We start from the raw sequence: 57,671 nt of genomic DNA, 5'->3' as shown, positions 1-57,671 counted from the left end.
GTTACAGTTTTCTTTGCAATGCTGTATCAGAGCGTGTATCTTACGATTATCGTTGTAGCTTCCATCTTTTCTATTTTAAAAGTGATTAAGTTTATCGCAAAAAAAAGCGGCTTTTATTTTGTACGGCAGCAGGAAACGCTCGGACAGCTGAACGGTTATGTTGAAGAGATGATAAACGGGCAGAAGGTAATTAAAGTGTTCTGCCGCGAAGAAGCGGTCAAAGCCGATTTTCATGAAAAAAATGCCGCATGGCAGGAAAGCGCCTCAAAGGCAAACTCCTATGCGAATATCATCATGCCCTTTATGAATGCACTCGGCTATTTTCAATATGTGATTGTCGCCCTTGTCGGCGCATGGTTCGCAATTGCAAAAATCCCCAATCCGACTATTGCCGGTATCAATACGCTGACACTCGGTACCATCGCTTCGTTTTTAACATTGTCGAGGAATTTTACCAATCCTATTTCTCAGCTTTCCAATCAGCTCAATTCGGTTATCAATGCCGTTGCAGGGGCATCGCGGATTTTTGCTCTGATGGACGAAGAACCCGAAGAGGATGCCGGAACCGTTATGCTCGTAAATGCACGGGAAGAAGCCGGTACACTGACCGAAGCTGTGGAGCACACCGGGGTATGGGCTTGGAAGGGAATGCACGAGGACGGCAGCATTACATTGACAAGGCTGACAGGCAAGGTGATTTTTGAGCATGTCGATTTCGGGTACTCGCCCGATAAAAAGGTACTGAAGGACATAAACCTTTTTGCAGAGCGGGGACAGAAGGTCGCATTTGTCGGGGCAACAGGCGCGGGCAAAACAACGATTACCAATTTGATCAACCGCTTTTATGATATTAACAAAGGAACTATCACCTATGACGGAATACCGATTACCCGGATCAGGAAAGAAGACCTGCGCAGGTCACTCGGTATCGTATTGCAAGAGGTTAATTTATTTACCGGCACCATTATGGAAAATATCCGTTTCGGCAACTTGGATGCAACCGACGAGCAGTGTATCGAAGCGGCAAAACTTGCCAATGCTCACAATTTTATTACAATGCTTCCACATGGTTATGACACGGTTATTGAAGGAAATAAAAACTCTCTTTCACAAGGGCAGCGCCAGCTATTGTCCATCGCCCGTGCCGCAGTCTCCGACCCGCCCGTCATGATTTTGGACGAAGCGACATCCTCAATCGACACCCGAACCGAAGCACTTATCCAAAAAGGTATGGATAGCCTGATGGAAGGCCGAACCGTTTTCGTCATCGCTCACCGTCTTTCCACTGTTATGAATTCCGACGTTATCATGGTCTTGGATCACGGTGAAATTATCGAGCGCGGCACACACACCTCCCTGCTGGAGAAAAAGGGAGTGTACTACCGACTCTATACCGGAGCTTTTGAGCTCGACTAAGTCTTTGACAAATATGCTGGCATCTGCGTTGTCGCTACGCCGAAATAAATACTCAACGTATACCCGATACGCCTCCGTTTTATTTCGGCTAGGCTCCTAGCATCTACCTAGCCTATTTGTCAAAGTGATGGCAGAAAAGGCGGGGCATCTATGGCGTTGCTGCACAAAAATCAATGCTCGACGTACAACAAGTACGCCTGCGGGTGTTTTTTGTACGCTCCTAGCATCTGCTCCACCTATTTGTCAAAGCGCTGGTTAAGGGAGGACATCTACTGCGTCGTACGGCAAAAAAGTGTTCTCAACATATCAAAGATACGCCTATAGTTTTAATCTGAATGGATATTATATTTCTTTCTCACATCTTTATAACTATCAGGTAAATATAATGTTATTGTTGTCTAATATCCGTGTTCAATCAAGATTAAAAAATCATAATTATATTGAGCGGCAAAAAATATAGGAGATAAAAACTCATCTTTAACTGAAAGCAGGACTTGACAAAGAGATGGTTGAAAAAGTGAGACAATATTGTTAAAATTGAAACGGAGGATAATATGAAAAAAATCATGCTTTTATCGGCAGCCATTTTATTTATTGGAATAACCGCCGCGGCACAAACAAAGGCGGCGGCTCACACCTTTAAAGTCGAAGAACAAAGCTTTCAGAGAAACGGTATGAAAATATACGGAAAGCTTTTTCTTCCCGATAGTGTATCGCCCGTACCCTTAGTCATTCTTTCACACGGATTCGGCGGAAACCACAGCGGTGTTAAAGGCTATGCTGCGGCTTTTGCGGAGCATGGCATTGCTGCATACATTTTTGACTTTATCGGCGGCGGCAATCATATCAAAAGCGATGGAAAAATGACGGAAATGTCGGTACTTACCGAGGCCGAAGATTTGACGGTCATTCTCGATAACTTAAAAGCCGACTCTCGTTTTAAGCCTGAACAAATCTTTTTATTAGGAGAAAGCCAAGGCGGATTTGTTTCAACTTATATTGCCGCACTGCGCCCCGACGATATCGCGGGCTTGGCTTTATTATATCCTGCTTTTGTGTTGCACGATTACGTTCGGCGGCGCACTCCCGATCCGGAACGGATTCCCGACACAATGAAGCTGCTGGGAAAAACCATAGGCCGCATTTATAATAAAGATGTACTCTCATTTGATATTTATACATTGATGCCCCGGTATTCAGGCAAAACGCTCATCATTCACGGAACAGCCGACTCGCTTGTACCGCTGTCATATTCGGAACGGGCGGTTAAGACATTCCCAAACGCAAAGCTCATAAAGCTTGACGGAGCAAAGCACGTCTTTTACGGAGACATGATGCAGAAAGCTGCAGAAGATGCGGTAAAATTTGTACAAAGCATAATTGATGAAAAAAGACCTTAGGCTCGGTAAAAAATTACCTTTTCAAATATAATATTTTATATGAGGATTTATGAAAAAAATACTTCTATTAAATGCAAGCCCAAGAAAGAATTGGAATACTGCACAAATACTTAAATCGGCGATGAGAGGCGCTCAAACTGCCGGTGCGGAAGTTGAATATATCGATTTATATGATTTGAATTTTACGGGATGCAGAAGCTGCATGTTGTGCAAAAGAAAAGGAGTTGAAAGATGCCGATGTTATTGGAAAGATGACCTTTCTCCAATAATAGAAAAAGTTTTTTCGGCAGACGCACTCTTTATCGGAACTCCTATATATTTAGGAAGACCTACTAGTCACTATTTTGCATTTATGGAACGCTTGCATTTTTGTTCACTTTCTTATGATGACTATAGCAATTATTTCAAAGGAAAGGTTAATGTTGTGCTGTTTTTAACAATGAATGCGACAAAAGATTTTTACGATAAACTGTATAAGGAAAAATTTGGAAATTATGCAAATGAATTTAAATCATTGAATGGCAATGTTACCTTGTATCCATGTTATAATACACTGCAAGTAAGCGATTATTCAAAGTTCGATATGGCAAGTTTTAGTGAAGATAAAAAGAAAAAATCACGCGAAGAATGTTTTCCAATCGATTTGGAAAATGCCTTTCAGCTCGGTAAAAAATTAGGGGAATAAGTTTTAAGGAGCTAAAACAATGAAAATAACCATTACAGCAAACGGCAAAACGCTGACAGCTTCTTTGTATGATAATTCTTCCTCTCGTGCTCTGGTTGAATTGCTGCAAAAGGGTGCAATTACCATCGAAATGCATGACTACGGTAATTTCGAAAAAGTCGGCGATCTTCCGATAAGCCTTCCGCGCAACGACAAACAAACCAATACGGATGCGGGCGATCTGATTTTATATCAGGGAAAATCATTCGTTATTTACTATGATAAAAACTCGTGGAACTTTACTTTGCTCGGAAAACTGGAAGGCATAACCAAAGCCGAGTTAAAAAAGCTGCTCGGTACCGGAAATGTTACTGTAATACTGGAAAATGCGGAATAGCTAAAGGGAACCTCGAAAACTTCAGCTTTTTGAGGTTTTCCTTACGATTGTACTTTCCACCAAACGGTTAATCTCATCAACCGCGCTCAATAAGTTTAAAGAGGTCAGATATTCTCGTTTTCGCTGATATATACTTCCAAGTCGGCATCGTCTTCGGGAAGGTCATCGACAAAGCCCGGATCCATGTGCATTAAAAACCGGTACTGACCGTTTGCATCCCGATATGTAACCGCTTCGCCGTCTTCGGAGCCGTGATACTCGCGAAAGACGGAAAAGCCTTTTTTTTCCAACACGGCTTTCACACGCAAAAAGTTTCTCTCGCGCTTTTCGATATAAGTTTTAAGTTCGTTGTTTCCGATTAAGTAGGCATCGACGAGAGTGCATCCTTCAACGGTGTTTGCTTTCCCGTCATCAAAAGCTTCAACCTCAATCGCAATAGCTTCGGCTTCGTCATCGACAAACGAAAACCTCGATAATGGAAATTTTTTCTTTCCATAAGCTATTTCAACGAGGTCGCCTAAGGCTGCAACATGCAATTTGCCTAAAACGCCATACTCATCGTCGGAATACACTTCAAAGCCCGGAATTTTTTCCAAAAAAGCTTTTATGTTGGCTTCGGAATCAAACGCTCCGATGAGGTGTTCCCTGCCGCTTTCCATCAATTTTAATAAAAACATTTTTTCTCCTACGCCGATAATTTAGAGCTTCTGCATCATACTTTTCTTTATCACTATGAGGAATGCTTTATGTCGATTATGCCTCATGTTTGTTGCAGCGCATCCAACCAAGCTAAATAGTCCCTTGCACTCCGCTCTACCTCTTGCCGTGCAGCTTCGCTATATCCCGCGTTGCTGTCTATTGTATGGAAAGTGAACGGCGGGCGGTAGTCTGCATTGCAGTATTTCGCTGTCAGTTCAAACGGACGCAGTACTTCGGCAACGCTGCACCCAACAGCACCATCTGCGCGGTAGTCTGCGGCCGGCGCACCGAGCGAGACGGCAAGCGCAATTTTTCTGCCCTTAAGCGCCTTGCCTTTCGAGCCATAAGCCCAGCCATAAGTCAGCACTTCATCTAACCACTGCTTCAATAACGGCGGACAATTAAACCAGTATATGGGAAATTGCCACACAAGTGAATCGTGCGTTTCTATCAATTTTTGTTCAGCCGCTACATCAATCTTGCCTTGAGGATAGACAGCGTACAGTTCGTGAACAGTAAAGCGATCAGTATGTTGCCGCACTGCATCCGACCAGTGTTTATGAACGGTAGATTGAGAAATATTAGGGTGAGCAAGAATAATCAGGGTTTTCGGCATTGTAAATTCCTTGAATGAGTTATGCCGAGAGTATACCATAAAAGATAAAAATGTTCTATACTGAGGACAGGTAGTAAAATGAAACTTTTAATTTACGGTGCGGGCGTAATCGGCAGTTTGTATGCCGCTGCGTTCGCCGAAGCAGGCTATGACACGACGGTGTACGCAAGAGGAAAAAAACTCGAAACATTGAAAACCCGCGGCTTGCTGTATGAAAAAAACGGCAAACAGTATAAAGCAAAGGTTAAGATTATCGCTACATTGCAAAACGATGATATCTATGATTTTATCTTTTTGACGGTAAAAGAAAATCAAGTGCATACGGCGCTTGAAGAACTCCGGCCGAACGGCAGCCCGAACATCGTTACAATGGTCAATACGCTTGAACCTTACGCCGACTGGGAGAACCTGTGCGGCGAAGGGCGTATTATCCCCGCGTTTCCGGGGGCTGGAGGCAGCTATGAAGACGGCGTGCTGAAAGCAGACTTTACGCCGTCTCTTATTCAGGCGACGACATTTGCCGAAATCGGCGGGAACTCATCGGAGCGGCTGAAAAAACTCGCGGCTCTTTTTAAGATGGCGGGCGTGCCGTACCGAATCGTAAAAGACATGCACGGCTGGCAGTTGTATCACTTGGCTCTGGTTGTTCCGATTGCCGATGCGTATTATAAAGCCGAAAATCCGGAAGAAGTTTGGAAAGAAGCGGACATTATGAACGATACGGCACGGCAAATAAAAAACAATTTTCAAAAATTGTACCGTTCGGGAGTAAAACTTTCGCCGCCGAAAATGCACCTTTTGAGACTGCTGCCGGCTCCGGTTCTGCAAGCCATTTTTACTCAAGTTTTTAAAAGCCGCTTCGGAAATTTATTTATGTACCGGCACTCGATGAAAGCTTCCGACGAAATGCGATCTCTGCACTCGCAGTTGTATCAATACCTTGCCGCAATTCCGACGAACCATAGTCAGCGTGGAATAAGACTCATCTGCATCGGCGACAGCTTAACATTCGGTAATGTCGGCTATTCGTATATTCATTTTTTTAACAAAAAAATTCATGCCGTAAACAAAGGAAAAAACGGCGACACGCTTAGAGGCGCTTACGGCCGGCTCAAAAAAATAATCGATAAGCCCCGACACGGGGGCGGTACATTCATCCTCGGGATCGGTACAAACGATATTCTGCTGTCGTATTTAAAATCCCTTTCTTTATTTTGGTTTTTGACAATGAATCTGCGCTGCAAAATAAAACGGTGCATTGAAAACGACGATAACTTTGAACGCGAATATGACAGACTTTTGCACTTATGCTCCGAAAAAAACAAACGCGTAATCGTTTTCGGAATGCCGTTTATTAATTTAAAAAATTTTCCGCACGAAAAGACGGTACGAAGAAACGCCGTTATCAAACGATTGGCGCAAAAATATAATTATTCTTTTATCGATATATACGACCTGCAAAAAGAAACACTTCTACCCGACAAGCGTACCTATACGTGGAAACACGGTTTTGCGTTCAGGCTTATAGATGCCGTCATAATGACGCTGTTGCCGTTTTGTAAAGACGGGTTCGCAAAAGCACGAGGTTTGAACGCAAGCGTAGACGGCGTTCATTTTAATTCGGCATCGGCAAAAATTTTGGCTGCGGAAATAGAAAAAGTCGTATTGCGATAGAGCCCGCAAAAGCCGCCGATTCGGCGGCCGCGTTTATTTACCGTATTTTCTTTCTATAGCGGAAAGGGTGTCGACCCGTTCCGTGTAAACGCCGCCTTCAAAGCGGGCATCGAGAAAGGCGTCGACAATCATTTTTGCTTCTTCGGGTCCGACGATGCATACGCCCATGGCGACAGCGTTTATGTCGCTGTGTTCGACGGCGAGCTTTGCCGTACACGGTTCGCTGCACGCCGCAGCCCTCACTCCCGGAACCTTGTTTGCGGCAAGAGAAATGCCGACGCCCGATCCGCACACCATAACGCCTTTTTCAACTTCCTGCGATTTAATCGCTTCGGCAACCTTTAAGCCGAATTCGGCATAGTTTGCCGGAACCTTCGAATCCGCCGCACCGTAATCAACGCATTCGTATCCTTTATTGCGAACGTGTTCCATTAAAATATGTTTTAATGCGACTCCCGAATGATCGCTTCCAAATCCGATTTTCATATGCGCACTCCCTTTATATAAAAATATAGGGCACTTATAAAAAACTATTTTTTTAGCACCCATAATTATTTTAGTAGTTTTTTTATAAATTGTCTAGTGTAAAAGCCGGGTTACTTTCTCCGCCTTGCATAACAATCTTTTTATGATAATTTTGCCTTATTTCGTTCTTCTTGCCATTGTTAAGGTTCGTGAATTCTTCTGTACAATCCCCTTGCCTAAACGTATGCATTTCAGTATTTTTTAAAAGGAGGTAATCCTATGGATGAAAAGAAACGCAAAGTTACCGTTGTGGGAGCAGGTGCGGTCGGTTCAACCTTTGCCTACGCATTGGCTCAAAGCGGTTATGCGGATGAAATTGCAATAACCGATATGAATAAAAATTTTGCCGAAGGACAAGCTCTCGACCTTGTACAGGGTCTGCCTTTTTTACCGCAAGTCGACATACACGCGGGCGATAAAACCGATTATGCCGACAGCGACATCGTTGTGGTTACGGCGGGAGCAAAACAACAGAGCGGGGAAACGCGCATAGATTTGCTGAAACGCAATGCATCCATTATCACCGGCATTGCAAAGGACATTGCGGAAAGCGGCTGCAGCGGCGTTATGCTGATTGTGAGCAATCCCGTTGATATTTTAACTCGGGCGGCGCTCAAGGCTTCCGGATGGGAGCGCGGAAGAGTTATCGGTTCCGGTACGGTTTTGGACACTGCACGTTTCCGCTACACTCTTAGCAAAGAGTGCGGTGTCGATGCGCGCAACATTCACGGTTATATTTTGGGAGAACACGGCGACAGCGAATTTGCGGCTTGGTCGATGACATCCGTTGCAGGACGGCGCATCGACGAATATTGTTCAGGCGGTGTGTGCAGCTCAGGCCCGCACTTCGATAAAGCAAAAATTCTGGAAGAAGTACGGAATTCCGCTTACCACATTATCGACTACAAAGGCTCTACTTATTTTGCCGTCGGCTTAGCCCTGACGAGAATAGCCGGCGCCATTTTGCGCAACGAGCACAGCATTTTGTCCGTATCGATGACCTTGGATGGAGAGTTCGGACTTAAAGACGTATGCTTGAGCGTTCCCTGCATTGTTGGACGCAGCGGTGCGGAACGGGTTATAGAAAGCGATCTTCCCGCTGATGAACAGGCAGCATTGGAAGCAAGCGCAAAACGGCTTAAAGAAGCTTTTACCGAGATGAATTAACCCAAACTATTTTTATCGAGAATTTCGTTTATTACGATTACTCTGCATTTAAAGGTTTCGTTTATCCTGCATTTAAAGCTGAACTGAACGCCCCGGACGAGTACCACCTGTACACTACCGCAACGGCAAACAAAAACGACAAAACATCGGAGAAAGGCTGCAGCAGGTAAATGCCGGTCTTTCCGTATAGGGCGGGCAGAATATATAAGAGCGGTAAATAAAAAAAGCCTTGCCGTGAAATCGATATGAGAAGGGATGAAAAATAATGACCGATGTTCTGCATGAACATACTGCTCACGGCAAAAAAGCTTAAAAGCGGCAGCGAAAAGCATTGCATTCTCAGTATTTTAATTCCGGCAAAAATTACCTCATCATCCTTAGACATAACTCCGATACATTGTTCGGCAAAGAGAAATAAAATTATTGAGGCGGCCGTTAAAAAAATTGTTCCGATTAAAACCGTAGTAATAAAAGCTTTTTTTACTCTTGAGTATTGTTTGGCACCGTAATTCATTGCACAAATCGGTTGAAAGCCTTGCCCCCACCCGATCATAATCATATAAGCCAAAGCGGCAACTCTTGAACTTACCGTTAAAGCCGCTATCATGCTTTCTCCGTATTGTGCCGCTTTAACATTAAGTAAAACCAATGCGGCGGAGGTAATTGCCTGCCGCGAAAAATTGGGCATACCGCCTGCAAGAATATGATACATACGCTCTTTGCTGTATTGAACTTTTTTTAGATTGAACGAAATACTCTCGTGCCTTTTTGCTAAGAGCGTCAACACAATACATCCGATAATCTGACCGATTAGCGTTGCATAGCCTGCGCCGATAAATCCCTGCTTAAAAATAAACATCAATACGGGATCAAGCACCATATTGCTGAGCATTCCCGAAAGCAGCCCGACCATTCCGTCGCGTACATTTCCGCAAAGACGCAGCTGATTATAAACAGTCAGTGCATATAAACTGAACGGAATGCTGATAATAATAATCCTTAAATACTGCACTGTAAATGTGAGAACATCTTGAGATGCACTTCCGCCGATGAATTTTGAAAGCGGTAGAATAAAAATACTTGCTCCGATTGCGATCAGAATACCTATTATAATTGCAAAAACAATTCCTACCGAGGAAATGGTTTCCGCTTCCGCATAGTCTTGTTCTCCGATTTTTTTTGACATTGCATTACCGCTGCCGTAACCGAACCAAAAACCGATTGCTTGAATAATGCTGACAAAACTAAACACAATACCAATTGCCGCAATCATCGCTCTGTTATTTAAGCGGCCGACAAAAAAAGTATCGGTCAAATTGTATATAACGCTGATCAACATTCCGATTATTGTCGGAATTGAAGTTTTAACTAACAGCGGAAAAATCGGTTTTGTTAAAATGTTAAATCGTCTCAGCTCTTTTGAATCCATCTCAACAACTCCGCACTTCGCCTTTGTTTCCGTCAACGGTGATAAGGTCGCCGTCCTTAAATTTTGCGGTGGCAAAACCTACACCCAATACTGCCGGTATATTAAATTCCCGAGCGACAATCGCAGCATGACTTAACGCGGAACCGGTATCTGCGACGACAGCACTTGCAAGTTTAAAAAGCGGAGTCCATTCGGGATCGGTAAGATGACAAACAAGTACATCACCTTTTTGCATTTTATAAAATTCTTCAGGCTTGCGGATAAGACACGCTTTTCCTACAACAGTCCCCGGACTTCCGCTTACTCCTTTCAGCTCATCGCCTCTTGAATCAAACACAAGTAATTTTGATGCTTCCCAAACTTTTTCCGCAAGCGGAAATTTTTCATTTCGTCTTCTTATTTTTTCTTTATAGACATCGGTTAGCCGGCCGGCTTTAAGCACTTCCATTAATTCACGATGAAAAAGATTTACAATTCCGTGTTTATAATCTTCGCTGTTTAATAAAAGAATATTTATCCGTCTTACACATTGCCTGACATAATAAAAGACAGCTTCCCACAAATATTGTGATTCTTCGCGGACAACATGAAAATACCGAAAGTGCTGTATGTCCTTTTCTATACGAGGATATTTGTTTCCATAAAGACGCTGTAAGTTCTGCATTAAACTCGTATAATTTCTATTCTCGTTATTATGAAAATTTTGATCGGATGTATCAGGGGTATTTAAAAGCGGGCGTATAATATTGACAAGCCTGTCGGGATCTTCGATAAATGTTTTTGCTTCAATGCAATAACAATTGTAATCCGACTTAAAACCGTTGCGATTTATAAAATCATCTGCAACCCGTTTAAATTCGGGAAAGCCGGCACACAGGGTTTTAAATTTTTCTCCTGAGAGTACGGCTTCTGTTAGAACAGCATTTTTCTTTATCTCATCGGCTATGCGTGAAATATCGTTTGCAACGACAGCCGTTTTATTATTGAGTTCCCAATAAAAATCAAATGCGGAACAGTTTTTATCTACTCGTTTAATTATTTTTGTGAATTTTTTACTCATAAAAAAAGACGGAAACAAGGCGTATTTAAACCTGTCATAAACAAGCTGTTGAATAAGCTCATAACTTTGTTCCATGAATTTACTGCATTCCGCCAAACTCATATTTTGAAAGTCTAAGGTTTTAATATGCTCTATTTCTTTTTCATAATGCGCCATAAACTTTTTACATACTTCAGAACAATAGTCAAAGTTTTTAAGCATGCGTATTATTTTAAATATATGAAAAATACGCAGGGTGAAACCTTTTCTATTTTTCGGAAGAGTCTGAATACCGTCATCATCAATTTCAGGATTTGAATCAAAAACAAGACCGCCTTCCGCAAATATCCGTGCTTTTTGGTCATTAATCGCTATCATATAATCAAAGTCCAGCGCACGGTATGCAAAGGGCATTTTTTCAAACTGAAAAGCCATATTTTCTTTCATCATTCGTGTTAATTTGCTACCTTTGATATATTCCTGAACCTGCTTCTCATCATCATTGTTTTTTAAGGTTGTTATTGCGCGTGCCTGTAAAATATATATTTCGTTCTTTCGTATTGCCCATTCAATATCCATCGGCATACCGTAATGCTTTTCTATTTTTAATCCGGCTTTTACAAGACCGGCAATCTCGACATCATTCAATGCCCGAGCTGTTCTTTTTGCTTCGCTTACCGATTCTTCTTTTGTATTCTTATCGCCATAAACAATTTGCGTTTCTTTACTTCCGATATTTATTTCAATAATATCACCCGACTTGTTTACAATATAATTATCCGCCGTTACGCGTCCGCTTACAACACTCTCACCCAATCCGTAACTTGCATTGATTTGCATTTCATCTTTGTTTTGCGTTACCGGATTAAGCGTAAACAAAACGCCGGCTTTTTCGCTTTCTACCATTTCCTGAATGACAACGGCAATCGCAACAGTACTTTGATTATATCCCTGATTAAAACGATAGCTTACCGCCCTGTCTCCCCACAGTGAAGCGTAGCAATGACGTATGTAAATCAATACATCCTCTATGCCTTGCACATTTAAATATGTTTCCTGCTGACCTGCAAAACTCGCATCGGGTAAATCTTCCGCCGTTGCCGATGAGCGCACCGCAACTCTCGCCGATTCTCCGAGTTCAGCGTATTTCTTTCTTATCTCTTTTTCCAGTTGAATGGGAAAATGTCCTGCTATAATTTTTTTTCGAAACTCTCCGGCGGCGGATAATAAAGCCTGTTCATCCGTTTGCTTTTCTACAAGAGTGCGTGAGATGATTTCGTCTATTTTGTTCTCTTTTAAAAATTCCCGATACGCCTCTGCGGTAATGACAAATCCTTTCGGAACATTTATTCCCGCAGCAGTCATCTCTCCAAGGTTAGCGCCCTTGCCACCGGCCCTTAATATGTCATCTTTATGTATTTGTGCAAAATCAAGTATCATTTTTGCTCCTCCATAATTAAAATTTTCAAAACTATACCGTTATTTTTCTATATACTTATTTACTATTCCGGATATAAATGTCAGCAGCATTTCATTAAAATACTCTTTATCAAATTGATAATAATGAGAACATAATAAAAAACTCCCGCTAAACGCATTCAATAAGCCTTTTTTATCTGCCCGCTTAATCGAACCGTTTTGCTCCCAATATTCTATGAGCTTCGTTAAAAAGTCATCATATAGACTTTCAATCCTATGAACTTCATTCCGATTTTTTGCTTCAAGTATTTTGAAGGCATCTTCATACACAGGCTGCTTTTGCATTTTTACCATAAGATCAACCGAGTATCGGTATATTATGTCGGTAAGAAATTTTGCCGGATCGGAGAGAGAATTCGAAAATTTTTTTTCAATATAATTTAATTTTTGGCTTGATCGGTATGCAATGAGTTCCATAATCAAGGCCTCTTTATCTTTCCAAAAATTATAAAAGCTTCCCTGCGCAATACCTGCCCGCTTCGTCAATTCAGCTATACTCAGCGCCTTCGTCCCCTTATCGTGAAATAGCTCCAGTGCCGCTTCCAATATCTTTTCTTTTATTTTGATTCTTTCTTGTTCGGTAAATGCTTTTGCCATCATCCGCTCCTCAGTCTTCACTTTATGTTGCAATGAATATTCTTTCTTTTATTCATTGCTAGTATAGCAAAATATTTATTTTATGTCAATGAATATTTTATAATTTATTCATAGATGTAATGTGGCGGCCCATATTCCTATGGCAAAGATTTTCTTTCCTCTTCTTGACTTAAACACAATATCAACCCGCTTTAAGAGGCTTGCTGAAAAATAAAAATCTTGATATAATTAATGTATTCTATATAATAGAAAAAAGGATTTGATAAAATGAAAGAAAAAGTTACATTACCCGCCACCCAAAAAACTAAGGACGGCGCTATTAGAAAAAAATCGACATCTATTACTGTACGCCTTTTACGGGCAATTACAATAACAATTATTTCAATCGTAGCCGTTATTTGTGCGGTTGTGGGCTTCCAACTATATAAAAAGAACATCGCCCAGTTCGATGAATTTACTGCACAGCAATTTTCCAATATTGAGAGGTCCATAAACCTTTTTATCCGGAACGGAAAAAATACCGTTACTATGCTTGCGGAAAACCCTACCGTAAAAAATGCCGACGAAACACTTTATAACTATACAGGAGAAAGAAAAGACATTGTGTATACGCATAACGGCAAAACGGAACAGGATATAACAGCACTCTTCGTTCGTATGGACAAAAACTATGAAGAGTTTAAAGAAATATATATGGGCACGCGCTGGGGAGGATTCGTAAGTTCGTTATCAGAGGAAGATGAACAAGGATTTGACCCGCGCACCAGACCTTGGTATAAGGCTGCAGCAGCCGCAAACGGAGAGGTCATAATAACCCCGGTATATATATCAACAATATCAACAGGCGGCAGCCCCGTCGTAGCATTGGCTCAGGCAATAAAAGATCCTGAGGGTGCTTTTTTAGGCTGTATAGGTCTTGACTTAAATCTTACGGATTTGGCTTCACGCGTCAGCAGCATCCGTATCGGCAAGACGGGCTATTGTATGCTTATGCAAAACGACGGATTAATTTTAGCCGACCCAAAACATGCAGACTCCAATCTAAAAATATTAAAAGAAACAGGTATTCCTGCCTTTAACGAAATAGACAAAATGAAAGAGGGTTCGGCTTTTATTATGCTTGACGGAAAAACATGGAAAGTATCGGTCTTTTCACTTCCCGAAGTTAATTGGAAAGTAGCTCTTTTTATCGAACAAAACGAAATACTTTCGCTTTTTTATACACTCTTAAAAAATATGATTCTTATCGGCCTTTTTATGTTTGTCCTGTATTTTACATTAGCCTTTATTTTTGCAGGTGCTCTTAAACGCTATTTTAAGCGGCTTGAAATCGTTTTCGGCAAAATTGCATCGGGTGACCTTACCGACAGGCTGGCAGTAAAAAAGAATAACGAAGTCGGACGTATTATGATGAACCTCAATACCGCAATCGAAAATAATCATACAATGATATGCCTTTTAAAAGATGAAGCCGATAAAATGAACTCTATCGGGTCTCAGCTGTCGAGCAGTATGGAAGAAACGGCAGCCGCAATTAAACAGATAGGAGAGAACGTCAAAGGCGTAAAAGAAAAAGCTATGTCGCAGGCTGCCGGCGTTACCGAAACCGTTGCAACTGTGGAGCAAATCAACGGACGGCTTAGCCGGCTCGTTTCAAGTATCGAAATGCAGACCGAAAGTATCAACGAATCTTCTGTGGTCATTACGCGCATGGCGGAAAACACCGTTAAAATAGCTAAAACGCTTGACCAAAATAATGAACTGATCAAAACAGTCTACGGACAAACCAAGGTCGGTAAAGACGGGGCAAGAACTGCAAATGAGATTGTAAAGCAAATCGCCGAAAAATCGGCCTCTCTTCTTGAAGCGAGCCAAATCATTCAAAATATTGCGAGTCAAACCAACCTTTTGGCAATGAATGCCGCAATAGAGGCAGCCCATGCAGGTGAATCCGGTAAGGGCTTTGCCGTTGTCGCTGACGAAATTAGAAAACTTGCTGAAGGTTCTAATTTGCAAGGAAAGCAAATTGCGGCTGTTATAAAAGAGACGACTGAAATTATCCATGACATTACCGAAGCCGGTTCTCGAGCGGAAAAGACCTTTATCGATGTATACAACTTGGTCAGCCAAATCTCCGAAAAAGAAGATTCTATTTTGGAAGTGATGCGAGAACAGGAAGAAAACGGAAAACATGTACTTGATGCCATTAAAAGAATAAATGACGTAACAAGCGAAATTGACTCAGCCTCCGCCGAAATGCTTGAAGGCGGCAATCAAATTGGGCAGGAAATGCAAAAGCTTGCCGAAATAACACTCGAAACCACCGATAGTATGAACGAAATAGCTTCAGGAGCCGATCAAATTACCATTGCAGTCAAAGAAGTAAGCGACATTACGCAGAAAAATAAAGCAAGTATTGAAAATTTATCCAATGAGGTTTCTAAATTTAAAGTATAAGGAGAATCATAAAAAACAGTGGACTAAATGCGCTAAAATAAGTATATTAAAAACGGCTGAAATGTAAATCTAAAAAACGTCGTAAATAAATATAAGGGAAACCTCGAAAAACTTTTCGTTTTTCGAGGTTTCCTATAACAAGGAGTCTTAAAATGACAAAGAACGGCGGTATTTTCTCTAAGGGAAATAATGAGAAAAATCAGATTGCGAAAACAGGTAAAAAGCGGTTTTCATTGCGAAAAAAACTGGTTTTAATTTTCGGTTTTTTAATTGCAGCAGCCCTTACAACTGCAGCTCTAATTACAATAGGAAATGCACGTAAAGCCGTGCTTGAAAAAGTGGAAGCACATCTAACCGATAAAGCGACCGACATAGCGGAAGTCATCGATGGAAGAATATCTTCCGTTGTTCAATTTATTGAAGGTTTGGCCCGCATGCCGTTTTTACGCGACAATTCGATGACTTTAACCGAAAAAGCAGAACTTCTTATAAAAGAAGCCGAACGCAACAAAAAGATAGACTATTTCGGCATCTGCGATATGCAAGGTAACCGATATGATGGAACCGGGCACCGTACGTCCGTAAGAGACAGAGAATGGTTTAAATCCGCATCGCAGGGCAAAAACTTTATTACCGAACCGGCAATTTCGAACATAACAAACAATATGCAAATCATCTTTGCAGTTCCGATCTATGATGACGATAATGCTATAATCGGTGTGCTTAATGCGGCAGTTCCGGCTAAGCTCCTCTCTGAGGAAATCGATGACATCGTAGTCGGGCAAACAGGTGAATGCTATATACTCGGTTTAAAGGGTACCGTTATAGCACACAAAAATTTTGATATGGTAACCAAGCAGAGGAATATTATTAAAGATAATAGCGATAAAAACTTTGCTTCTCTGGCGGCATTTTTGCAGCATGCCCTTGATACCGATAAGAGTGAGGTCGGCTACTATGATTATGACGATATTTAAAATATCGCTTCGTATGCAACGATCAAAATTACCGGATGGACGGTCATTATTAAAGCACCGGTTAACGAATTCATAAAAACGGTAGACGATTTAAGGATGAGTATAAGAATTTTAGGCATTATCATTTTGATTATTACACTTGCCGTTATATATGCCGTCGCACATTATATGCTCCATCCTATTCGAAAAACGGTTTCGGCGTTAAAAGATATTGCACAGGGAAAAGGAGACTTAACTGTTCGCCTTCCCATTAACGGAAATGATGAAATCACCGATTTGTCCGAATATTTCAATCAAACAATTGAAAAAATAGGCGCTGCAATCAAAAATGTCGGTAAAAATTCGGTTTCAATGGAAGCCATAGGAGAGGAACTTGCTTCCAATATGACTCAAACGGCGAGTGCTATAAATGAAATCAGTGCAAATATTGAAGGGGTTAAAAACCAAACCCTTACGCAGGCTGCAAGCGTAACAGAAACTGCAGCTACAATTGAACAAATTGTACGCACTATAAAACAGCTGAATAACAGTATAGAAAATCAGGCAGCAAGCGTAGCCCGGTCTACAGCTTCAATCGAAGAAATGGTTGCAAACATCGCATCCATTACTCAAACACTTGAAAAAACCTATGATGTCGTAAAAAATCTTGCATCGGCAACTGAAGACGGAAAAGAAACGATTATAACCTCAAACAGCGTAACACAGAAAATTGCAGAAGAGTCCGGCTCGCTCATGGAAGCTTCAAGCGTTATTCAGCATATTGCAAGCCAAACCAATTTGCTTGCAATGAATGCCGCTATTGAAGCTGCCCATGCAGGCGAAGCAGGCAAAGGTTTTGCTGTCGTCGCCGATGAAATCAGAAAGCTCGCTGAAGACTCGGCAACTCAAGGCAAGACAATAACGTCTACGCTTAAAACCCTATCAAGCGAAATAGAATCTCTTTCGGTTTCTTCTAAAACCGTCGAAGACAAATTCAGCACGATTTTTAATTTATCCGAACAAGTAAAATCAATGAGTGACCGCCTTACCGAAGCGATGCACGAACAGGAGAACGGCAGCAAAGAAGTACTCGGAGCAATTAAAAATATCAATACGGTAACGGTAGAAGTGCAAGCCGGTTCCGAAGAGATGCTGAAAGGCGGTGAAGGAGTCGCTGAAGAAATGCTGAAACTTGATAATTTAACCCGTATGATAACCGACAGTATGAACGAGATGGCAGCAGGTGCCGTTCAGATAAACAATGCAGTTCAGGAAGTAAATGCAATAACTCAAAAAAATAAGACGAGTATTGAAAATCTGGCTGCTGAAGTCGGCAAGTTTAAGGTCTGATGAAAAAAAATAGCATCTTTTTCCTATAAGATTATGGGCAGGGAATATCCAAAAATTGATTTCCGCGCCCCACTTGGGTACTTGCATTATAAGCCTCAATGTAGTATAATAAGTATGATTTTACATACTTATTATACTATTCTGGGAGGTATAAAATGCGAAGTAAAAAAGATGGAAAACTACATGCGTGGACTGCAAAAGTAGGTACTAAGGGACAAATTGTTATTCCAAAAGAAGCTAGAAAAATTTTTTCTATCGAAACGGGGGATGACCTCCTCATACTTGGAGATGAAAGAAGGGGGGTGGCGATTATGAAGGGTGATGCGGCAACAAAGATTTTGATGAGTATCCAAGGAGAATTGATAGATGAAAATTAAAATGCTGAAATTTATTGCTATCTTGTTTTGTGTTCTTATTGTTTTGGCTGTATTCTATGTACTCCGAAATTTAAACTACGATTATTCCGGGGAGAAGTTTGTAAAGAATCGCTCTTTGAGCTTAGGTCTGGAAGAAAAACAGTTTTATTTAAAGGATGGAAGCGTCATAAACTATGCAGAAGGTCCGGACAATGGGCCGGATATGGTATTATTGCATGGGCAAATGGTGGACTGGAAAGATTACCGCACGGTCTTGCCTGAACTGGTAAAAAAGTTTCACGTCTTTGCACTTGATTATTACGGACATGGAAAATCAAGCAAAAATCCCGATTTATACAATATTGAGCGAATCGGATCCGATATCGCCTTGTTTATACAAGAAAAGGTGGGCTCAAAAGCTATTATTTCGGGGCATTCATCCGGGGCATTGATTGTTGCTTATATTGCAGCAACATATCCGGAAAATGTAAAAGCAATTGTGCTGGAGGATGGACCGTTTTTTGCAACGGAAAAGGGACGTGCAGAAAATACATTCTCTTATAAAACGTTTCAAAATATCCACAACTATTTAACTGAAAAACCCAACATCACTTACTTTGAACACTACTTAAAGAATGACCCTATGCGTACATTGTTTAACATGGACGGAAAAGATAATTGGACTAAAATTGTGGCGGAACCTGCAATGAAACGATTTCGAAAGGATTTGACAAAAATACCGATTATATGGTACTATCCTCCGGAGTTGGGTGTGAATACCTTACTTCAACTGACAGCGAATTTACAAGATGGAACGGGGGATTATGATTTAAGGTTTGCGGATGCCTTCTATGATTTCAGTTTTTTTAACGGGATAAAACAGGAGGACATGTTGAAACAAATTAGTGTCCCAACTTGTATCCTTCATGTAAACCCACCAAAAAATACCACCCCTTCTTATTATACGGAAGAAGGGATGCTGATTTCTGCAATGGATGAAAAAGATGCAAAACATGTTAAAGAATTAATTCGCGGCAGCATTTTAGTTGAGGGATTTGATTCTATGCATAATATTCATGAAGATAAGCCAAAGGAATTTTTGAAAAAAGTAGCGGAATTTTTAGATAAGATAGAAAAATAAAATGACCGGTTCAGATGGATAAGTTGGAATTTATGGAGGTGAATTATAAAATCTATATGGAATAATTGGTTAAAACAGGCGGTTTTTCTTTACTCGGCACTATACACAGTTGCAACCATTTTTAATAGCGTGCTATACCTTTTGAATGGAACTTACGAAGACCCTAATGGAAATTGGCATGAATTGGACAGAGCAATCATTGTATTTATCATCACTCTTGCATACACATTGATTAAAAATTTAAAGCTGAAAAATTACTGGCTCAAGGCTGCCGTCGTATATGTTCCGACACTCTTGCTTGTGTTTGGATATATTTGGCTAACAGGACTTAGAGAACCTCTAGCGTCCTCAGCGTATAGAGATATATTCATAAATTATACGATAGGTTATGCAGCGGCCTCATTAGTCGGTTGGATCAAAACCCGTATCAGACCTAAAAAGACGGAAAACAAATAAAGAGAATATGTAAAGCTCTTGCATTATAAACGCTAAGCCTGTATAATCCTTGCTTGTTATGGGTAAGCTTGAAAATAAAAATAAATCTCTTGTAAAAAGCGGGTCAAAACTTTCTCTTTTGGTTTTAGGGTCAAGGATTTTAGGTCTTGTCCGCCAGATGACTATGTCTCATTTTTTGGGGACGGGGCCATTGGCGGATGCCTTTGCCACAGCCTTTATGCTTCCCAATCTTTTTAGAAGGCTCTTTGCCGAAAACAGCATAACCGTTGCCTTTATTCCGACCTTTAACGCCTATCTGCAAAAGCACAAAGATTCGCAAGAATCCGAAAAAACAAAAAAAGAAATAAACGAATTTTTAAATTCTATTTTTACTCTTGTAAGCTTTTCTACTGCCATTGTAGTTACATTGGGCATAATACTTTCTCCGTTGATAGTAAAACTTTTTTTTAAAAACATTGCAGACTATGATTCTACCGTTTTTTTAACGCGGATAATGTTTCCGTATTTATTTTTAATTTCGGTTGCCGCCTTTTTTCAAGGTATTTTAAACGGAGTAAAGATTTTTACCCCATCAGGCTTTACACCTATTTTATTCAACATATTCGTCATTTCTTTTACATACATTTTTGCAAAACCCTTTGGCGATCCTGCCGTCGCAATGTCATACGGTGTTGTTGCAGGAGGCCTTGTGCAGGCGGTTTTTCAGCTGCCCTTTGTTCTAAAGACGGGCTTTAGTTTTAAGCTCACAAGTCTTGCAAAAACTTTTTCAAACCCCGGAACAAAAAAAGTTCTTGCCCTTATCGGTCCGACCATAATAGGCATGGCAGCCTATCAGATAAACGATTTGGTTTCTACCTCGCTTGCAACTTCGGCAGGCCTTGGAATAGCCTCGAGCTTACAATATTCTTTACGCTTACAAGAACTTTTATTAGGTATCTTTGCCGTTTCGGTAGGCACCGTAATCCTCCCCGAAATGTCGGCCCTTGCCTTGCGCAAAGATTGGGAGGCCTTTCAAAAAGTACTCTTACAAGCTATAAAGGTGATAGCTTTAATTACAATACCCGCAACCTTTTTCTCTCTTTTGTCGGGAGAAAATTTAATCATTCTCATTTACAAGAGCAATAAATTCGATTCCGCTTCGGTAAAATTAACATTGGGAATTTTTAACTTTCATATAATCGGACTTTTTGCAATCGCCGTAAACAGGATTATAGCTCCTGCCTTTTATGCACAAAGCGATTCAAAGTCCCCGACAATCGCAGGAATAATCTGCTTTGCAGTTAATATCCTCCTAGCCTTAATTTTGGTAGGCCCCATGGGAGGAAACGGCATCGCTCTTGCTTTGACAATAGCTTCAGTTATAAACACAATCATTCTCTTAATATTTTTAAAAAAGAACAAGGCTCTGGATGTAAAGAACCTCATCTTCCCGGCTCTTTTATTTATTGCAAAAATATTCGTTTTTTCGATTACAGCCTCAATTCCCCTTTATTTTTTAAAGGATAAGATTTATTCTCCATTTGCTTCATTCGGAAAACTTATCGGACAAGGAGTTCCGCTTTTTATTTCTTTTATTATTTTTGCAGGGCTTGGTGCAGGCTTTTTACTTATAACTAAGGATAGAACAGCAAACATAATTTTAAACCGCTTAAAGGAAAAATAAAATGCAAATCATAAAACGAAACGGTGAAACTAAAAATTACGAACCTGAAAAAATTGAAGGAGCTATCCGCTCCGCTTTTAAAAGTGTGGAAAACTCTCCGCATACCGATTTAGATACAATCATTCCGCCCTTGGTAAAGGAAATAGAAGAAGACATCTTGGAGCTTACCAAAAACGGAAGCCTTGTTCAGGTCGAAACAATTCAGGACTTGGTAGAAAAAACTTTAATAGAACACAACTACTATGCGGAAGTAAAAAACTTTATACTCTACCGTGTCGGCCGCACAAAGAGGCGGGATTCCCGTCAAATGATAAGCCGCTTTTTTGATACTATAGAAATTCAGAGCGTCCTCACCGAGATTCAAAACGACTTTACTTCGGACGAGTACAGCCTTAACTTGCTTGCACATAAATTCCTTTCTTTTAGAAAAGAAAATATGAGCGAGACCGAATCCCTAGCTATGCTCATTAAGGCTTCCGTCGAACTTACCGCCCAAGATGCCCCGGACTGGGAATTTATTGCGGCTCGCCTTTTAATGCTTCAATTTAAATTAAAACTAAAAACCGAGCTTGAAAAAAGGCAGATTCATTCTTTTTATGAAAAAATCAAATACCTTGAAAACGAAGGTCTTTACGGAACATATATTTGTGAGGCCTATAGCCGTGATGAGTTGGAAGAGGCGGCTTCATTTATAAATGAAGAAAGAAATAAGCTTTTTACCTACAGCGCCCTCGACCTTCTTTTACGCCGCTATGTTATTCATACTCATTCAAACATTGTACTTGAATCGCCTCAGGAAATGTTTTTAGGGATTGCCCTTCACTTGGCAATGAAAGAAAAATTGAAACGCCTTGAATGGGTAAGGCGTTTTTATGATATGACAAGTACCTTAAAGGTTACGATGGCGACCCCCACTCTTTCAAATGCCCGAAAACCATACCATCAGCTTTCTTCATGTTTTATAGACACGGTTCCCGATTCTCTTGACGGTATTTACCGCAGCATAGATAACTTTGCCAAGGTTTCCAAATTCGGAGGAGGCATGGGGCTCTACTTTGGGAAGGTCAGAGCAGTGGGTTCGCCCATACGCGGGTTTATGGGAGCGGCAGGCGGAATTATCCGCTGGATAAAACTTGCAAACGATACGGCTGTTGCCGTTGACCAACTTGGAGTAAGGCAGGGCTCGGTCGCCGTCTACCTCGATGTTTGGCACAAGGACATCCCCGAATTTTTACAGCTCCGCACCAATAACGGTGATGACAGAATGAAGGCCCACGATGTTTTTCCGGCAGTCTGCTATCCCGATCTTTTTTGGAAAACCGTCCGCGATGATATAAATTCTTCTTGGCACCTAATGTGCCCCCATGAAATCTTAAAAACCAAGGGCTATGCCCTCGAAGATTTTTACGGAGAAGAATGGGAAAAAAGGTATAAAGACTGCGTTGCCGATTCCCGCATCAACAAAAGAGAAATTCCTATAAAAGAGTTGGTGCGTTTAATCTTAAAATCGGCCGTCGAAACCGGTACCCCCTTTGCTTTTAACCGCGACCATGCAAACAAAACAAATACTAACCCCCACAAGGGAATGATTTACTGCTCAAACCTATGCACAGAAATTTCTCAAAATATGAGCGGGATAAAACATAAGAATATCGAAATAAAAACTGAAGACGGAGATACTGTCGTTGCTACAACTACTATCCCCGGAGATTTTGTAGTATGTAACCTCGCCTCCCTTGTTCTCGGAAACATAGATGTAAACGATGAACAAGAAATTGACACAATAGTTTCTTCGGCAGTGCGTGCCTTGGACAATGTTATAGACCTAAATTTTTATCCTATTCCCTATGCACAAATTACCAATAGCCGATACAGGTCAATCGGATTGGGAGCTTCGGGCTATCATCATGCCCTTGCAAAAAACGGCATTGCATGGGAAAGCGAAGAACACCTTAACTTTGCAGATAAAGTTTTTGAAAGAATAAATTATGCAGCAATAAAAGCTTCTTCACAGATTGCAAAAGAAAAAGGCTCCTATTCTTACTTTGAAGGAAGTGATTGGCAAACAGGGGAGTATTTTAAAAAACGGAATTATGTTGACGAAAACTGGAAGGCTCTCACAGAGGAAGTAAAATCAAACGGAATGAGGAATGCCTATCTTTTGGCTGTCGCACCCACAAGCTCAACCTCGATTATAGCAGGTACAACTGCCGGTGTAGACCCGATTATGAATAAGTATTTTTTAGAAGAGAAAAAAGGTTCTTTAATGCCTAGGGTTGCACCCTCTCTTTCACCGGAAACCTATTGGCTTTATAAAAATGCCCACCACATTGAACAAGGCTGGAGTATAAGAGCTGCAGGCTTACGGCAACGCCATATCGACCAAGCTCAATCCGTAAACCTTTACATTACAAACGAATTTACCTTCAGCAAGGTGCTTTCGCTCTATGTAAAGGCTTGGGAAGAAGGCCTTAAGTCAATCTATTATGTGCGAAGCCGCTCCCTCGAAGTCGAGGAATGCGAAAGCTGCAGCTCTTAGAAAAGATAAGAACTATGTTATTGAAGCTTCGTAAACGCCCTTGATTGTTTTTTCCAAGGTTGCATTAAACTCGGCATCGCTTTGACTTGCAAAAAGACCTTCGGCGAGAGCTCGGGAGAAACTTGCAATCATGCCTCTGTTTTTAGCCAAGAGTTTGTTTGCATCATCTCTGGAATAACCGCCTGATAAGGCAACAACTCTAACTACCTGAGGATGTTTTGTAAATTCCTCATAAAGGTTTTCTTTTGTCGGAATTGAAAGTTTAAACATTACAAGCAAGTCTTTCGGCAAGGTTTTAAGGTGTTCTTCCAATTCTTTTTTGAGGATTTCTTCACACTTGGCCTTGTCGGGAGATTTAATATCTACTTCAGGTTCAATAATAGGAACAAGACCGGCCTTTGCAATTTGAATACCTAATTCAAACTGCTGATCTACGACAGCCTTTATTCCTTTAGGATTTGCTTCTTTTATAACGGAGCGCATCTTTGTTCCAAAAATGTGTTTTTCTACGGCGTGCTTTAACATAGCGTCCAAATTGGGTATCGGCTTCATAAGCTGAACACCGTCCTTTAAGTCGGCAAGCCCCTTATCGACCTTTAAAAAGGGAAGAATCTTCTTTTTTTCCCATAAGAAGTCGGCTGTGGGCATTCCTTCAATTTCCCTTTCCATCGTTTGTTCAAATAAAATTGCACCCAAAATATTATTGGAATTAAAAGCCTTTCCGGTGATTATTCTTGTACGCATAGCATGAACAAGATCAAACATTTCTTTTTCATTGGAATATGCCGTTTCGGGAACTCCATAAGCTGCCAAAGCCTTAGGCGTACTTCCGCCGCTTTGATCCAATGCCGCAATAAAACCCTTGTCATTTTTCATTCTTTCAAGTTTTACTTTATCCATAATTTACCTCTCTAAAAATATTTACCGCAAGAAACCCTGCATACTTTTTTATTATAACATATAAACTTTACTTCACTCAAGGGCTTGATTTAATAAAAAACCGTTCAAAATATTGGAAGTCCATATATTTTGAACGGTTTTAACTTATCTTTATATCAGCTTTAAAAGCCCATCCCATCCCGAATTAAAGAAAACGGCGATTTCTTCTACATATCCCATAGCCTGTTCTCTTGGCATATCATGTACGACGGTTTCAAATACTGCGGTAAAATAGGCACTTGTAATCATGTGATGAAGTTCAAGGCTGATGCTCCCTTTGATTTTTCCCTTTTCCCGCAAGAGCCGGTAATATGTTTCGGTGCGTGCCACATCAAGTTCCACCAGATCATGGATATAGTTTGCGTATTTCGTGCCTTCCGCTCCGCAAAGCACCAGCTTAAATTCGTCAAAACGGTCATATACGTAGTTTACAAAGTGCCGTAAATATTCTGTCGATAAATCTCGGCTTTCTGATGTCCGTTCTTGGGGAATTAACTCAAAGTGCGCCTCTTGGGCTGCCTTAAATTGCTCGACCAAGCCGTCTGCCGCTTCGGAAACAAGGGCTTCAAACAAAGCTGCCTTATCCGCGTAATACCGAAAAATTGCACCGGTCGTTAAGCCTGCTTTCTTTGCAATCGTGCGGACAGAGGCTGCGTTATAGCCTTTTTCCAAAAACTCCCGCTTAGCCGTATCCAAAATCAATTGTTTGGTATCTTCACTTTTGCTCATAAACGAACCGCCTTCCACTAAAAAATAGCAACGTTATTTTATTTAGTATACATAATTTCTTTTTGGCTGTCAAGGATTCGTTTTTTTTAATTCTCCATTGTTTCAGTGACGCTTTCTGTCTGTGCAAGAGTCTGTATCCGATTGATTGTGCTCGCTGTTTCAGTAATGTTGGAAGCAAGCTCGTTACCCATTTGCTGCATCATGGCGATGTTTGTATCAAATAGCTGTACAGAACCACCTATTTTGAGGATGGTGCTATTAAAATGAGTAGAAAGATAAGATAGTTCTTTTTTCCTTTTTATCGGCCTTACTATTGTAAGAGATAGTACAATAGTAATAAGGATTGACATTACAACCATCAAAACCCATAAAACTCTCATAGTATTTTTTAATGCCTGTATGCTGCCTGTTAATTCATGGATGGGCGCTTTTGCAATATAGAAAGTTGCACCTCCCATTGTAAAACCTGCAATCAGAATCAATGTACCGAAAATAACAAGTTTATTCAAAATAGAAAAACGAGTCTTATTTCGGTATTTTTTTAAGTCTACCATAAATAGGTCTCCAGTATAATTTAGAGTATTTTGATTACAATTTATAAATTAGGATACTTACAAAATATCCGGTTAAGATATGATTGTGCAAAAATATCATATTTTCGAATTTTTTTCAAGCGGTTAAGATAAAAAAATAAAATTTTATCACTAATACATGATTGCCCACATAGGTAAGAATTTATCCTCATTTATTTACTAATTTTAAGTTTTTTTGTATTATTTAGGTCTTAGATTTTTAATCTAAGAGGGAGACTCTATGAGACTTATCATAAAAAACAGTTATGAAGATTGTTCAAAATGGACTGCCGATTATATCTGCAATAAAATTATCGAATTTAAACCTACAAAAGAAAAGCCCTTTGTTTTAGGACTTCCGACGGGTTCTACTCCCTTAGGGGTTTATAAGGAACTTATAAAAAAGCATAAAGAAGGTATTCTATCCTTTAAGCATGTAGTTACCTTTAATATGGATGAATATGTAGGCTTGGAAGCGTCTCATCCTCAAAGCTATCATTATTTTATGATGGATAATTTTTTTAATCACATCGACATTGAGCCTAAAAACATTCACATCTTGGATGGAATGGCCAAAGATAAAAAAAAGGAATGCGAGGACTATGAAAAAGCTATCCGCTCTTACGGAAAAATTCATTTATTTTTAGGCGGAATAGGGGCAGACGGGCACATAGCTTTTAATGAGCCCTATTCTTCATTAACCTCCCGCACAAGAGAAAAAACCTTAACGCGGGATACCATCATAATGAATTCACGCTTTTTTGAGGGAAATGAAGACCTTGTTCCAAAGACAGCCTTGACTGTAGGCATCGGCACTATTATGGATGCCGAAGAAGTTCTTATAATGGCAACCGGACATGCTAAGGCTGAGGCTGTTCATCAAGCAGTAGAGGGGGGGGTAAGCCATGTTTGGACTGTAAGTGCTTTACAACTTCATCCTAAATCCATTATAATCTGTGATGATGCTGCAACAGATGAACTTAAAGTAAAAACCGTAAAATACTTTTTGGATATAGAAAAAGGAAATATAGAAACTAATGTATCAAGAAAATAAACACAGGCTTCAAACTATTTCGTTCTTCGTATTACTTGCAGGAATGTTGATTCTTGTGGGTAAATTATTTTTGCCCTACGCAAGCGTTTTATTATGGTCGGCAGTAATTTATGTTTTGGTAAGGCCCTTATATAATAAGATACTATCCAGGATGAATAAAGAGAAAAAGACTTTCCCGATAAAAAAAAGATTGCTTGCAGGCAGTTTTGCAATAATAACGGTTCTAGTTGTTGCCGGTGTTTTGTTTTTTGTTGTGATAAAAATATTCGGGCAAGGGAAAATCCTTGTTCAAAATATTCAGAGCTTTTTAGAAAACATAAATAATTCTGAATCGGGCTTTTCAAAAACCGATATAGCCGCAATTGTAAACCGCTTATCTATGGGGACGGTGGATATTTCCAATCTTGATTTGCAAAAAGAATTTTTAAACCTTTTATCTTCTTCTTCTGATAAAATATTGCGGTATGCAACAAGCCTTGTAAAAAATGCCGGTTCGTTTTTTTTGTCTCTTGTTTTCTTTGCCTTTGCCCTTTACTTTTTTTATGTAGACGGAGCCTATCTTTTCAGTTTATTAAAACATGCCATTCCTATAGATAATGAAACATCAGACAAACTTTTTTCTAAAATAGGCGAAATTACAACCAATCTTTTTAAGGGACTTTTTTTGGTTTCGTTTTACCAATGCCTTGCATCTTTTATAGTTTATCTTATATTCGGTGTGCAAAGCGCTCTCTTGCTTGCAATTCTAACCTTTTTTAGCACATTTTTACCCATTGTCGGCTGCGGTCTAATTTGGTTTCCTGTAGGTGTCGGACTATGCTTTACGGACGGGCTTGTAAAGGGCCTTATCTTTTTGGTTGTTGCAGGTTCGATAATCAGTTTTATGGATAACTTTCTACGCCCATTCTTCTTAAAAGACAGAATAAAGATACATCCTCTTTTAATCTTTTTTTCAATGCTGGGCGGAGTCAGTATGTTTTCATTTGACGGCATTATTTTGGGGCCGATGATTGTAATCTTGTTCTTTACCATTTTAGATATGGCCTTGGATATAGAAGAAAAAAAAGAAAATGATGAAGACAATTTTGAGCATTTAATATAAGGAGTTGGGAGAAATTTATGATAACGGAAAAAACTATTTTGCCTCATAAGGCCTTGTTTAATGAAAACGGAGATATAGAAACTCATAAACGTAAGATGATTGGCGGAAACACCACTAACCTAAACGATTTTAACAATATGAAGTATTCTTGGGCAAGCGATTGGTACCGTCAGGCTATGAATAATTTTTGGATACCCGAAGAAATAAATATGACTACCGACGTACAGGACTACCGAAAATTATCTATTCCCGAAAAAACGGCCTACGATAAAATTCTTTCTTTTTTAATTTTTTTGGACAGTATTCAAACTGCAAATCTTCCCAATGTCGGCCAGTATGTAACGGCTAACGAGGTAAACTTATGCCTTACCATTCAAGCCTTTCAAGAAGCAGTTCACTCGCAAAGCTACAGTTATATGCTAGACACAATTTGTTCTCCCGAAGAAAGAACTGAAATCTTATACCAATGGAAAGATGATGAACATCTTTTACGCAGAAATAAATTTATCGGCGATTTATACAACGAATTTCAAAGCGACAAGAGTGCTCTTGCCTTTTTAAAGGTCTGCGTTGCAAACTATATCTTGGAAGGCATCTATTTTTATTCAGGTTTTATGTTCTTTTATAATTTGGGGAGAAACAATAAGATGCCCGGTTCTGTTCAGGAAATCCGTTATATCAATCGAGATGAAAATACGCATCTATGGCTTTTCCGCTCGATGATACAGGAACTTCAAAAAGAAGAGCCGCAGCTATTTACTCCGCAAAATGTCGAACTTTTTAGAGCCATGATAAAGGAAGGCTGTGAACAGGAAATAGCTTGGGGCGATTATGTTATAGGAAACGATATTCCCGGGCTTAACAGCCAGATGATTACGGACTATATTCAATATTTAGGGAACCTCAGATGCGAAAACCTCGGCTTTGCACCCATTTATGACGGGCACAGGGAAGAACCTCAATCTATGAGCTGGGCCAGCCAGTACAGCAATGCGAACCTGATTAAGACCGACTTCTTTGAAGCCAAGTCCACCGCCTATGCAAAATCATCGGCGATGGTAGATGACTTATAAATTAAAATAAGGTTTGAACCTTTTACTCTTTTGCGGCGATATTAGTATGAGGTTTTTTTATGGAGGAAAAAATGTTTTTTGTTTCACTTATTACTGTTATTATTACAGTATCTACTTTTGCGCTTGTTGCCCGTATCCTTATTGCATATTGGATTTACAAGGATTCGCAAGAAAGAGATGACGAACCACTGATTTGGGTTTTAATTGTATTTTTTCTATCGGCTGTGCTTGGGCTTGTTCTTTATCTTGTAGCGGCACGAAAAAGCAAGAGGATAAAATGCACCTCATGCGGATTTATTCAAGCTGCCGGAATACCGTTTTGCGGCAGCTGCGGTAAACAGATGCCTCATCTTTCGGATGCTGTAAATAAAAGAAATAAAGCAAATCTATGGCCTCTTATTGCTGCCGCCGTTTTAACTCTTTTGAATTTGATCTTTTCGATTATCTTATCTATTTATATTTTTAAATCGGCCATAAACGATGAAATCAAAAATTTCTTTCCTAATACAAATATAGCCATTATGCAGACCCAAACTAATTTTAATAATCTATGGAAGGCTAAATTTAAATATAAAACTTCCGAGAATATCACTACCTTTACAATAAAGGAAGGTAAAGATTTAAAATGTTTATGGAATATAGATTCAGGTAATATTTCGGTAGAAATAAGTTTTGGTGATAAGTTAATCACATCTTTTGATAATAATAAAGACGGAAATATATTAAATACTGAAATTGATATGTCTGCTTACACTGATAAAAAAATTAAACTCAAAATAAAATGCAGCAAAGCATCCGGTTCTTTTGAATTTAATGCGCGCTAGATTGATATTAAAAATATAATTTAATAACGGTAAAAGCTTCTCCCGCTTGCAAAATATAAATCTCACAAGACAGCCGAAATCAACAACCCCGACGCAAGCATCGGGGTACAGAGCTCAATGTTTCGCACTGTATGTTCTCATAAGGTGGTTGCAGTCGGCTTTAATACCCTTCGTTACGACGCAAGCGTCGGGGTATTAAACCCTCCGCACGAATAAAGGCAGCCTTGTGAGATGGAAACAACTTATGCACTCAATGGTTTATCTTTAGGGCTTAAATCTTTTTTAAAAAGTTTAATCACTATAAATGCAGATAAAACCGTAACCAGTGTATCTATTATCGGGGTTGAAATCCAAACTCCCCGTGTTCCAAAAAATACGGGGAGAATTAATACGGCCGGAATATAAAGTAAAAATTGGCGGGCAATTACCAGTATGCCTGCATATTTCGCTTTACCCAAAGCTTGAAAGAGGGTTAAATTGATAATCATAATTGCCGACAAAGGAAATAAAGACATAGCAAGCATTGCATTCGTTCTTCCTAAAGATATAAGCTCCTTATTTTTCAAAAAGAGACCCAAAACCTGTTCAGGTATAATTAAAAATACCAGCCAAAATATCAGTGATAAAAATAATCCGAAACCGTAAAAAAGAAATGTTCCTTTTTTTACCCTTTCAAATTTTTGTGCTCCGAAATTGGTTCCTGCAAAGGGCTGATAGCCCTGACTTATTCCCCAAAGAGGAATAAAGGATAACATCATATATCTAAAAAAAGCACCCATCAAAATTACCTGATCTTCTCCGCCGTATCTTTTTAATGTAGAATACATAACTGCCTGCTGTAAAAGAGCAAAAACTTGCATCAACATTGCAGAAAAGCCGATTGAAAGGGTTTCTTTTACGATACTTTTTTGAAGCTTAAAGTGTTTGAATTTAACGTTTTTACTGAAGAATGCGAAGTAACAAAAATTACAAATTGCAAGAACCACTTGAGATATTACGGTTGCTATAGCGGTGCCTTCAAGTCCCTTTTTTAAAACAATTACAAAGACCGCATCCAAAATAATATTTAGTACGGCACTTATACCCATCAAAAGCATGGCAAGCCCCATTCGGCCTTCTCCTCTCATAACCATGTTGGCTGCTTGACCGAAGTTTACAAAGACTGAACCGATATATACAATCCGCAGATAGCTTACTCCCAATCGGAGCATTTCTCCTTCGGCTCCTATAAGAATCAAAAGTTGAGGCGCAAAAATTAATCCGATTGTCATAGTTCCCAATGAAAAAAGAAGCGTCAACAAAAGGACGTTTCCCATAATGGAATCAACGGTTTCTTGGTCGCTTCTTCCTACCGCCCGCGAAAGAACCGAAGCGGATCCTATACCTACTAAAACGGCAATGCCGTTATTTATCAGTGTAAATGTATAGGCTAAACTGACTGCTCCTAAAGCTACGCTGCTTACATATCTTCCTACGAATATTGCATCCACAAAGCTGTATAAGCTGATTACAAACATTCCGATAATGCCCGGAATGCTGAGCTCAAGCATCAACTTGAACATATTACCTGAAATCAAATGTTCTCTTTTATCCGTCATAAGAACCTCCATAACTGACGAAGTCGTCAGTTATATTATATAAAAAGAGAAAATAAAGTCAATAGCGGCTAACTAATTTTTTTATTCGATTGTAAAGCTTTTTTTTACACAAGAATAGAGAAAGTCGTGGAGCTCTCTTTTTCCCTCATCAAAAACAGTTTTGTCTTCAAAGAGTTCATAGATTATAAGGATTCCGTTAAAAAGACGGGAGTAGAGCCGTCCTGTTTTGTTTGTTTTATACTTTATTTTTTTACCTTCAAAAGTCCCTTCTTTAAACAAATGTTCCAGATTTTCGTTTATAAACTTATGAGCTTGATTTTCAAGTTTCCAAAAAAGAGTCTCATATTCTTTGTCATATAGAATTTCGGCAAGAAACATTAGATAAAGCCGTTTTTCGGGAACATTATCAAATAGTTTTGCTTCTAAGGCTTGGGTTACAATTTCGTAAGGGTCATCAATTTTTTTTGCAGAACTAAAGATTTCTTCATTGCGTCTGTATCGAAAATAGTTTCCTTCCTGCATTATGGCAAACATTATAGCCTTCGTACTTTTAAAGTACTGATAAACCCCTCCTTTTGAAAGGCTTGTAGCGGCAACAATATCTTCCATCGTAGTATTATGAAAGCCCTTTTTCAAAAACACCTTTTTTGCAGCTTCTATTATCTCATACGTCCGTTCTTCTTTTGTTTTCCGTTTAAATTTAGCCATATCTATATTATAAAGAAAAATCAAAAAAAAGGAAAGCCTATTATAAATGAATATTCTATATTTTATACATGATGAAAATCAATGGGAACCTCAAAAAGCTGAAATTTTTCGAGGTTCCATTAAGCATTGTGCTTGGTTGTCATCTTAAATTACACAACTCTCAAACCCCTATAAACTTTGATGCTCTAGCTGGAAAGTTTGAGATCCATCTTAAATTACACAACTCTCAAACGTGGACAGCCACCTGTTGTGCTCGAGCGAGGTTTGAGATCCATCTTAAATTACACAACTCTCAAACGATAGCTCAAATCAAAAGTCGAATAACCAAGTTTGAGATCCATCTTAAATTACACAACTCTCAAACGGTGGGCTTACCGGGTGCTTGACGCTCAATGTTTGAGATCCATCTTAAATTACACAACTCTCAAACAACGGGCCGTGCAATTCCGCAGGGCGGGCTGTTTGAGATCCATCTTAAATTACACAACTCTCAAACCCTTTCAAACCAAGACCTTTTTTTGAATTAGTTTGAGATCCATCTTAAATTACACAACTCTCAAACAACCTCTCCAGTGGAACCGCCTGCATTTTCGTTTGAGATCCATCTTAAATTACACAACTCTCAAACGAAAACAATTGACATTTGGGGAATTTCAAAGTTTGAGATCCATCTTAAATTACACAACTCTCAAACTTTTTTACTAACTTTAACGACAAAAGATATGTTTGAGATCCATCTTAAATTACACAACTCTCAAACTGACTTGTTTTATTTAGTACCTCAAAGTTTGTTTGAGATCCATCTTAAATTACACAACTCTCAAACAGAATAGGTAAAGTCATAGATATATCGCATGTTTGAGATCCATCTTAAATTACACAACTCTCAAACAACTTCGCATTTTATAAATTCTTTTCCAAGGTTTGAGATCCATCTTAAATTACACAACTCTCAAACCGTTTCGTTGCATATCTGCATAATATGCCCGTTTGAGACCCATCTTAAATTACATAACTCTCAAACATAGAGTTTATACGTAAAGTAACTAGAGACGTTTGAGACCCATCTTAAATTACACAACTCTCAAACCTGGTTTGCCCGATGCTACTATTGAAAGGTGTTTGAGACCCATCTTAAATTACACAACTCTCAAACTGACTTGTTTTATTTAGTACCTCAAAGTTTGTTTGAGATCCATCTTAAATTACACAACTCTCAAACGAGTACTCGAGAAAGAGCGAGCATATGTTCGTTTGAGATCCATCTTAAATTACACAACTCTCAAACAACTTCGCATTTTATAAATTCTTTTCCAAGGTTTGAGATCCATCTTAAATTACACAACTCTCAAACCGTTTCGTTGCATATCTGCATAATATGCCCGTTTGAGATCCATCTTAAATTACACAACTCTCAAACAGTAGTTATTATTTTTTTCATCATTAACCTGTTTGAGATCCATCTTAAATTACACAACTCTCAAACACGCGGCGTATTCCCTCACGGCTGATTGTTGTTTGAGATCCATCTTAAATTACACAACTCTCAAACACCAATCGTATCAGCATCAACTTTTGGGAAGTTTGAGATCCATCTTAAATTACACAACTCTCAAACCATAAGACAGAATGGTAAGGTTATTCCCTTGTTTGAGATCCATCTTAAATTACACAACTCTCAAACGGGACTAAGTCCGAAAAATCACACATTGTTGTTTGAGATCCATCTTAAATTACACAACTCTCAAACGGAGGTTTGGACATGGACAAACAGAAGAAAGTTTGAGATCCATCTTAAATTACACAACTCTCAAACGTACCAATTAGGGTTCCCAAAAGTAGATAGGTTTGAGATCCATCTTAAATTACACAACTCTCAAACACGTCTACTCGGATGACTGTGAACTTTTGGGTTTGAGATCCATCTTAAATTACACAACTCTCAAACCTTCAACTTGTAGGGTTATTTGATGTAGCAGTTTGAGATCCATCTTAAATTACACAACTCTCAAACTACCTTCTTTCGCCAATCTTCCTTATCAGGGTTTGAGATCCATCTTAAATTACACAACTCTCAAACCTTCAACTTATTGGATTTTTTGACGTAACAGTTTGAGATCCATCTTAAATTACACAACTCTCAAACCATGCGAATTGCTTTATAATGGTGAGGCTAGTTTGAGATCCATCTTAAATTACACAACTCTCAAACGTTCCATCAGAACAACAAGCAATCATTGTAGTTTGAGATCCATCTTAAATTACACAACTCTCAAACGACTTTAGGAAATCCTAATTGATACCAAAGGTTTGAGATCCATCTTAAATTACACAACTCTCAAACCGATGTGAAGTTCAGAATAATAACTTCTCGGTTTGAGATCCATCTTAAATTACACAACTCTCAAACGCCTTGATTGCCTTTTCGACAAGCGTCGAAGTTTGAGATCCATCTTAAATTACACAACTCTCAAACCAACTCTCAAAGTGGCTTGTGAGTTACTGCGTTTGAGATCCATCTTAAATTACACAACTCTCAAACCAGCATTTACTCATGCCTTCCAAATAATCAGTTTGAGATCCATCTTAAATTACACAACTCTCAAACAGGGCAGCTTTTTCCTTGTCCTTTTCATTCGTTTGAGATCCATCTTAAATTACACAACTCTCAAACGCTGTTTGTAGTGATCGCGGTGATGTTGACGTTTGAGATCCATCTTAAATTACACAACTCTCAAACAATAGGCGGAGTATTGAGGGTGGTAGATTCGTTTGAGATCCATCTTAAATTACACAACTCTCAAACTTTTCCTCTGCTAACTTTATAATACAAAGAGTTTGAGATCCATCTTAAATTACACAACTCTCAAACCTATAATACGGCTTTTTTTCGAAAAGTAATGTTTGAGATCCATCTTAAATTACACAACTCTCAAACCATAGCTGCAAATAGGAGTTACAAAAAAGGGTTTGAGATCCATCTTAAATTACACAACTCTCAAACATTACTTCGTGCCTTATAGGATTCTAGATGGTTTGAGATCCATCTTAAATTACACAACTCTCAAACATTGTTAATCATTCCAAAAAGATTGGAACCGTTTGAGATCCATCTTAAATTACACAACTCTCAAACGGAGCTTGCGTCGCTATAGGCGTTCCAGCGGTTTGAGATCCATCTTAAATTACACAACTCTCAAACAGGAGCTTGCGTCGCTATAGGCGTTCCAGCGTTTGAGATCCATCTTAAATTACACAACTCTCAAACTCTATGAAGATTACGATATAGTTTTTCCGCGTTTGAGATCCATCTTAAATTACACAACTCTCAAACTCCGGCTTCACCTTCAATGACAACTAATTGTTTGAGATCCATCTTAAATTACACAACTCTCAAACATTGTTCGGTAAAATTCCACCTTTTGTTAGGTTTGAGATCCATCTTAAATTACACAACTCTCAAACATTAGCAACATCGCGTTGAAATACAGAATCGTTTGAGATCCATCTTAAATTACACAACTCTCAAACATTGTTAATCATTCCAAAAAGATTGGAACCGTTTGAGATCCATCTTAAATTACACAACTCTCAAACGAAGTTCCTTTCTTCTGCTTCGATTTTGTAGTTTGAGATCCATCTTAAATTACACAACTCTCAAACTGGTTTGAATCTTGCGATACATTCGATTTTGTTTGAGATCCATCTTAAATTACACAACTCTCAAACGGTGATGGTGCTGGGTCTGGAACTCCTATAGTTTGAGATCCATCTTAAATTACACAACTCTCAAACGCGGAGCTTTAAAGAAGGCTCAACTTGATAGTTTGAGATCCATCTTAAATTACACAACTCTCAAACTTCGATTTTTCCATTTTGAAACCTCCTATAGTTTGAGATCCATCTTAAATTACACAACTCTCAAACGTCAGATATGGCGTAGGTGGAGAGCCTATCACACTATTGATAGCGGTAGTCTAAGATGATTACTTTTTAATACTACCATGAGAAGTATTTATTGTCAATATATTTCGCAAAGGTCCTTATCAATAATATATGATTTTTCACAATCTTCTTTTGTAGATGTGTATGACCCCTCGATTAAAAATAGATTTGTTTTTATATAGCAGGCAAATTTGTATAACTCGGATAAATCTTTAAAATGTAAGAACTGTTTTAGGTTTATAAAAATAAAGCATTTTATTTGATTTAATTCCACAGAAGCGCTTATATAATCTATAATTTTTTCAAGTAAATTTGTATATTCTGTTTCAAAAGAGATATTAACAGCTTTAAATATGCTGATCAAGTCCAGTTCTTCACTCCGTTTTAAAGGTATATCCAAAGAAAGAAGTACATCGTCTATATGTTTTAATATTTCGCTTTTTATGGTGCATGTTTTTAGGTAATTATATTCATCGGAAATACTTTGTTTTAAGATCGAATAAATTTTATTTAAATTTTGTTTATTATTTATATCTAGATTTATAGGATTTAGTATCAACTCACATGTTTTTGGTATAGAAAGCTCTTTGTCATCCTCGGATAATATGAATTTGCCCTCATTACCTGAATATTGACTAAAAAGCTCCGATACAAATTCGGTAAAAAAAGTTTTATTTTCTATAGTTAAAACATTAACTTTATTTTCCGAAAATATTATTTGATTTTTAATGTCAGGATGTACCAGTTTCATAGAACAACAAGCCTTTCATCGGTATTTAAATATTCTGTTTTAGATTCTCCAATAATAATTTCCATTTTTGCATATTGCTTTTCGGTGACGGTTAATACTTCAACCAAGCCTTCTGGAGGTTTATTCTTCTCTATACTTTTTACAATAGAGTCTCTATTTGTAAGATTTAAAACCAATTTTGAATAAACCGACTTTTGCTGCATAATAAAGCCGGATTTAATTAGATACTTCCTAAAAACCGAATAATTATGCCTATTTTCGGGTGTTATTACGGGTAAATCAAAAAAAACGATGACTCTCATAAATCTATAACTCATTTCGGTAAAAGTTAATTTGTGAAATATCCTTTTCATTTAGAGCATCAAAAATACTGTGTACAAAAATTTCGATAGCTTTATTTAGATAATGCTCTTTATTGTTTATGAGCACCTTTTTATTTATAACACTAACTATTTTTAGTTTTTCTTCATGTTCAAATTTTTGAGGATTAAGTTTAAAAACTTCTGCATCAACGAGAGGCCTAAAAGGCTCCATAAGGTCTGATCCGAGATTAAAGGGATTAAACATATTATCATGAAAAATTCCCAGTTGTGTAATATAACCGTTTGCTATTATTTCACGATTAAATGCAGAAAGTAAGATGCTATATCCGTAATTTAGAGCGGCATTTATAGGAATATCCAAACTTCTGGAAAAACCTGCTCCAAATAACGCTGCAAAATATGCTTTTGCAGCATGGGCTTCCTTATTTGTTTTATCGTTAATATCTATATCCGTAATATACTCAGCCAGTAAACTTGCTTGCGGAAGATTCAGTTTTTCTAAGAGGTATTTTTGCTGTCTTATTTTTTCTGTTACGACCTCAGTCCATACAAGCTGTTTGATATTCTTATCCCATTTTATTTGAAGCCTGATTTTTTCGCTGGTATCGTGGCTGCCGTAATATCCTATCAATTCAGAAGCCGGATTTCGTTTTTCGTCACAAAAAATTACCTTAACCTTTTGTTTTATAAGCTCATTTAATAAGGCTGCGGTTATAGATACCGCTGTCGTTTCAATGATTAAAACTGAAATTTCTTCGATAAAAACTTTTTGAGTTTTTTCACCCCGAACTACTAGATGATTTAAGTGTAAATCCAGCTTTGCCCTATTTGAAATAACAACGGTTCTCCAACTCATACCTTTAACAAATCAATCCTTTTTTCAAAAATACCTGTTATTGATTGGTAAATTAAAATACAGTTATCAAGACTAGATATTTTATTTCCTATCTTTGCAACTCCTGAATATTTGCTTCCGCCTATATGTTGTAAGTCTGATACATTTCTAGTGGCAGAAAACAGTTTTAAAATCTCTAAAATAACTTCAAACTGATTTTCGATTATTAAAGATTTAAACTTTTCTTTTCCTTTGACTAAGATATCAATAGTTGCAGAGTTAGGTCTTTTTTTATAAATAGTATCCTTATGTTTTGTTAAAAGCATATCATAGATTTCCAAATTCTTCTTTTGAAGAAGGTCATAAAACTCCTTTTCTCCTATTTCATCATTTTTTGTCTTTTTCCATAAATTTTCTTTGATATAAGATCTAAAGGATAAGTCTTCATAAGGAGAAATTGTTTTTCCTATCTTTTCTCTTTGACTTCTTATTTCACTGAATCTTATAATTTTTTTAAAATAAAGAACTTCATTATTTGAACAGCAAAACTGAACAGCCGGACGCAGTAAGAAAGAATCATTGGTTTTCCCTGTTATATGACAAGGGAAACCGTTAATTTTTAAGAGGGAGTTGATTTTTATTTTAGGAACCAAAATCTTAAATTCTTTTTTCCCTAGCAGATCTGTTAAGTAACTCTTTAATACATCTTGATCTTTTTGAATGTCTTTTACCAAATATAGAGGGATGGTTTCTAAGCTTCGTATTTTATTCCCTTTTTCTTCGTATTCTATAAGAGTATAATATGCAGCAGAGACTTTATTATAGCCCCCATATTTTGAAATATTAGAAAAAGGACCTTCTTTTTTTAGAGGATGCTGGCCCAATCCTTTTTTCATAATGGTTTGGTTAAAGAGTTCTCCTTTTTTGCAGGCGGCTTGGCGTGTATAAATAGGGGTATTTCTTTTAAGCATATCCTTCACAGTGATAATTGTTTTTCCTTTTTCCCATGCCGTAATATTATTTCTTTTTACATCATAATCAAAAACTTTATAATAATTGTAAGTATCGGCAATCTTTGGATTATCCCGTTTCTCCTTTATAAAGTTCCAAGGATTATTTGTAAATTTTGTATTATATACATTTCCGACAACAATATTTAAATATGCATCATGAGCATGATGAAAATCGTTTATTTCTCTGCATTTTACAATATCGAATTTATTTCTAAACATTGATACGGTTTCAGCTTTAGAATAAACAATCTTAGTTTCGGGAAACATTTTTTCTAATACTTTTGCAGCTACTTTTGTCGCCTGTCTTGTTTCTACAAGCTGTCTGGCAATGAATTTTGCCGTTTCGTCATCCGAGATTGGAGTGGCCCTTGTTAACCTATTCAATTTTTCAAGGCTTATAAAGTTATTTCGTTGTAAAAAATTCCAAAAGCCCCTTTGCTTTGATTGAATTTCAGACTTCAAAGGATATTTATCTTCCTTATTTTTATTGCAGCTGCTGCATACTAAAACCCGATTACTTATACTGTCATCTTTAATCTTGGATTGGGGATAAATATGATCTATATCATAGTTGCTTGTATCAAATACATGGCCTATTTCAATCGGTTTACCGCAATACATGCACTTTCCAAGCTGCGTGTAATAAAGATAAAGTTTGTCGCTTCGAAGCCTTAAATTATCTTCATTTTCTATTTTACCTGAAAGGTCTTTTATCTCGGAACTAAAAGCATCCGCATCATTTTTACAGTTATTGTATAAGTCTTGTAAAATTTTTAATCTTGTCTTAGTCCTCGCAGGTTCAAGCTCTGCACCCTTTGCCATTTCTATAAATATTTTTTTAGGAGGGGCTTGGGTAATATGCGATATTTCTTTTACAAGCTTTAGAGTCTGCCACAACATTTTTTTTACCGATGGTGATAAAAACAGAGGCTTAACCAAACCGTCATATGAAAATTGCTTTTCAGCATCTTCAAATCCCGAATTTATCTTTTTAATATTTTCAGTAAATGTAAATTCACTGCTAAGCAACTCCATTAAATTATTTTGAGTTTCCCGCATTGCAGTTATTATATTTACCGGTTCGCTAAAACCCGGCATTTCTGATGTGACGGTTTCAAGGAATTTGCGTGACAAGCGGCCCCAACCTGAAAATTTAAGATTTAGAATTTTTTTGATCTGTTCATCAGAACAATATTTTCCATATTCGGCTTTTATTTTTGTTTTAAGTATTGTTTTGCCTTCTCCTTCATCATAGATAGTAGCCCATCGTATAATTTCTTCAAGCATATTCTTTGTAGAAATTTCATCTACTTGCTTTCCGAATATGTTTTTAAGTTCTATATATGATTTTAACGAAGATGTACATTCTTTATCGATACCTAGAATAATTACTTCATCAGTTTTATTGCAAATACCTTCGTGTTTGATAAAAGTTGAAATTTGTTTTTGTGTAATCTTTTTATATTTTTTAAATAAATCTTCGTATATTTTTTGTTTTAGTTTAATATCGCAGATATTTTTTCCGTCAATGATAATCTGTAAATTGTTGATTTCATTTAAAACGGTATACTCGGAATATAAAAGAGAACTTTTTGGTAAAACGGATTCCCCTACTAAATATGTGCAAAAATTGGTTCTGCTTGTAATAAATGCTTCAGCTGTTTTTTCTTTATCGATATGATCAAAAAAGTTCCATGGAGTAGTTTTACCGGAAGGCGATTTTTCTTTTTTTACTACCCAGCATCTATCGGGAAAAAATTTTTTATGGTTATCGTTTATAGGTCCAATATAATAAGGAATCTTAAATGTTAAAAGCATTATAATCTTTTCACTGTGAGATAAACCTTTTTCATCTTTTTGTTTTAAAAAGGAAAAATGTTTTTCTGCGTTTGATAATATTTTTTCCAGCTCCATCTTGCGTAATTGATAAGGAATCTCCGCATTGCTTTTAGATATCTGTTTAGGTAAAAAAGTCCCTGTTTCAATTTCGGTCAATATATCATTTACTTCCTTTATCTCGGATTTTGCTGAAAGGATAGTTTTTAAAAATTTGTAAAAATCTTCTTGATTTACAGAATTGTTTATAATTAGTTTTTTACTCTTGGTTTTACATACGCCTACATATCCGGAGTAATTGTTGTTATTTTTTTCGTTTTTATTGTATCCGAATACTTTTTTATAATCTTTTGGGAAATGCTTTTTTATAACATTTTTTAATTTAGTCAAATCGGTTTTATGCTTTTCATATATTTTTACCTTTGCAAAAGAAAGATACTGTTCATCGCCTATTACCTTGGAAAGAACCGAGCAGTTATATACAGCCTTTGCTTTTAATAAAAGCTCAAAAGAATCTCCTAGAATGGAAGCAAGATCATCACTCAAAGCATCAAAATCATCTTTCGAAAAAGATATACTATTTTTCTCCGCATCCTTTAAATCCGGATTATCATAAAGATCGGCAAAGTTTATTTTGTTGCCTGATATTAAATTAGTAATAGCTTTTTTTTGTTTGTCGGAGGGTTTCAGTCCTAAAATCTTATTTAGGCGGCTTTGTTTTTCGGAATTTTTTAAAGAGCTATCCTTTAAAATCTCTTTTACTTTTTGGCTATCGGCATCAATATCGACTTCCATATCTTCACGCAGATATTCAAAAAGGGCTTGTATAGAAGTATCAAACTGATTTTCTGAATCGAAATCGCCCTCGAATAAAAAATGACCTCTTTTTTTTATAATATTATGACAGGCTAAGTATAATAACCTTGGATCCGGCTTTACCTTGTTTTCAATCCAAGCCTTTATCAGATGGTTTATGGTAGGATAGGCTTTATGGTAGGTCTTATCGGCAAAATCTTTATCATTAAAAAGAGTGTTTTCCTGTAATATAGTCTTGTCTTCTGCATAGAAAGGGCTTTCCTTCATTCTTTGGAAAAATCCCTCATCTGTTTTTGCAATTTCTTGGGAAAAAAGCTCTTGAAGCAGCTTTATTCTTTTTTTTCTTCTCTCAATACGGCGCCTAGCCCCCCTGTGAAGCCTTCTCACTTCCGCAGTTTCCGCCGTCTCAAAACACCTCATTCCCCAAAGGTCTTTACGATTAGCCTTTAAGAGTTTATAGTCAGTATCAGTAACTGCCCAACCAACCGATCCGGTTCCTACATCCAATCCGAGAAAATAATCCTTAATTTCCTTTTTCATACCTTGACCATTCCTTTAAAAAGTATTATAATAACAGCATACACAATTTAAGATCCATCTTAAATTACACAACGAGTTCAAATAAGAATTCATCAAAATCGTCCCTTTTGGGACCGCTCATTGTGGAGCATCAAGGCTTAACATGGTTAAGCCTTTTTTTTATTAGTTACTCAAAATTATAACTTATTTTTTTCTACCTGTCCACAATTTATATTGAATTATTTGAGTTATTGACTGCTCCCTATAACTTTTCACAAAATGCTTGCCTAATTTGCCGTTTTAGGGTATAATATCATCCATATATGACGCGCGGATCAAAAGGTTCTGACAGTAAAAAAAAGCTCGCCTCCCCTGAAGACATTTTAAAACAGGTCTTCGGATATGACGAATTTAGACCCTTCCAAAAAGAAATTATAGACAGCCTTCTCCAAAAAAAAGATGTCCTTGCGGTAATGCCCACAGGAGGCGGAAAATCTTTATGCTATCAGGTTCCGGCCCTCATTTTTGAAGGGGTAACTATAGTAGTTTCTCCCCTTATCTCTCTTATGCATGACCAAATTTGCGGTTTGGAAACTATCGGTGTTGAAGCTGTTGCCTTAAACAGCTCCTTGGATTGGGAAAAATATGCCGATAATATACGCCGTATTAAAAACGGAGAAGTAAAAATTCTCTATGTTGCTCCTGAAACGCTGGCCAGTGACCGATGTAAAGAGCTGCTATCTTCAATAAAAGTGGATTGTCTTACAATAGATGAAGCTCACTGCATTTCGGAATGGGGTCATGATTTTAGGCCGGAGTACAGGCAGTTGGCTGAAATACGCAAGCTCTTAAAAGAATCGGCCTGTCTTGCCATAACGGCAACAGCAACCGAAAAGGTGCGCTCAGATATAAAGAAAATACTAAAGCTCAAGACGCCAAAGGAGTTTGTTGCCGGTTTTAACCGCAAAAACATTTTTTTGGAAGTGAAAGAAAAGCAAAAGCCTTTTGAACAGGCTTCGGACTTTCTAAAAGAACATAAGGGCGAAAGCGGAATTATTTACTGTTTTTCCCGCAAACAGGCAGATACCTTGGCCGTTCAATTATCGGTTTTAGGCTATAATGCAAAACCCTACCATGCGGGACTATCCGACGAGCTTAGGCAAAAAACTCAAAACGATTTTATCAATGACGATATAGAAATAATTGTAGCAACCGTGGCCTTCGGGATGGGAATAAATAAGCCCAACGTAAGATTCGTTATTCATTTTGATTTACCCAAGAGTATTGAACAATACTATCAGGAAATAGGCAGAGCAGGCCGAGATGGAAATCCGGCTCATGCTCTTTTGCTTTTTTCGGCTGCCGACATTTTTAAGCTCAAATTCTTGATGCAGGATAAATCTCCCGATGAGGTAAAAAAAGCCGAATCAATGCTTTCAGCTATAAGTAATTATGCTCAAGCCAATAGCTGCCGCCGACGGGCAATTTTAAAATATTTCGGAGAAAATATTTCCGAAGAAAAACTAAAGGAAATACAGGGCGATGCTCCGTGCTGCGATTTTTGTTCCAGAGAAAAAATAGAAAAAACCGATTTAACGGTTCCTGTGCAGAAATTTTTATCCTGCGTTGTCAGAACCGGATGCCGATTTGGAGCAAGCTATATAATCGATGTTCTTTTAGGCTCAAAGCAAAAACGAATACTTGAAAACAAGCATAATGATCTTTCCGTCTGGGGTATAGGTACGGAATTCAATAGGGAAGGATGGTTTAATCTTGTCCGTATTCTATTAGCGGAAGACTATCTTGTAAAAGATGAGGATTACTCGGTATTATCGCTTACCCAAAAAGCAAAAGAAGAGCTCCAAGCCCGAACAAGTATCATGCTTCCTTTTAATTATGAAAAAGACAATTCGGTTAAAAAAGAAGTAAAAGAAAAATCAAAACCTCAAACATCTGAAAATACTTTAGATGCTTGCAGTAAGGCAATAGTGGATGCACTAAAACAAAAGCGCAGGGAGCTTGCCGATGAGGCAAGGGTTCCGGCCTATATTATTTTTTCGGATAAGACCATCTTTGATTTGGGCTTAAAAAAACCTACAACGACTACCGATTTGGATAATATCTTTGGAATAGGAAAAGCAAAGAAAGACAAATACGGGGATATTATTTTAAAGACAATCTCATCTGCCCGTAAAAATAAATAAGCACTAAAAAAGGGATTTCAAAAATATTGAAATCCCTTTTTATTTTATTTCTTTAGCGGAACAAGAGGAATCCGTTCAAGCTCAGCACTTTTTCCGTACGCCTTTTTCACTGCAAGAGCAGCAGCATCAAAATTATCAATCCTTTTTATTTCACTAATATCATAAAACGGCATTGAACATTTAATGGTAAAATCTCCAAGGTATACAAATTTCACATCTTCAGGTATCGTTAGCTCTGATTGGATGGGTAAGGTCAATTGTGCACAATATGCGTTACCAAAGAAATAAACTAATTTATACAAGTTAATAATTCGCTTATTTGATTGTAAGCTAATTTTCTTCATAACAAAATCGGTTTTTTGTGGATCTTCATCACATTTAGCCGACAAAAAATATTTATGAACGAGATAATTTACATATATTTGATCGGTAGCAACACTTCCATCATCAAAATCAAAATTGCCGAATTTTATATTGCGATAGTTTGAAAAAAAAGCACTATCAGGAGTTGGTAAAACTTTTAAACTAAAAACCAAAACAACCTCTCCTTTTGAAGGTAAGGCTTTTTTCTCTTCATCAGCGAATACAAATCCTGTGACTATAAATAATAATAAACACAAGATTTTGAATAATTTATTTTTTTTCATTTTCCAACTCCTTTATTCTTGCTTCAATAAGCGGTAACCATGCTGTATGTTGTAGCAACTTTTTTATTTTTAAAAGACATTTTAATTCGTACTGAGCACTATCTTTACGTGCCAAAGGTACAATCATTCCTGCCTTTCCTTCCGTAACAAAATCATAAGCACCGATAAACATTAAGCCTTTTTTATGTGTTACAAATGCTATTTTACCTTCCGCACCTAACTGAGGCGAAAAAGTAGTTATTACATTAAAATTTACATTACGTAAAGACGCTAACTGAAAAGCCAGATCGGTTTTAAACGGTGGAAAACAAAAGATACTTCCATCTGAATAGGCCCCCGGGAATACAAAAGGTGTTGTATAAATAGGTTCTTTTGAGGGATCGGATTGAATGTACAATTGTTCTGTTGGTATTTTTAAATATCCAAACGCAAGACAATCTTTTTCGGGATCACCCATTGTTTTAAGATTGACCTTTTTCCCATTAATACTGGCATGACCTGTTTCAGATAATTTTTTAAAACCGCTTAACATAGTACATGAAGCAGCCAAACATACAGTCAAAATTAAGACTGTAAGGAGGTAAAATTTTTTAAGTAGTTTTTGCATAAAAATTTCTTCCTTAAAACTAAAGTTTATAATTTAAATAAAATAAATTTCTTTATAAGAAAAGCTTAAATGAACCGATACATAGATATAATGTCTGCTTAGCTTATACACTATATTTTAGGCATAAATATATTCTTTGTCAATTACTAATTGGATAATTAAATCGAAAAATTGTATCTAAAACCGTATTTTTATTGCTTAGACATAAATAATTTCTTCCTATTGACCAAAATCAAAATTTAGTCAATAATATTATTCAGTTATGAATATTCTAATTGATAAATTTAAAGAAGTCTTAATGTCGGTTTTACCCATCGTCATTTTGATTACTATCTTGAATTTTGCATTTATTCATATCGATTACAGTGTCTTTATTAGATTTTTAATCGGGAGTGTATGCATAATATTAGGGCTGGCTTTCTTTCTGTTTGGAATCGAAATGAGTGTTACAAAAATCGGTTTGCAAATGGGAAAAGAAATCACAAAAAGGAATAATATTCTGATTTTGATTTTAGGAGGTTTTGCCCTTGGTTTTTTAATTTCAATTGCAGAACCCGATTTACAGATTTTGGCAAGTCAGGTAAATACAGTAACAAAAAGCGGAATTCCGGCATTAAGGCTCATAGTAGTTGTTTCTATCGGTGTTGCAGCCTTTGTGGTTTTCGGTATTTTGAGAACTGTATTTAATATTTCTCAAAAAATCATTTTTGCTCTTTCTTACGGCGTAATATTTTTGCTCTCTCTTTTTTCGTCTTCCGAATTTATTTCGATATCCTTTGATTCTTCGGGAACAACTACAGGAGCAATAACCGTACCCTTTATTCTGGCCTTGGCAGCCGGTGTTTCCGAGATGAAAAAAGACTCGGCTGCATCCGAAAGAGACGCATTCGGACTTGTAGGTATGGCTTCGGCAGGCGCAATCGTCGCTGTTTTGGCTTTGAGTGTATTCGGGAAAACAAAGGAAATATCCGCCGATGATTTTGTCTTCAATTTGGATATACACTCACAAATCTTCTATCCCTTTGCGAAACATTTTTTGCCGGTACTTTATGAGTGCCTTTTGTCCCTTTTACCCTTAACGTTAATATTTTTAATTACAAATTTTGTAAGTATAAAGTTGAGGGCCAAGGATTTAATTCCCATTATTAAAGGGCTTATAATTACATTGATAGGTTTATTTCTATTTATGTGGGGAGCAAAATCCGGCTTCTTGGATGTAGGAATAGCTATGGGAAGCCGCTTAGGTGAAATAGGCACGCGGTCCTTAATTCTTTTTATCGGAGCTCTGATAGGCATTGTTTCTATTTTGGCTGAACCGGCCGTTTATGTTTTAACTGTACAAATAGAAAACGTAACTAGCGGCCATATTCCGCGTAAGATAGTTTTGACCTTTTTATGTATAGGCGTCAGCTTTGCAGTAATGCTTTCGTTATTAAGAATTATAGAACCGTCCTTTCAGTTATGGCATATGCTTCTACCCGGATATATAGTTTCTCTTTTATTATCAATCATTGTTCCGGATCTTTTTGTAAGTATAGCCTTTGATGCCGGAGGTGTTGCTTCAGGCCCCATGACAGCGACCTTTGTTTTATCCCTTGCTCAGGGCCTTGCTAATTCCACTCCGACAGCAAATGTATTGATAGACGGATTCGGTATTATAGCTGCCGTCGCATTGGCTCCTATTATTTCGTTACAAATTTTAGGATTAATATTTAAGATTAAAAGCGCAGGAGAACAAAAATGAAAGATTTTTCCCTTCTGATTATTTTAGTACCTTTTGGGCGTGCACGTAAAATCGTAAGATACGCTAAAGATAAGGGCCTTACCGGAGCTACAATAATGATTGCCTTCGGTACGGTAAAAAGTAAAGTGCTTGATTTTTTGGGGATTCAAGAAACAAGAAAAGAGTTGATTTTAACGGCCGGACATGGAGATTTTTTAGACGGTCTTATGGATGAGCTAAATAAAAAGTTCAATCTTACTCGTAAAAATTTCGGCATAGCATTCCGTATGCCTTTAAGTTTTATTAATATTAAAAATACCCTAGATGATGAAAAGCCCGTATTTAAACGGGAGGAGGTAAAAACTATGAAGTCTGCAATATTTACTGTTGTTAATAGAGGAAAAGCAAGTGAAGTCGTTGATGCTTCTTTAGAAGCAGGAGCGCGAGGCGGAACAATAATACATGCAAGAGGATCCGGCCTTAATCAAACGAAGCTTATCTTTGACATGGAGATTGAACCCGAAAAAGAAATCGTTTTAACTATTGTCGATGATGATCAACTTGAAAATGTTGTTGAAGCAATCAGAAAAAAATCCGATGTAGAAAAAGAAGGGCATGGAATTCTTTTTGTTATTCCGGTAAGCAAGGCTTACGGTATAAAATAGGTGTTTATAGGATGAACGAACCTCCTCCGCAATGGTTTTATATTTTACTTTTAATTGTTCTACTTTTTTTATCGATGATGTTTTCATCGGGAGAAACGGCCTTTTTATCCGTAAATAAATTGAAAATAAAATATTTACGCGAAAAGAAAAATAAAAAGGCTGCAAGAGTTGAAAAAATTTTAAAAGATAAACAAAAGTTTTTAACAACTTCTTTAATCGGAAACAGCTTAGTAAATATTTTAATATCGGTACTATTAACGGCTTTAATGGTAGAGCTTGTGGGGGCTAAGGGATTAAGCATTGCAGTCACGGCTGCAACTATTGCAATTTTAATTTTCGGAGAGATACTTCCTAAATCGATTGCTTTGGTTTTTTCCGAACCGATAGCCTTAAAATTTTCAGGCTTTATTTTGTTTTTAATTAAAGTACTTGCACCTCTTGAATGGCTCTTTTCGGGTTTTACAAAATTCTTTTTAAAATTTTTAGGTGTGAAAAATCTGCAATCGAATGAGGCCTTAACCGATGCAGACTTAAAAGATTTCTTTGATGTGAGTCAAGAGCATGGAGATCTTCGCTCGGAAGAAAAAGCCGTCCTCGAAAAAATATTAAGCTACGGCGATATAACCGTAAAAAATATTATGACGCCCAGACCCGATATAATAGGCCTTACCGCTGATGTAAACCCTGAAGAAATTATAGAACTTTCTCATTCTTCAAGGTTTTCAAGGTTTCCGGTTTATGAAGAAGACATAGATGAAATTATCGGTATTTTTTATATTAAAGATTTTTTGTTTTCGGAAGCGGCTGCAAAAGATTTCTTACAAGAATCAAAAGAAAAATTCGATATAAAAAAATATTTACGTAAGCCTGTTCTTGTTTTTGAAAATACCGAGCTTTCAAAGTTGCAGGAAATATTTAGAAAAGAAAAGCAGAACATGGTTGTGGTTATCGACGAGTACGGCGGAACTTTAGGTATTGCAACTCTTGAAGATTTAAATGAAGAAATATTCGGGAACATAGCCGATGAATACGATACGGATGATGCTGCAGCAGAGGATCCAAATCTTGATAATATAAATGATGAAGAAACTCAAAATCTTAGTCAAACCATTTTAGGCAGCATGAGGCTGAGCGATTTAAATGAGAATTTGGGAACTTCATTTTCTTCCGAGTATTATGACACAATAGGCGGCCTTATTATGGAAAAATGCGGAGAGGTTCCGCAAATAGGTTCCACCATAAAAATAGAAAACTATAATTTCACGGTTATGAAAACCGAGGGAAACAGAATAAGCGAACTACAAGTAAATATTGCGGGAGATGAAGAATGAAATTTGAATTAGCTTTAATGATAATAGAATTTATAGCTCTTCTTTTTTGCGCATTTTTCTTTTCTGCAACCGAAACGGCAATTACTGCAATTACAAGAACCGAATATAAGGCAATAAAAAAAAGCCGGACAAAAAAAAGCCGAAGACTTGCTTTTCTTATTGAAAGGAAAGACGAGATTGTAAGTGCAACTCTTATAGGTACCAATTTTGTAAACACCCTTTCTTCGGCTTTGATAACAGCCTTTGTGATAGATATGTATGGCCAGCAGCATATTCCGGCAGCTACTGCGATTACAACGGTTCTTATAATTATCTTTGCTGAAATTTTACCCAAGGCTGTAGCTGCTTATAATGCCGTAGAAATTACAAAAACATTTTTAGTACCTCTGTCGGTTGTAAGGCTGTTTTTAAAACCCTTTATTTTTGTTTTTTCCCTCATGTCTAATTTTATTATTAAACTTGTTTCAAAAAAACAAAACAATCAAAGCTCCGAACTTTCCGAAGATTATTTGGAAACTCTTATAAATATAAGTTTGGCAGACGGGACTTTTCAAACGGGCGAGCATGAATTAATTAAAAGAGCTGTAAGGCTCCATGAATTAAAGCTGCAAAGCATAATGACAAAAAAAGAGGACATTGTCAGCCTCGATATAAATTCATCGCTCGAAAATATGGTAAGCATTTTTCGTAAAACAATGTTTTCCCGCCTTCCAGTTTATAAAGGAGAAAAAGATAAAATAATAGGAAGCGTGCATTATAAGGATATTTTATTTTATAGAAGCCATAATACGGAAATGGATATAAATAAAATTATAAGACGGGCTCTGTTTATTCCGAAAACAGCAAATATTTTTTCGGCTATAAAAACGATGAGTAAAAATAAAAGGAATATGGCCTTTGTTATAGATGAATACGGTTCCACCGCGGGGCTTATCACAATTGATGATATAAGCACGGCTATCTTCGGTTCCATTCAAGATGAGTATTCTAAAACAAAAACCAATCCTTTAAGCGGAATGAAGATTGTTGACGGTACGCATATTTTGATTCCAGGGGCTGTCCCTATAATTCAGCTTAATAGTATTTTAAATACCGATTTTCATTCGGATTATAATGATACTATAGGCGGACTTATTTTGGAAACGGCAGAATATCTTCCCAAGGAAGGCGAATTGATTACTATAGGCGAAGTCGACTTCAAAGTAGAAAAGGTTGAAACAAGTAAAATTATTTCTCTTATTGCAGATGTGTCTAAACTTACGGCTGGGGCACAATTCCCAAAAGCTTTTCAATAATATCGTCAGCGGTTAAGTTATCGGCGGCAGCTTCATAAGAAAGTTTAAGCCTATGCCTAAGAGCTGCATAGGCAACGGCTTTTACGTCTTCAGGAATTACATAATCTCTTCCATTAAATAGAGCCTTTATCTTTGCACACTTTTGAATAGCTATTCCGGCTCTTGGCGATGCCCCATAAAGAATATAGCTTAGGTAGTTCCCGTGAATATAGTCATCCTGCTTTACATTTTTTGCGGGACGTGTTGCTGCAATTATTGAAACTATATAGCTTGTAATTTCGGGGGAACACTTGACTTGTTCTACAGCATTGCGGAGAGTTTCTAAATTTTCGGGAGTTAAAACAGCTTCGGCCGGACTGATGTTTGAGCTTTGACCGAGGTTTTGGCTCGGCCTTAGGCTTGAAAATTTATTCACTATATTTATTTCTTCTTCAATTGAAGGATAGGGAACAAATAACTTTAACAAAAAGCGGTCAAGTTCGGCTTCAGGCAGGGGATAGGTTCCTTCCTGCTCGATAGGGTTTTGGGTTGCAAGTACAAAAAAAGGCGCAGGTAAAGAAAAAGAATTTTCTCCGATTGTAACCTGTCCTTCGGCCATGGCCTCCAAAAGTGCAGACTGAACCTTTGCAGGAGCTCTGTTTATTTCATCGGCCAAAACGATATTTGCAAAAACGGGCCCCCTCCTTACGGAAAACTTACCGATACTTTGCTGATAAATCAGGGTTCCTATCAAATCGGCAGGAAGAAGGTCAGGGGTAAATTGAATGCGCTTAAAACTTACATTGGACAGCTCTGCAAATGTTTTTACTATGAGAGTTTTTGCAAGGCCGGGCACACCTTCAAGGAGCACATGGCCGCCCGCAATATACGCAGTTAGAATTCCTTCTATAAGTTCTTGCTGGCCCACAATCCGTTCTGCCATCTTTGCTTTAAAATTTTCTACTATCGTTTTATAGCTTGTATCGATCATAATATCATTTTACGCCTTATGCTAAAATTTTGCAAGAGGCTGAAAGATTTGAGCCGCTTATTCCTACAAATTAAATGATTGAGTTTTGCCGTCGGGAGTTTGAATTGTTATATCGATATTTTTTTTCTTTTTGTTTTCAAAGGTTTCATTTACCGTATTTTCCGAATCGGCTGCTTTTTCTAAAAAATCTGCCGGATCACTTTTAGAGGGAATCTTTGTACTTATTACTATGGTCTCGCTATCTTTTTTTTGTTTAGGCTCTTCAAAAACAAATTTAACATTTTCTTTTTGGATAGCTTCCAAAAGTTTTAAGCCTTCTTCGGGTGTAATCGCCTTGTCTCTAATCATGTTTAAAATTTCAAGTTTTTCGTTTTCCATAAAATATCTCCTTGTAGTTCAAACAGAACTGTTGTCGCCGTTCTTCTAAATTTTTTCTTCTCCGGGCTCTCCCGTCAAAAATGAAACTGCAGAATCAACCGATAACTCTCCGTTCTTTATTTTTTGTAAGACTTCAGAAACATTAATGGACGGAAGGCTTCCATCCGATAAACCCAGAGCCGCATTGATTTCTTCTATCTTATTCCGAACAGTCGGATAAGAAATGCCCAATTCTTTTTCCATATCGCGTATGCTGCCTCGGTTTTTTAAAAACATCTTTACAAAATATTTTTGCTCCTTTGTTAGGCGGCAAAACTCGCATAGCTCAAACTCGCCCTTTAGCGAACTGTTGCATTTTGAGCAATGCAGCTCCGAAACGGTAAAACTATCCCCGCACACGGGGCAGGTTCCAATAACCTCTATCATGCTATCCCCCATAAAAACTTTAATTCTATGATAATAAAAATTCTTTCTGGTGTCAAGAGGATTCATCAAAAATATTAAAATATATGCAGTAAAAATTAAAAAATATAATAATTTTAGCTAAAAATATAAGAATTTTCAAATATTTTATTAAATATTTTAAAATTCAACTTGACTTTTGTTTTATAATACCATAAATTGAAATTACAAGCTTGTAAACATTCAATTCTGATAATTTGGAGGAAAAAAATGAAAAAATATATTATTAAATATTTACCCGAAAATATTTTAGTCTGGTTCTTGGGATTTATTAATACAGCCTTACATATCGGAATGGCTTATCTCGGTATGTATGCCTTAAATGCTCTAATAGAACTTAACCTTGATTTGTTTTTAAAATATGTCGGCATAATGCTGGCAGGCTGGTGTCTTACATATTTTACAAATTATGCGTTTGAAATGTTCAGAGCCAAGACGGTGCAAAAAATTCTTACCGGTATAAGAACCGACATTGCCGAAAAAATTATGTGCTGTTCATACGCAGGCTATCATAAAGAAAATTCTTCCGTCTATCTTTCTTGGCTTGAAAACGATATGAAGACAATAGAAGTAAACGGTTTGGTTTCTATATTTTATTTGGTGCTTCATTTTTCTACATTGCTTACAGCCTTCGCTGCCTTGTTTTTTATTCATTGGATGCTTGCTCTTTTTGCTCTTTTTTCGGGACTGCTGCTTTTATTTATTCCCAAAATTTTTGAAAAATCAATCGAAAAGGGAACTATGGATTTAAGTATGGAAATGCAAAATTTTATTTCTAAAATAAAAGATGTTTTATCGGGCTTTGATGTTCTCTTTTGTTTTAATAAAAGAAAAATAATTAAAGACACCGTCCATGACCTTTCCGTAAAAAGAGGCGGAAAAGTCATCAGCTTGACGGGTAAATATCTTATTTCGGGAATTGTGATAGCCCTTTTCGGTTCCGTATTTGAAACTTTGATTTTAGGTTTTACCGGTTTTTTGGCGATAAGGCAAGTTATTGCTTTAGGTGCAATTATGGCTACCGGAAAAATTGCTTCTCAACTTTCAAAGGCCTTGTCCGATCTTACCGGCCTTATAGTAAAAATAAAATCTGTAAAAATTATATTTAATAAACTTGAAAGTCTTAGTATCGAAAGTTCAAAGGAGCTTAAAGCTCCGTCCTTTAAAAAAGAAATAGAGTTAAAGGATCTTTCTTTTGCATACAATGAGCAAAAAAATATTTTGTCGAATTTGAATATGCATTTTGAGTTAGGCAAAAAATACGGAATTATCGGAGAATCCGGAAGCGGTAAAACTACGATGTTTAAACTTTTGGCAGGAATGTTTGAAAATTTTAAGGGCAGCATTGCCTATGATGGGGAAGATATATCCTTATTGAACAAAGAACTCTTAAGGGAAAATATAGCGTACATTGATCAAAATGTTTATATCTTTAACGATACGGTAAAAGAAAATATTTGTTTGGGCGGTAAATTTACGGAAGAAGAAATAAACGCTGCTTTAAAAAATTCAGCACTTGAAGATGTTATCGCTTCATGCGGAAATGGTTTGGATACTCTTGCCGAAGAAAACGGTAAAAACTTTTCGGGTGGGCAAAGACAGCGTATAGCGATAGCCCGTGCGCTCATTCATGGCAGAAAAATTCTTTTAATCGACGAAGGCACTTCTTCTCTCGATAAAGAAAACGCTTTGGAGATTGAAAAGAGGTTGATAGAAAATCCCGATTTAACCGTGATAATGATAAGTCATAACTTTGACCCGCAAATAAAAGAAAAATTAGACGGAGTTTATAAATTGTAAATTTTTACGATGATGTATAAGACTTTTTGCAGGCAGTCATTCAGATTTATTTAAAAATTAAGTCGGACAGTGAGACTGCCTAAAGAATATTTTTTTATCATTGACTATTGACCTCATCCGTATAATACTTAGCCTGCAAGCTGTAGAGCTCCTTGTATTTTCCTTCTTGGTTTATAAGACTTTCGTGGTTTCCGTCTTGGACAATCTGTGCATTGTCGAATACAAGAGTCCTATCCGAAAATTTTGTAACCGCCATTCTATGCGAAATATAAAGAGAACACTTATCCGCAAAGAAAGAATCAAACTGCTCATAGATTTTATTTTCGGCTTTTGGGTCGAGGGCTGCTGTCGGTTCGTCTAAAATAACTATCGGAGCGTTTTTATATGCGGCTCTGGCTATTGCAATTTTTTGGCCTTCTCCGCCTGAGGGCGTAAAACCTGCATCGTCAAAGTCTCGGTACACCAAGGTTTCCAAGCCCTTATCCAATTTATCGGTAACTTCTTTTAAGCCCGATGCCGAAACAATATTTTCCAAACGCTTTTTGTCTTCTTCGGTTTTATCATTGCCGAAGGTAATATTTTCTTTTATGCTAAAAGAAAAAAGTTTAAAATCTTGGAAGACTGCGGCAAACCAAGTTTGATAATGGTTATAGTCTATTTCTTTTATGTCGATACCGTTAATCAAAATTTTGCCTTCGGTAGGCTCGTATAGGCGCATTAAAAGTTTTACAAAGGTTGATTTACCTGCACCGTTTTCTCCTATTATGGCTATACGCTCTTTGGAATTAAATTTAACGTTTACATTTTGTAAGGCAAACTTTTCGCTTGTGCCGTATTTGAAAGAAACATTTTGAAATTCAATGTCAAAGTTTTCAGGTAAAATAGGCTTTCCGCCTTTTGTATTTTCCATAGACGGCATATTAATGTATTCTTTAAAAGCTTCAAAATAAGTGTTGAACTGCGAAAGCTGAACTACGGTTTTTATAATTTCGGATAGTATTGAAGCGAACGAACTTACTGCTGCAAGATACATTGTAAAATTTCCTACCGAAAGAGTGGAGTCTAATGTTTGCTTAATTACAAAAAAATAGCTTATGATTAATTGAACGGCAAAGGTAAAAGAATTAAAGGCGCCGCTTATAAAACGGGTATTGGCTATGTTATTATAAAATTTTCCGAGCACTTTAATTTGCTGATTGTATTTTTCTAAAAACCACGGAGCTAAATTATAAGTACGGATTTCTTTTCCGTATTGAAAATCTTCCATTTTTTTAGAATAGTAGCCGATACGCCTTTCCTGCACGGATTGTTCCATGCGGTATTTTATCCCATGTTTATTTGTTTTTGCAAAGACCAAAGAATTAAGAGCGACAATTATAATGACTGCAAGTACAAGCCATGGGCTTAAGATTGCGATAACGGAGATAAGACCTGCAAAAGTGAGCAGTTTACCGAATAAACCGACGGAGTCTTCTAAGATTACGGCAAATCCGTAACCGCCTGAATATGCATATTGATCCGCCTTTTGTTTTAAGTTTAAGAATTCGGGAGTTTCAAGCCGTTCATAATCTATCTGCATTAATTTTTTTCCTATATCGGCTTGAAATCGCTGAAAGGAGATGCTTTTTAAAATAATTGTAGCACGGTTTAAAACTGCAGTTATAAGACTTATTGCAAATAAGGTTCCGGCATATATGAGTAAAAACCTAACAGCTTCTTCTTTATTTTGTGTTGTAAACAAAGCATCGATAATGAACTTAGGCAGCACCACCGCCATTACAGTTTTTACGGCATTTAAAATTTCTTTTAATAAAATGACAACCGGAAAACGTTTGTCATACCTCCAACACATAACAAAATAATACAATGCACCCTTAAACATCAACACCCTCTTTTCTAAAAAATAATATATATAATATAATATTATATATGGTATAATATTGTCAAGATATATGTTCTCAAAATTAGACGGAGTTTATCGGTTGTAAACTTAAGATTTTTTAGAGGTTCCTAAAATTTTAAAAAATCCTTTTTTTGCCTGCTTAGCAGATTCTTCCTTTTGAGGCGGTATAAAGTTGTTGATAAATTTAGTTAAAGCACCATGCTTAGATGTATCAATTAAAAAATATGTTATATCGCCTAGTGTTGAAAAGACAGGTATTAAAAGATTGTTCCCTTGTTCTACAGGAAGATGACTTATTGATGCTTCCTTAAAGGCTTCTCTGATATTTGCTTGAGGTATAAGGTCCGAAATATTTAAATCTTTATTATAATTTTTTTCCGTTTTGATTTTTTGAGAGGCATCTATAATTTCTCCGTTAAGGTTGACTACAACAATAGGTATATCTATCATACTAATCAAGCTTCTCATCAATCCGTTAAGACTCGCGATTTTTAAACTTTTTTGTGCTGTAATTGTGCTTGAAGCTTCAAGGGCTTCTTGTAAAGCAAACCCTGCCGAACCCAGCTTTTTTATTTTTTCTTGAGATAAAATTCCTCCGGCTCTTATAGTTTCCATTAAAGTAAAAAAATCTTTTTTCTTTTTTATTGCGCCTATTATAATATTGATAGTTATAATCAGTTGCAAACCTGAAAATATAAAGCCTAAAAACAAAACAAATTCGGAATCTCCTTTGAGAGGGATTCTCATACCAACGCTATATGCCCAAAAAGCTGTTATTATCATAAAAATAAATGAGATTACTAAACTTATAAACAATAGTTTTTTTTCAATAAAAATCATATTTGCCCCGTTACATATTTCTAAATTCTTCAAGTTTTATATTTGAGCCTATCAAAAAAAGTTTATCGCCCTCTCTCAACTCAAAATCATCTTCCGGATAGTGCATAACCTCCTGTTTGACAGGATTACCGACAGAATCTATATCCAAAGCCATTCTAACAAGAGCAATCAAAGTAATATTGAATTTTT

The 57,671-nt window shown here is 37.4% G+C and carries 45 protein-coding genes, 2 pseudogenes and 1 CRISPR repeat array (2 of these 48 running past the window's edge); of the genes and pseudogenes, 24 read left to right on the top strand and 23 right to left on the bottom strand.

Annotation, left to right across the window (positions count from 1 at the left end):
* The 4 genes from TDE_RS01755 to TDE_RS01740 all read left to right on the top strand — a co-directional run.
* Nucleotides 1-1,416: the 3' portion of an ABC transporter ATP-binding protein gene (locus tag TDE_RS01755; protein ID WP_002681347.1), read on the top strand. Its footprint begins 492 nt before the window's first position; 1,416 of the gene's 1,908 nt are visible here — the last part of the coding sequence; its start codon lies beyond the left edge, outside the window; it ends in the stop codon at nt 1,414-1,416.
* A gap of 554 nt (nt 1,417-1,970) precedes the next feature.
* Complete coding sequence (locus tag TDE_RS01750; RefSeq protein WP_002681345.1) at nt 1,971-2,816, top strand: alpha/beta hydrolase; 846 nt, start codon at nt 1,971-1,973, stop codon at nt 2,814-2,816.
* Between the two features lie 49 nt (nt 2,817-2,865).
* Nucleotides 2,866-3,501 (top strand): flavodoxin family protein, encoded by a 636-nt coding sequence (locus tag TDE_RS01745; RefSeq protein ID WP_002681344.1) that lies wholly within the window; start codon nt 2,866-2,868, stop codon nt 3,499-3,501.
* Nucleotides 3,502-3,520: 19 nt separating this feature from the next.
* A complete protein-coding gene (locus TDE_RS01740; RefSeq protein ID WP_002681342.1) occupies nt 3,521-3,877 on the top strand; it encodes a cyclophilin-like fold protein in 357 nt (118 codons plus the stop codon).
* A 104-nt stretch (nt 3,878-3,981) separates the two neighbouring features.
* Here TDE_RS01740 and TDE_RS01735 read toward each other — a convergent pair whose 3' ends face one another.
* Both TDE_RS01735 and TDE_RS01730 read right to left on the bottom strand, forming a co-directional pair.
* The gene (locus TDE_RS01735; protein WP_002681340.1) at nt 3,982-4,554 is read right to left on the bottom strand and encodes a hypothetical protein; all 573 of its coding nucleotides are present in this window, start codon (nt 4,552-4,554) and stop codon (nt 3,982-3,984) included.
* Nucleotides 4,555-4,637: 83 nt separating this feature from the next.
* Nucleotides 4,638-5,192 (bottom strand): NAD(P)H-dependent oxidoreductase, encoded by a 555-nt coding sequence (locus tag TDE_RS01730; protein ID WP_002681338.1) that lies wholly within the window; start codon nt 5,190-5,192, stop codon nt 4,638-4,640.
* 78 nt (nt 5,193-5,270) lie between these two features.
* On the opposite strand from TDE_RS01730, the pseudogene TDE_RS13410 reads away from it, so the two are divergent.
* Both TDE_RS13410 and TDE_RS13405 read left to right on the top strand, forming a co-directional pair.
* Nucleotides 5,271-6,158: pseudogene (locus tag TDE_RS13410) on the top strand (ketopantoate reductase family protein); the annotation flags it as partial.
* Nucleotides 6,141-6,866 (top strand): SGNH/GDSL hydrolase family protein, encoded by a 726-nt coding sequence (locus TDE_RS13405; protein ID WP_342606900.1) that lies wholly within the window; start codon nt 6,141-6,143, stop codon nt 6,864-6,866. The pseudogene TDE_RS13410 and the gene TDE_RS13405, both read left to right, overlap by 18 nt.
* A 33-nt stretch (nt 6,867-6,899) precedes the next feature.
* On the opposite strand, the gene TDE_RS01720 is transcribed toward TDE_RS13405, so the two are convergent.
* Complete coding sequence (locus TDE_RS01720; protein ID WP_002681334.1) at nt 6,900-7,352, bottom strand: RpiB/LacA/LacB family sugar-phosphate isomerase; 453 nt, start codon at nt 7,350-7,352, stop codon at nt 6,900-6,902.
* A gap of 258 nt (nt 7,353-7,610) precedes the next feature.
* Here TDE_RS01720 and TDE_RS01715 point away from each other — a divergent pair, with 258 nt between their 5' ends.
* Nucleotides 7,611-8,558 (top strand): L-lactate dehydrogenase, encoded by a 948-nt coding sequence (locus TDE_RS01715; RefSeq protein WP_002684979.1) that lies wholly within the window; start codon nt 7,611-7,613, stop codon nt 8,556-8,558.
* Between the two features lie 61 nt (nt 8,559-8,619).
* Here TDE_RS01715 and TDE_RS01710 read toward each other — a convergent pair whose 3' ends face one another.
* From TDE_RS01710 to TDE_RS01700, 3 genes are read right to left on the bottom strand one after another with little or no spacing between them, the layout of a single operon-like run.
* A complete protein-coding gene (locus TDE_RS01710; protein ID WP_002681330.1) occupies nt 8,620-9,987 on the bottom strand; it encodes an MATE family efflux transporter in 1,368 nt (455 codons plus the stop codon).
* A gap of 1 nt (nt 9,988) precedes the next feature.
* The gene (locus TDE_RS01705) at nt 9,989-12,466 is read right to left on the bottom strand and encodes a PEP/pyruvate-binding domain-containing protein (RefSeq protein ID WP_002681327.1); all 2,478 of its coding nucleotides are present in this window, start codon (nt 12,464-12,466) and stop codon (nt 9,989-9,991) included.
* A gap of 39 nt (nt 12,467-12,505) precedes the next feature.
* Nucleotides 12,506-13,102, bottom strand: coding sequence for a TetR/AcrR family transcriptional regulator (locus tag TDE_RS01700; protein ID WP_002681326.1), 597 nt, complete (start codon nt 13,100-13,102; stop codon nt 12,506-12,508).
* 267 nt (nt 13,103-13,369) lie between these two features.
* Between TDE_RS01700 and TDE_RS01695 the strand changes: the two genes are divergently transcribed.
* The 7 genes and pseudogenes from TDE_RS01695 to TDE_RS01665 all read left to right on the top strand — a co-directional run bounded on the left by TDE_RS01695 (nt 13,370) and on the right by TDE_RS01665 (nt 24,020).
* Nucleotides 13,370-15,559, top strand: a complete 2,190-nt coding sequence (locus tag TDE_RS01695; protein WP_002681324.1) for a methyl-accepting chemotaxis protein — start codon at nt 13,370-13,372, stop codon at nt 15,557-15,559.
* Nucleotides 15,560-15,711: 152 nt separating this feature from the next.
* Nucleotides 15,712-17,865, top strand: a pseudogene (locus TDE_RS01690) (cache domain-containing protein).
* Nucleotides 17,866-18,020: 155 nt separating this feature from the next.
* On the top strand, nt 18,021-18,242 hold the full coding sequence (locus TDE_RS01685; protein ID WP_002681321.1) for an AbrB/MazE/SpoVT family DNA-binding domain-containing protein: 222 nt from the start codon (nt 18,021-18,023) through the stop codon (nt 18,240-18,242).
* Nucleotides 18,232-19,362 (top strand): alpha/beta fold hydrolase, encoded by a 1,131-nt coding sequence (locus TDE_RS01680; protein ID WP_002681320.1) that lies wholly within the window; start codon nt 18,232-18,234, stop codon nt 19,360-19,362. The genes TDE_RS01685 and TDE_RS01680 overlap by 11 nt, the downstream gene beginning before the upstream one ends.
* 42 nt (nt 19,363-19,404) lie before the next feature.
* Nucleotides 19,405-19,818 (top strand): DUF6608 family protein, encoded by a 414-nt coding sequence (locus TDE_RS01675; protein WP_342606899.1) that lies wholly within the window; start codon nt 19,405-19,407, stop codon nt 19,816-19,818.
* Nucleotides 19,819-19,876: 58 nt separating this feature from the next.
* Nucleotides 19,877-21,481, top strand: coding sequence for a murein biosynthesis integral membrane protein MurJ (gene murJ / locus TDE_RS01670; RefSeq protein WP_002681318.1), 1,605 nt, complete (start codon nt 19,877-19,879; stop codon nt 21,479-21,481).
* Between the two features lies 1 nt (nt 21,482).
* Entirely contained in the window at nt 21,483-24,020 is a 2,538-nt protein-coding gene (locus tag TDE_RS01665; RefSeq protein WP_002681315.1) for a ribonucleoside-diphosphate reductase subunit alpha, read from the top strand.
* A gap of 12 nt (nt 24,021-24,032) precedes the next feature.
* Here the strand turns inward: TDE_RS01665 and TDE_RS01660 are convergent, their stop codons facing one another.
* The 3 genes from TDE_RS01660 to TDE_RS01650 form a co-directional block, all read right to left on the bottom strand.
* The gene (locus TDE_RS01660) at nt 24,033-24,920 is read right to left on the bottom strand and encodes a fructose bisphosphate aldolase (protein WP_002681313.1); all 888 of its coding nucleotides are present in this window, start codon (nt 24,918-24,920) and stop codon (nt 24,033-24,035) included.
* Nucleotides 24,921-25,070: 150 nt separating this feature from the next.
* The gene (locus tag TDE_RS01655) at nt 25,071-25,688 is read right to left on the bottom strand and encodes a TetR/AcrR family transcriptional regulator (protein WP_002681311.1); all 618 of its coding nucleotides are present in this window, start codon (nt 25,686-25,688) and stop codon (nt 25,071-25,073) included.
* Nucleotides 25,689-25,774: 86 nt separating this feature from the next.
* Entirely contained in the window at nt 25,775-26,242 is a 468-nt protein-coding gene (locus TDE_RS01650; protein ID WP_002681308.1) for a methyl-accepting chemotaxis protein, read from the bottom strand.
* A gap of 259 nt (nt 26,243-26,501) precedes the next feature.
* Here TDE_RS01650 and nagB point away from each other — a divergent pair, with 259 nt between their 5' ends.
* The 4 genes from nagB to TDE_RS01630 all read left to right on the top strand — a co-directional run bounded on the left by nagB (nt 26,502) and on the right by TDE_RS01630 (nt 30,313).
* The gene (nagB, locus tag TDE_RS01645; protein ID WP_002681305.1) at nt 26,502-27,314 is read left to right on the top strand and encodes a glucosamine-6-phosphate deaminase; all 813 of its coding nucleotides are present in this window, start codon (nt 26,502-26,504) and stop codon (nt 27,312-27,314) included.
* Complete coding sequence (locus TDE_RS01640) at nt 27,298-28,416, top strand: AI-2E family transporter (protein WP_002681303.1); 1,119 nt, start codon at nt 27,298-27,300, stop codon at nt 28,414-28,416. The genes nagB and TDE_RS01640 overlap by 17 nt, the downstream gene beginning before the upstream one ends.
* Nucleotides 28,417-28,433: 17 nt before the next feature.
* Entirely contained in the window at nt 28,434-29,489 is a 1,056-nt protein-coding gene (locus tag TDE_RS01635; protein ID WP_002681302.1) for a ribonucleotide-diphosphate reductase subunit beta, read from the top strand.
* A 71-nt stretch (nt 29,490-29,560) separates the two neighbouring features.
* Nucleotides 29,561-30,313, top strand: a complete 753-nt coding sequence (locus TDE_RS01630; protein ID WP_002681300.1) for a hypothetical protein — start codon at nt 29,561-29,563, stop codon at nt 30,311-30,313.
* Between the two features lie 242 nt (nt 30,314-30,555).
* On the opposite strand, the gene TDE_RS01625 is transcribed toward TDE_RS01630, so the two are convergent.
* The 6 genes from TDE_RS01625 to cas9 all read right to left on the bottom strand — a co-directional run bounded on the left by TDE_RS01625 (nt 30,556) and on the right by cas9 (nt 42,678).
* The gene (locus tag TDE_RS01625; protein WP_002681298.1) at nt 30,556-31,911 is read right to left on the bottom strand and encodes an MATE family efflux transporter; all 1,356 of its coding nucleotides are present in this window, start codon (nt 31,909-31,911) and stop codon (nt 30,556-30,558) included.
* 81 nt (nt 31,912-31,992) lie between these two features.
* Complete coding sequence (locus tag TDE_RS01620; protein ID WP_002681296.1) at nt 31,993-32,643, bottom strand: TetR/AcrR family transcriptional regulator; 651 nt, start codon at nt 32,641-32,643, stop codon at nt 31,993-31,995.
* Between the two features lie 106 nt (nt 32,644-32,749).
* Nucleotides 32,750-36,546: direct repeats of the CRISPR family, unit length 36 nt; unit sequence GTTTGAGATCCATCTTAAATTACACAACTCTCAAAC.
* Between the two features lie 94 nt (nt 36,547-36,640).
* Complete coding sequence (csn2, locus tag TDE_RS01615) at nt 36,641-37,315, bottom strand: type II-A CRISPR-associated protein Csn2 (RefSeq protein ID WP_002681294.1); 675 nt, start codon at nt 37,313-37,315, stop codon at nt 36,641-36,643.
* Nucleotides 37,312-37,617 carry a CRISPR-associated endonuclease Cas2 gene (cas2, locus tag TDE_RS01610; RefSeq protein WP_002666293.1) on the bottom strand — a complete coding sequence of 102 codons (306 nt, stop codon included), beginning with the start codon at nt 37,615-37,617 and terminating at the stop codon, nt 37,312-37,314. The genes csn2 and cas2 overlap by 4 nt, the downstream gene beginning before the upstream one ends.
* Before the next feature lie 4 nt (nt 37,618-37,621).
* Nucleotides 37,622-38,494: a type II CRISPR-associated endonuclease Cas1 gene (gene cas1 / locus TDE_RS01605; protein WP_002681291.1), complete on the bottom strand. Its 873-nt coding sequence runs from the start codon at nt 38,492-38,494 to the stop codon at nt 37,622-37,624.
* Nucleotides 38,491-42,678: a type II CRISPR RNA-guided endonuclease Cas9 gene (cas9, locus tag TDE_RS01600; protein ID WP_002681289.1), complete on the bottom strand. Its 4,188-nt coding sequence runs from the start codon at nt 42,676-42,678 to the stop codon at nt 38,491-38,493. Before cas9 ends, cas1 begins: the two co-directional genes overlap by 4 nt.
* Nucleotides 42,679-42,980: 302 nt before the next feature.
* Here cas9 and recQ point away from each other — a divergent pair, with 302 nt between their 5' ends.
* Nucleotides 42,981-44,861: a DNA helicase RecQ gene (gene recQ / locus TDE_RS01595; RefSeq protein WP_002681287.1), complete on the top strand. Its 1,881-nt coding sequence runs from the start codon at nt 42,981-42,983 to the stop codon at nt 44,859-44,861.
* 44 nt (nt 44,862-44,905) lie between these two features.
* On the opposite strand, the gene TDE_RS01590 is transcribed toward recQ, so the two are convergent.
* Entirely contained in the window at nt 44,906-45,508 is a 603-nt protein-coding gene (locus TDE_RS01590; protein WP_002681285.1) for a hypothetical protein, read from the bottom strand.
* On the bottom strand, nt 45,495-46,115 hold the full coding sequence (locus tag TDE_RS01585) for a hypothetical protein (RefSeq protein WP_002666308.1): 621 nt from the start codon (nt 46,113-46,115) through the stop codon (nt 45,495-45,497). Before TDE_RS01585 ends, TDE_RS01590 begins: the two co-directional genes overlap by 14 nt.
* 262 nt (nt 46,116-46,377) lie before the next feature.
* On the opposite strand from TDE_RS01585, the gene TDE_RS01580 reads away from it, so the two are divergent.
* From TDE_RS01580 to TDE_RS01565, 4 genes are read left to right on the top strand one after another with little or no spacing between them, the layout of a single operon-like run.
* Nucleotides 46,378-47,859, top strand: coding sequence for a DUF1538 domain-containing protein (locus TDE_RS01580; protein ID WP_002681283.1), 1,482 nt, complete (start codon nt 46,378-46,380; stop codon nt 47,857-47,859).
* Nucleotides 47,856-48,503, top strand: a complete 648-nt coding sequence (locus TDE_RS01575) for a P-II family nitrogen regulator (RefSeq protein WP_002666310.1) — start codon at nt 47,856-47,858, stop codon at nt 48,501-48,503. The genes TDE_RS01580 and TDE_RS01575 overlap by 4 nt, the downstream gene beginning before the upstream one ends.
* 11 nt (nt 48,504-48,514) lie before the next feature.
* Nucleotides 48,515-49,834: a hemolysin family protein gene (locus TDE_RS01570; protein ID WP_002681281.1), complete on the top strand. Its 1,320-nt coding sequence runs from the start codon at nt 48,515-48,517 to the stop codon at nt 49,832-49,834.
* Nucleotides 49,831-51,129, top strand: coding sequence for a hemolysin family protein (locus tag TDE_RS01565; protein WP_002681279.1), 1,299 nt, complete (start codon nt 49,831-49,833; stop codon nt 51,127-51,129). Before TDE_RS01570 ends, TDE_RS01565 begins: the two co-directional genes overlap by 4 nt.
* Here the strand turns inward: TDE_RS01565 and TDE_RS01560 are convergent.
* The 3 genes from TDE_RS01560 to TDE_RS01550 form a co-directional block, all read right to left on the bottom strand.
* Entirely contained in the window at nt 51,092-52,099 is a 1,008-nt protein-coding gene (locus tag TDE_RS01560; RefSeq protein WP_002666315.1) for an AAA family ATPase, read from the bottom strand. The two genes, TDE_RS01565 and TDE_RS01560, sit on opposite strands and share 38 nt — an antisense overlap.
* Before the next feature lie 63 nt (nt 52,100-52,162).
* A complete protein-coding gene (locus tag TDE_RS01555; protein WP_002681277.1) occupies nt 52,163-52,477 on the bottom strand; it encodes an SHOCT-like domain-containing protein in 315 nt (104 codons plus the stop codon).
* 45 nt (nt 52,478-52,522) lie between these two features.
* A complete protein-coding gene (locus TDE_RS01550; protein ID WP_010956716.1) occupies nt 52,523-52,903 on the bottom strand; it encodes a DUF2089 domain-containing protein in 381 nt (126 codons plus the stop codon).
* A gap of 246 nt (nt 52,904-53,149) precedes the next feature.
* On the opposite strand from TDE_RS01550, the gene TDE_RS01545 reads away from it, so the two are divergent.
* Nucleotides 53,150-54,739, top strand: coding sequence for an ABC transporter ATP-binding protein (locus tag TDE_RS01545; RefSeq protein ID WP_002681273.1), 1,590 nt, complete (start codon nt 53,150-53,152; stop codon nt 54,737-54,739).
* A 97-nt stretch (nt 54,740-54,836) separates the two neighbouring features.
* Here TDE_RS01545 and TDE_RS01540 read toward each other — a convergent pair whose 3' ends face one another.
* From TDE_RS01540 to TDE_RS01530, 3 genes are all read right to left on the bottom strand, one after another.
* On the bottom strand, nt 54,837-56,621 hold the full coding sequence (locus TDE_RS01540; RefSeq protein WP_002681271.1) for an ABC transporter ATP-binding protein: 1,785 nt from the start codon (nt 56,619-56,621) through the stop codon (nt 54,837-54,839).
* Nucleotides 56,622-56,729: 108 nt separating this feature from the next.
* A complete protein-coding gene (locus TDE_RS01535; protein WP_002681269.1) occupies nt 56,730-57,482 on the bottom strand; it encodes a hypothetical protein in 753 nt (250 codons plus the stop codon).
* 10 nt (nt 57,483-57,492) lie between these two features.
* On the bottom strand, nt 57,493-57,671 hold the final stretch of the coding sequence (locus TDE_RS01530) for a potassium channel family protein (protein WP_002666331.1). The gene runs 514 nt beyond the window's last position; the window shows 179 of its 693 coding nt (coding positions 515-693); its start codon lies beyond the right edge, outside the window — the gene reads right to left on this strand; its stop codon occupies nt 57,493-57,495.

Origin of the sequence: Treponema denticola ATCC 35405 (genome assembly GCF_000008185.1) — a bacterium.
Lineage (GTDB): Bacteria > Spirochaetota > Spirochaetia > Treponematales > Treponemataceae > Treponema_B > Treponema_B denticola.
The sequence above is the reverse complement of the archived record's forward strand: the minus strand, read 5'-3'. Positions and strand labels throughout refer to the sequence as shown.

What these genes read in the sequence shown, in the direction of transcription:
- TDE_RS01710 (WP_002681330.1), bottom strand. Translation starts at nt 9,987, where the DNA reads ATGGATTCAAAAGAGCTGAGACGATTTAACATTTTAACAAAACCGATT.
- TDE_RS01655 (WP_002681311.1), bottom strand. Translation starts at nt 25,688, where the DNA reads ATGAGCAAAAGTGAAGATACCAAACAATTGATTTTGGATACGGCTAAG.
- TDE_RS01745 (WP_002681344.1), top strand. Translation starts at nt 2,866, where the DNA reads ATGAAAAAAATACTTCTATTAAATGCAAGCCCAAGAAAGAATTGGAAT.
- recQ (WP_002681287.1), top strand. Translation starts at nt 42,981, where the DNA reads ATGACGCGCGGATCAAAAGGTTCTGACAGTAAAAAAAAGCTCGCCTCC.
- TDE_RS01680 (WP_002681320.1), top strand. Translation starts at nt 18,232, where the DNA reads ATGAAAATTAAAATGCTGAAATTTATTGCTATCTTGTTTTGTGTTCTT.
- TDE_RS01705 (WP_002681327.1), bottom strand. Translation starts at nt 12,466, where the DNA reads ATGATACTTGATTTTGCACAAATACATAAAGATGACATATTAAGGGCC.
- TDE_RS01700 (WP_002681326.1), bottom strand. Translation starts at nt 13,102, where the DNA reads ATGGCAAAAGCATTTACCGAACAAGAAAGAATCAAAATAAAAGAAAAG.
- TDE_RS01540 (WP_002681271.1), bottom strand. Translation starts at nt 56,621, where the DNA reads ATGTTTAAGGGTGCATTGTATTATTTTGTTATGTGTTGGAGGTATGAC.
- TDE_RS01545 (WP_002681273.1), top strand. Translation starts at nt 53,150, where the DNA reads ATGAAAAAATATATTATTAAATATTTACCCGAAAATATTTTAGTCTGG.
- nagB (WP_002681305.1), top strand. Translation starts at nt 26,502, where the DNA reads ATGAGACTTATCATAAAAAACAGTTATGAAGATTGTTCAAAATGGACT.
- TDE_RS01565 (WP_002681279.1), top strand. Translation starts at nt 49,831, where the DNA reads ATGAAATTTGAATTAGCTTTAATGATAATAGAATTTATAGCTCTTCTT.
- TDE_RS01585 (WP_002666308.1), bottom strand. Translation starts at nt 46,115, where the DNA reads ATGCAAAAACTACTTAAAAAATTTTACCTCCTTACAGTCTTAATTTTG.
- TDE_RS01730 (WP_002681338.1), bottom strand. Translation starts at nt 5,192, where the DNA reads ATGCCGAAAACCCTGATTATTCTTGCTCACCCTAATATTTCTCAATCT.
- TDE_RS01685 (WP_002681321.1), top strand. Translation starts at nt 18,021, where the DNA reads ATGCGAAGTAAAAAAGATGGAAAACTACATGCGTGGACTGCAAAAGTA.
- TDE_RS01630 (WP_002681300.1), top strand. Translation starts at nt 29,561, where the DNA reads ATGTTTTTTGTTTCACTTATTACTGTTATTATTACAGTATCTACTTTT.
- TDE_RS01660 (WP_002681313.1), bottom strand. Translation starts at nt 24,920, where the DNA reads ATGGATAAAGTAAAACTTGAAAGAATGAAAAATGACAAGGGTTTTATT.
- murJ (WP_002681318.1), top strand. Translation starts at nt 19,877, where the DNA reads ATGGGTAAGCTTGAAAATAAAAATAAATCTCTTGTAAAAAGCGGGTCA.
- TDE_RS01555 (WP_002681277.1), bottom strand. Translation starts at nt 52,477, where the DNA reads ATGGAAAACGAAAAACTTGAAATTTTAAACATGATTAGAGACAAGGCG.
- TDE_RS01550 (WP_010956716.1), bottom strand. Translation starts at nt 52,903, where the DNA reads ATGATAGAGGTTATTGGAACCTGCCCCGTGTGCGGGGATAGTTTTACC.
- TDE_RS01590 (WP_002681285.1), bottom strand. Translation starts at nt 45,508, where the DNA reads ATGAAAAAAAATAAATTATTCAAAATCTTGTGTTTATTATTATTTATA.
- TDE_RS01665 (WP_002681315.1), top strand. Translation starts at nt 21,483, where the DNA reads ATGCAAATCATAAAACGAAACGGTGAAACTAAAAATTACGAACCTGAA.
- TDE_RS01650 (WP_002681308.1), bottom strand. Translation starts at nt 26,242, where the DNA reads ATGGTAGACTTAAAAAAATACCGAAATAAGACTCGTTTTTCTATTTTG.
- TDE_RS01715 (WP_002684979.1), top strand. Translation starts at nt 7,611, where the DNA reads ATGGATGAAAAGAAACGCAAAGTTACCGTTGTGGGAGCAGGTGCGGTC.
- TDE_RS01735 (WP_002681340.1), bottom strand. Translation starts at nt 4,554, where the DNA reads ATGTTTTTATTAAAATTGATGGAAAGCGGCAGGGAACACCTCATCGGA.
- TDE_RS01750 (WP_002681345.1), top strand. Translation starts at nt 1,971, where the DNA reads ATGAAAAAAATCATGCTTTTATCGGCAGCCATTTTATTTATTGGAATA.
- TDE_RS01695 (WP_002681324.1), top strand. Translation starts at nt 13,370, where the DNA reads ATGAAAGAAAAAGTTACATTACCCGCCACCCAAAAAACTAAGGACGGC.
- TDE_RS01580 (WP_002681283.1), top strand. Translation starts at nt 46,378, where the DNA reads ATGAATATTCTAATTGATAAATTTAAAGAAGTCTTAATGTCGGTTTTA.
- TDE_RS01560 (WP_002666315.1), bottom strand. Translation starts at nt 52,099, where the DNA reads ATGATCGATACAAGCTATAAAACGATAGTAGAAAATTTTAAAGCAAAG.
- TDE_RS01535 (WP_002681269.1), bottom strand. Translation starts at nt 57,482, where the DNA reads ATGATTTTTATTGAAAAAAAACTATTGTTTATAAGTTTAGTAATCTCA.
- cas1 (WP_002681291.1), bottom strand. Translation starts at nt 38,494, where the DNA reads ATGAGTTGGAGAACCGTTGTTATTTCAAATAGGGCAAAGCTGGATTTA.
- TDE_RS01740 (WP_002681342.1), top strand. Translation starts at nt 3,521, where the DNA reads ATGAAAATAACCATTACAGCAAACGGCAAAACGCTGACAGCTTCTTTG.
- csn2 (WP_002681294.1), bottom strand. Translation starts at nt 37,315, where the DNA reads ATGAAACTGGTACATCCTGACATTAAAAATCAAATAATATTTTCGGAA.
- TDE_RS01625 (WP_002681298.1), bottom strand. Translation starts at nt 31,911, where the DNA reads ATGACGGATAAAAGAGAACATTTGATTTCAGGTAATATGTTCAAGTTG.
- TDE_RS01575 (WP_002666310.1), top strand. Translation starts at nt 47,856, where the DNA reads ATGAAAGATTTTTCCCTTCTGATTATTTTAGTACCTTTTGGGCGTGCA.
- cas2 (WP_002666293.1), bottom strand. Translation starts at nt 37,617, where the DNA reads ATGAGAGTCATCGTTTTTTTTGATTTACCCGTAATAACACCCGAAAAT.
- TDE_RS01720 (WP_002681334.1), bottom strand. Translation starts at nt 7,352, where the DNA reads ATGAAAATCGGATTTGGAAGCGATCATTCGGGAGTCGCATTAAAACAT.
- TDE_RS01570 (WP_002681281.1), top strand. Translation starts at nt 48,515, where the DNA reads ATGAACGAACCTCCTCCGCAATGGTTTTATATTTTACTTTTAATTGTT.
- cas9 (WP_002681289.1), bottom strand. Translation starts at nt 42,678, where the DNA reads ATGAAAAAGGAAATTAAGGATTATTTTCTCGGATTGGATGTAGGAACC.
- TDE_RS01640 (WP_002681303.1), top strand. Translation starts at nt 27,298, where the DNA reads ATGTATCAAGAAAATAAACACAGGCTTCAAACTATTTCGTTCTTCGTA.
- TDE_RS01635 (WP_002681302.1), top strand. Translation starts at nt 28,434, where the DNA reads ATGATAACGGAAAAAACTATTTTGCCTCATAAGGCCTTGTTTAATGAA.